This window comes from Bradyrhizobium sp. S3.3.6, assembly GCF_040546905.1.
GTDB lineage: Bacteria > Pseudomonadota > Alphaproteobacteria > Rhizobiales > Xanthobacteraceae > Bradyrhizobium > Bradyrhizobium cytisi.
Genome location: NZ_JBEPOT010000002.1, coordinates 618,892 through 673,111, shown reverse-complemented (window position 1 = coordinate 673,111; position 54,220 = coordinate 618,892). Strand labels below are relative to the sequence as shown.

Sequence of the window (54,220 nt, the reverse complement as noted above, 5' to 3'; positions counted from 1 at the left end):
GTGCAACCTCAATGATGTCATCCGGTCGTCATTTCGCCGCAGATAAGCTCATGCTGTTTGTGGTTCGCGGAACTTCGCGGGCGCAGCGACGTAACTTCATCTATAAGTGGCCACTCAGGGCCTTCCAACGGAATCCTATTCGGGGAGCAGACATGAGCATTTTCGGGAAAATCATGGGCGCAATTTTCGGCAGCCATCCGGCTTCCGCTGCGCCCGCCGGCGGCGCACCCGCGGGCAGCACGCCTGCTGGGGCCGCGCCGGGCGGATCGGCGCCAGCGTCTGCGCCGGCTGCCGCGCCTGCGGCAACGGTGGATGTCGCTGCAATCGTCGACGCAGCCGTCGCCGCGCACAAGGGCGAGAAGCTGGAATGGCGCACCTCGATCGTCGACCTCATGAAGGCGCTCGACGTCGATTCGAGCCTTGCTGCGCGCAAGGATCTCGCCAAGGAGCTCGGCTACAGCGGCGACATGAACGACTCCGCCAGCATGAACGTCTGGCTGCACAAGCAGGTGATGTCCAAGCTCGCCGCCAATGGCGGCAAGCTGCCGCCTGAAATCAAGCACTAACCGACGAGCATCGGTCGACGCGAAGGACCCGTGATCTCGCGGGCCCTTTTGCGTTCAGGCAACGAGATCTGCATCCTCCGGATGCTTGTCGAGATAATCGACGACGAAACCGCAGCCCGCGATCACCTTCCTGCCGTCGCGGCGGATCAGGTCGAGCGCGCCCTTGATCAGCTCGGAGGCAATGCCGCGGCCGCGCAGAGCGCGCGGCGTCTCGGTGTGGGTGATGATGACAGCCGACGGCGTCAGCCGGTAATTGGCGAAGGCCAGCTCGCCGCCGACATCGAGCTCGAAACGGCTCCTGTCCTTGTTGTCGCGTACCGATGCCCCCATGCCTGATCCTTCCGAAGCGGTGTTTGTTCCCTGATCTAGGCGCCTGACCCCTCCCTTGCCAAGGCGCAACCAAGCGCCGAGGGCGGTCCCGCGTGGAAGACTGTGTCGGGCTGACCAGCACTATTCCCTAACGCCAGCCTCGCTCGCGCGCAAAAAATGCTGGTCCGTCTTGCAATCGTGCATCGGTTCCCCACGTCTTCCCACAGGACATACGCCCGAGTGCGGCCGGCATGGTCGCTAGACATTCGGAGTGTCATGGTCGCCAGCCGCTGACGTGTGCCTCTTTTATAGGAGGGTACGATGTCGGACTTTGGTTTCTTGAATACTCATCGAACATGGGAAGACTGGTGCGGGATGCTGCTCGGCGCGCTGATCGTCGCGTCGCCGTGGTTTCCCATCCAGGATCGCTCGGGGATCGTCGGACACGAGACGATGGTCCTGAATACGGTCGCAATCGGCCTGGTCATTTTTGGCCTCAGCCAGCTCGAATATGTCGCCTTGCAGCGCTGGCAGGAGGTGGCGACGATCGTGGTCGGGCTATGGCTCATCGTCTCGCCCTTGGTGGTCGGCTATTCCGGCGAAGGTTTTCTTCGGGTCTACCACACGAGTCTCGGCGCGGTGGCGGTGGTCCTCGGCGTGCTCCAGTTGTGGCAGGACTGGGATCTGAGTGACCAGGATATGCTGAAGCATGGGCAGTAGGCTGTGGATTTTCGGCGGGCCCGTCGTGCGATCGGCGGGCCTGCGCTTGCTCATCTCTTCACCAGATCCGCATAGTCCGGGTGCTTCTCGATCCATGCCTTCACGAACGGGCATTCCGGGATCAGCTTCAAGCCGGCCGTGCGGACCTGGTCGAGCGCACCTTGCACCAGCCTTGAGCCGACCCCTTTGCCGCCGAGCTCCTTCGGCACGTCGGTGTGCTCGAAGGTGATGACATTGCCGTCGATCTTGTAATGCTCGGTCGCGAGATGGCCCTCCACCTCGAGCTCGTAGCGGTGATGGTCCTTGTTGTTGATCACGTCGCTCATGATGTCTCCATATCTCCGGTCAGCTCTTCAGCGCGTCTTGCGGATCGACCAGGCCTCGCCGTCGGAGGAGCCCTTGATGTCGTCGATCTTCCAGCTCGCGGCCTCGCGCACGAAGTCGTAACGCATGGTCTCCGCGTCAAGATAATGGCACGCGTCCATAGACCGAAATGGCCATGTCAGCGCGGTATCTCAGTAGACCGAAGTACGCGCGGTTCGATTCAATCGGCCGCCTTGGCGAGGCGAGAATCTTCCGGCTGAGGTTTGGCGCGGAGACAGCCCTGGCAGATGACGAGCGAGCGATTGACCTTGGCGTCCTGCTCGGCCTCGATGCCGTCCTGGGCCTGCCACCATTCCTTCGAATAGGGCTGGAACGCGGCTTGCGACTTGGTACGCTCGGATGCGGCGGCCGTGCGTGTTGCTCGCGACGGCTGGGCGGTACGTGGCTGATTGGGATCTTCGCCAGCGCCATCCCAGGCATAACGCGCGGGCCTGAAGGCAGGATCGGAGGTGAGATGAGCTTGTGGAGCGACAGCACAGCCGGCAAGCGCCAACGTGAGCAGGAGAACGACGGGCGCTTTGACCATGATGCAGCACTCTGTACGCAGATACTGAGCGAGGTTGCCCCCATCATGTTTAAAATTCCTTGAACGGGCGCATGGATGACGCCCAGTTGGCGGTCTTGCTAGGCCGCTCTCGATGACGATAAATGGGCCCCAATGAGCGGGCGGCTTGCGTGCCGTCTGCCGTCAAAGAGGAAGCCCGATGCAGCCGCTCCGCATGTCCCGCCGCGTCATGAATCTTGCCTATATGCTGACCCAGAATGCGCGGCGGCATGGATCGCGTCCCGGTTTCGTCTGGGGTGACAAATCCTGGACCTGGCGCGAGATCGATGCGCAGGTTTCCGCGCTGGCGGCTGCACTTGCGGCGCGCGGCATCGCCAAGGGCGACCGCATTCTCGTTCATTCCAAGAATGGCGACGAGATGTTCTTCTCGATGTTCGCGGCGTTCCGGCTCGGCGCGGTCTGGGTGCCCACCAATTTCCGCCTGATGCCGGATGAGGTGGCCTATCTCGCACAGGCCTCCGGCGCGAAGGCGTTTTTGTGCCATGTCGATTTTCCCGAGCACGCGGTGGCCGTGAACGGCGGCGCGCTGGAATTCATCTGGAGCATCGACGGCAAGGCATCGTTCGCCGAGCGCTCGGTGGCCGACGCCATCGTTGCGCAGGCAGGCCAAGTGGTCGAGAACATTGCGGTCGAGCACGATGATCCCTGCTGGTTCTTCTTCACCTCCGGCACCACCGGCCGCTCCAAGGCTGCGGTGCTGACCCACGGCCAGATGGGTTTTGTCGTCACTAACCATCTCGCCGATCTCACCCCCGGCGTGACGGAAGCCGATGCGTCGCTGGTAGTGGCGCCGCTGTCGCATGGCGCCGGCGTGCATCAGCTGGTGCAGACCGCGCGCGGCGTCTGCACCGTGCTGCTGCCGACCGAGAAATTCGACATCGACGAGGCGTTCCGTCTGATCGCGGCGCACCGTGTCAGCAATCTCTTCACGGTGCCGACGATCTTGAAGATGATGGTCGAGCACTCCGCTGCCGACAAATACGATCATTCCTCGCTGCGCCACGTGATCTATGCCGGCGCGCCGATGTATCGTGAGGACCAGAAGGCCGCGCTGAAGAAGCTCGGCAAGGTCATCGTGCAGTATTTTGGCCTCGGCGAGGTCACCGGCAACATCACGGTGCTGCCGGCGGCGCTGCACGATCCCGAGGACGGCCCGCATGCGAAGATCGGCACTTGCGGCTTCGAGCGGACCGGCATGCAGGTCTCGATCCAGGACGACGAGGGCCGCGAGCTCAAAGCGAACCAGAGCGGCGAGATCTGCGTGATCGGGCCTGCGGTGCTCGCCGGCTACTACGATAACCCCGAGGCCAATGCTAAGGCGTTCCGCAACGGCTGGTTCCGCACCGGCGATCTCGGCCACATGGACGAGGAGGGGTTCGTCTACATCACCGGCCGTGCGTCGGACATGTACATCTCCGGGGGCTCCAACATCTATCCGCGCGAGATCGAGGAGAAGATATTGACGCATCCTTCGGTCGGCGAGGTCGCCGTGCTCGGCGTGCCCGATGCGACCTGGGGCGAGGTCGGCGTCGCCGTCTGCGTCGCGCGCGACGGCGAGAAGCCGGTGAGCGAAGCCGAGATGGCGGCGTTCCTGCTGCCGAAGGTGCCGCGCTACAAGATGCCGAAACGGTTCTTCTTCTGGGAGGCGCTGCCGAAATCCGGCTACGGCAAGGTGCCGAAACGGATGGTACGCGACGAGCTCGAGGCGCGCGGGCTGCTCGATCTCGACAAGACCGAGACGGGCTGAGTTTACGTGATGCGGACTATCAAGCAGCCGGGCGCGCCCGTCACCGAGCGTATCCAGTGGGTGGAGGCGAGGGGGCGCCCCTTTTCGTTCACGCTTCCAGCCGGCTTGCCGCTGCTCGAAGCCGCGCGCCGCGGTTTTGCCGCGGAAGGGTTTGCGAGTGGCGTGCTGAATTTTGGCCACGGTGCGCTCGGGCCGTTCGGCTATGTCATGCCGGCGCTGTCGAAGACCAGCGAGAACGCGGCGTTCTACAGCGAGACGTATCGGCCCGCAGGCGTAACGCGCACCAGGCTCGGCAGCATGACGCTCGGCATGCGCGACGGCGCGCCGTTCTATCATTGCCACGGGTTGTGGACTGAGGCGGACGGCAAGGCGAGCGGCGGCCACATGCTGCCGGACGAGACTGTTGTCGCCGAACCGCTCGAGGTCGAAGCCTTCGGCATCGACGGCGCGATGTTCACCGCCGAGCCCGACCCCGAGACCAATTTCAAGCTGTTCGGGCCGGTCGTGGCCGCAAGCTCCGGTGCGCGCACGACCAGCCGCGCCTTTGCGCTGCGGCTGCGCCCCAACCAGGATTTTGCGTTCTGCCTCGAGGCCTTTTGTAAGGCACGTGGCATCGCGCGTGCGAAGATCCACGGCGGTGTAGGCTCGACCATCGGCGCGCGCTTCACCCATGGCGGCGTGACCGACCCGTTTGCCACGGAGCTCGCAATAACCGCCGGGACGATTGCGCCGGATCCGTTGGGCACGCTGGAAGCTGCGCTCGACGTCGCCCTGATCGACTATACCGGCGGTATCGCCGAGGGGCGTCTGATCCGCGGCGGCAATCCCGTGCTGATGACCATGGAGCTGGTGCTGGAGGCATTGGGATAGTCAAGCCTGGGACTTGCGGTGCCCTACAGATGCCACTTCCATGAAGTTGCTGTTCCTGATATGTTCCATTGCAGGTTTCAGTTGGGACTGAGCGGGGGCAGGTACATGAGCCGGACACGACGCCGTCAAACTACGCTGCGTGCGCCCTATCTCAGGCGCGTCTGGCTCGACCGCGCGCAGGTCGAGGACTGGGAGGCCTATCCATTCTGTCTTCCGGTCTTCAGGGACGAGTTCGATCATAGCTTCGACGCCGCGGTCACGATCATCGTCGGCGAGAACGGGGCCGGCAAATCGACCATCCTCGAGGGCATTGCGGGGATTGCCGGCTTTGCCAGCACTGGCGGCCGCAAGGGTTTTCGGGAGATCGAAGGCGGCGGCATCGAAATCACCGGCGAAGAGCTGTCGTCTGCCCTGCGAGCGGCGTGGGTGCCGAAGGTGACCGACGGCTGGTTCTTTCGCGCTGAGACGTTCTTTTCTGTCGCGCGCTATCTCGACCGCTCGGCCGTGAGTGCCGCAGAAGCTATGGAGGGCGTGTTTGGCGCGAGCGTTCATGAGGCGCCGGACTATCTTTCCTTTTCCCACGGTGAGGGCTTTCTGGTGTTCTTCGAGGAGCGCTGCCAGAAGCAGGGCATCTACATCTTCGACGAGCCGGAATCGGCGCTGTCGCCGGCGCGGCAAATGGACTTCCTCAAGTTGCTGCATCGCATGGATCTCTCCGGCAATTGCCAGGTGATCATGGCCACCCACGCGCCGCTGCTGATGGCCTATCCCAATGCGCAGCTGCTGCGGCTCGGCAAATATGGGCTCGAGCCGACAAGTGTGGAGCAGACCGATCATTACCGGGTGATGCGGGAGTTTTGCGCCGATCCGCGCGGCTTCGTCGAGGCGACGCTGGCGGAATAGGCGAGGGGGCGCAATCAACAAATGCTCTCTCAATCGTCATTGCGAGCGCAGCGAAGCAATCCAGAATCCCTCCGCAGCGATAGTCTGGATTGCTTCGCTGCGCTCGCAATGACGGCTTGTAGTACCTGCTTGGTCCTTCCATTGGCGCTTGAAATCGCGGATACGATCGGCCGATCACCACGGGCTGGCGCGCATTTTCGCCATGGCCAGATATGTCGATTCACTGAAGCCTGATGTCCCCGAGCTCGATCCTTGAAAGAGGTCGAGCACGGGCGAGTACGTCTGACTGGCGTTCCTCGCGTCGTACATGGCCGAGAAGCGGCTCAGAAGCTTTGCAACTTTCGTGGGATCTCCGAGATCTTTGAGATTGAGGTATTTTTCCACGATCTTGGCCTGCTGATCGATCTGCATCGACGCCATCTGATCAGGCAAATCGAAGGTGGTCCGAAACACCTCTGAAAGCGCCTTGTCGGCAAGGATGTCGTAGGCGGACGTGATGTGTCCGGCCATGCGCTGGAAATACAGCGCCAGACGCACGCCGGGATTCGTATCGCCCTGCTGCTGCTCCAGGCTTTGCTCGAGATAGTTCTTTTGCGTTGCCAGAAATTGATCGCGCTTTTGCGGGCCCACCATCGGAAGGCGCGCGACGTCACCGTTTTTATCGAAATTGAATGACGCCGCGATCTCGGCAAAACGCGGGTCGCTCTCGGTGTTGGCGAAGCTCTTGGGATCGCTCAGATCAGAGCCGAAGATCTTCTTGAGATAGGCGGTGGTCACTTTCGCAGGGTCCAGACCCTTGGCGACAAGGATGAAATCGACCATCTTCCTGTTCGCAAGCAGGTCGGAAACGCTGTCGATGTCGCCTATTGACTGTTGATAGTCCGTCGCATCTTTCTGAGCTTGAGCCTTGATCTTCGCCTGGTCCTGCGCATTTGCGAATTTTATTTTCGCAATGATGTAGTCCTTGGCGATATCGAGGACTTCGGCCGAATCCTGAGCCGCTAGGGGTGTCGTCAGATTGCCCTTTGCGTCGAAATTGAACGCGCGCGCGAGCTTGACGTATCGATCGTCCTTGAGCGAATAGACGTAGCTCTTGGGGTCGTTGAGGTCGCTTTCGAGAACGGCCTTCACGGTGGACTGTGGGACCTGTGTAGGATCGAGGCCGACGGCCGCCAGCGAAAAATTATACGCGCCTGGTGTGGACACCAGCGTCTGGAGCGAAGTTACATTGGGGATGAATTTTCTGAATTGTGCGATGACCAGAGCTTCCTGCAACGGGCTTGCCGCCGAGTAGACCGCCGACTTGCTCTCGTCGAAGCTCTGGTTCGTGCTTGCGAGGTTTGCTGCGGTCTGCGCAGGTGTACCCGCTGGAAGCGACCCGTCGGCGGAAAACGCGAACGCGCCGGCCAGATCCATGAAGTGGCCGGTCGTCGCGATGGCGTCGTTGGTGCTGGATATGCTGCTCACGGCGGTCTGCAGGCGATATCTTTCGACCAATATCTGCACGTTCAGTTGATTGACGTCAGCGCCGGGCTGCGACAGTTGCGTCGTGTAGCCGGCAATCTTCGAGCTGGCGTCGGTTGCATCCGATTTGGCTTGAGCAAGCTGGGCGTTCAGGCCATTCAGCTGAGACGAGAAGGTGACATTGACGTAGCTGTTCGGATCGGATGGATCGCTGGACAAGACCTGCTTGATCGTATCACGCGGCCACTTGCTTTGATCGATCCCGAATGCCGAAGCGACATAGTTGCGAAGACGGTCGTCGTTGAGAAGCTGGTCGGCGCTGGTCACCGTGCCGATCGTGGCATTGTAGTATTTCGTATCGGCGGCAACTGCATCGACGTTGCTCTTCATGGCTGCCGTGTACAGCCCGATGATGTCGTCGGTCTGGCTGTCTGATTGCGCAACCTTCGTTTCACCGCCACCGAAGGAAAATGCCGCGGCAAAATCCCGGTAGCGCTTGTCGATCAGCGTGTTGGCAAAGCTCTTTGAGTCCGAGAGATTGCTCTGCAGCACTTTCTTCAGGAAAGCTTTGGCGTAGGCCATGTCTTCCAGGCCATAGGCTTTCGTGACGTAATGATACAGGCGATAGTCATTCATCAGATCGTCTACGGTGTGCACCTTGCCGATGTTGGCCTTGTAGTAGGCGGCATCGCTCGATACGTCCGATTGCTGCGCCACCCGTGTCAGGGTCTGTGCGAGATTGCGCGTGACGTAGCTGTAGCCAAAATAGGTGGACACCATGGGGAATTCCTGACGGCGCGGCGGCTCCTGGACGTCCGTCAATCATTGCCGGGTCGCAAGGCAGGAACTGGCCTCATGCCAGCAGACAGAAACATTGTTACAATTCATTGCTGCGATTCTGAACGACAACCTCAGGTATGATTTTGCGTCCAAGTGCCGCATCGTATGGATCGCTCCCGCAAGCCTCCCGCAAGCAAGGTGTGAGTAAGCTTCATCGTCCCATTGGAATCTGCAATTGCGGACACGCTTTCACGTCCTCGCGGCACATCGTGCCCGAGCTTTGCGGCCGTTGCCGCCCTCGAAAGTGCCGAGGGCGCAGGGAAGACCGGGTGCCGGCTGGCACCCGCGGTCCACTGTGCGATAATTGCGCTACAGAATCTGCACAGCGGCATACAGGTGTAGCCGAGACATCCGGCCTTCCCTGCGCAGTGGTTTGACGGCTTATGTCGTGCTCTCCCCGGGGAGCGATGCACTATTGCCCCCGTCGCCCTGCAGATGGCTGATGCGAAGGCCCGGTTGGGCCACACCCATCACCACAAGTCTTGGCGCACAGGCTCCGGGCGCCAGGACCACACGATTTTGCCGTACGCCGATCACCCCGGTCGTGTGCGCGAGGCCTTCGCTCACGGTTGCCCGCCCTGCAAAACCCTTCGCGCCGATATGACCCGCGTCCACCACGTCCCATCCCGCGTTCGTGACGATCGCGAGCGCCCCTCGGCCGGGTTGGGATGGCCGGAATATGACGCATTTCCGAATTCGCGTAAAGCGAATTATTTTGCTCTGAGCACGTTGACCATCATCTCGCGTGTTTTGCCCGACGGGTAGCGCAAGGGCTTGTGGCTCCCGGGCAGCGCGCCTGCCACGCCGAGGCCACGAAGCGGTCTCCCCACGGCCCGAAAATGCGTTACCATAGCCTCAGCGCGCTTCAAGTCGCGCATGGTCAAAGGATGAGGAAACGAGATGAGGAAGACGATCGGTCATGCGATCGCCGGGGTGGCGGTGCTTGCAGCGGCGGGAATGGTTTTGTCCGCAGCCTGGGCGCACGGGCCGACGCGACAAAAGGTGCGGGAATCCATCGAGATCAATGCAGCCCCGGCCAAGGTCTGGGCGGTGATCGGCAATTTCCAGGACATGAGCTGGCTCGCGCCGGTGACCAAGACCGAGGGCGAGAAGGGCAACGAGATCGGCGCGACGCGGCGGCTGACGCTGACCGGCGGCGGCATCGTCGACGAGGAGCTCTACAAGTTCGACGCAGCCGCCATGACCTATTCCTACCGGATCACCGCCGTCGACGTGAAGGTTTTGCCGGTCAACAACTACTCCTCGACGCTGACGGTGACGCCGAGCGCCGACGGCAAGGGCGCGACGCTGGAATGGGCCGGCGCGTTCTACCGCGGCTTTCCCAACAACGATCCGCCTCCGGAGCTGAGTGACGAGGCTTCGGTCAAGGCGGTGAAGGGGCTCTATCAGACTGGCCTCGAAGCGCTGAAGAAGAAGATCGAGAGCGGAAGCTGACCGTGCGGGTCCTAGTCCTGGCGGCGCTCGCCGCCAGTCTTGGCTGCGTCAGTGACACATCCGCCGAAGAGGCGTTCGTCACCAACCAGCTCAGCGACGATCTGATGGTCGTCGATCTCGCCACGTCGCGCGCGGTCGCGACTATCCCGATCGGTGGCAAGCCCGCCGGCGTGGCCGTCACCGCGGACGGCCGCTTTGCCTATGTCACGAGCCCGGATGCAAAGGCGGTGACGGTGGTGGACGCCGCAACACGGCAGGTCTCGGGGCGGATCGAGGTCGGCGGCGGGCCGCTGGGCATAGCGGTCGCGCCCGACGGCAAGACGGTCTATGTCGCCGACTGGTATGCGGCCGCGGTGCGGGTGATCGATGCGGCGTCGCGCAGCGTGACCGCCAGCATCGCGGTTGGCGCCTCGCCGTCGGGGCTCGCGGTGACGCCGGATGGCAAGCTGTTGCTTTCGGCGGACCGCGACGACGACAGCGTCTCGGTGGTGGACACCGCGACCCGCGAGCGCAAGGCGGTCATCAAGGTTGGCACCCGCCCGTTCGGCGTCACCATCGATGCCGAGGGCAAGCGCGCCTACACCGCCAATGTCGGCTCCAACGATGTCTCCGTGATCGACATCGCCGCCGGCAGCGAGATTGGCCGCGTGCCGGTCGGGATGCGCCCCTATGCGGTGGCGCTGACGCTCGGCCGCGGCTTCGTCACCGACCAGTATGGCGGCACGGTGAGCGTGTTCGATGTGGCGACGCTGAAGCCGGTCAAGCGCATCAATGTCGGCGACTATCCCGAAGGCATCAATGCCACTGCCGACGGCAAGCGCATCATCGTCGCCTGCTGGGAGAGCAACACGCTCGATATCATCGATGCGGCCGAGCTGAAGGTAATCGGCGAGGTCAAGACCGGCGACGGCCCGCGCGCATTCGGGGCGTTCTTGCGGAGGACGGAGTAGGGGACTGACTACGGTATTTGCGACGCGGCGAAGGCCCGCAGCTTCAAGAAAAAATCCCTCAGGATCGGGTTGCGATCGACATAGGTCACGTAGCGGATCGGATGCCGCCGGCGGTCGACACTCCAGGTCATCTGCTCCGTGAGAACCGGGGCCGGGATGATCACGCTCGGCGCCCACACGGGATTGAGCAGCCAGCCGACCGGCGCCATGTCCCAGATCTCCTTGGCCCAGCCCATGTGATCCGACGAATACTCCTTGAACCTCTGAGCGAGGAACGCGCCGATGCTGCCGTGCGGTTCGACGTAGCGCTCGATCTCCGGCACCGTGCTGTGCAGACGCGAGGTTACGCCCATGCACGGGACGAGCACAAGCGGCACGCCGCTGTCGAGCAGCACCTGGGCGCCGCCGACGTCCTGCTTCAGGTTGAACTCGACCGTATGCGGCCATTCCAGCGCATGGCCGCCGAGCCAGGCCACCACGATCCGGTCGATGATATCGGGCGCCCTGAGCAGTGCGGAGGCAACGTTGCTGATGGCGCCGATGGCAATGACATACAGCGGATTGTCAGGCGAGCCTGCGCGGGCCCGGGCGATGAGATCGTCGACGGCGGGCGCCGTTCGTGCCGTCTTGGTTGGGCCGACATAGTCGGTGACGCCGCGATGAACCAGGCCATCCGGCGCGACGTTCAAGCGCTCCAGCAGGCGCAGGATTTCCTGATAGCTCAGCTCCATGCCGTGGCCGGGACTGTCCGCGCGTGCATTGAAGAACGGCGCGGCGTAGATCGCCTCGACGTCAAAACGCTCCGGCGACAGCAGCATCTGCACCAGCGCGAACTGATCGTCGATCTCGTTATAGGTGTCTGTGTCGAGCACGACACGCAACCGGCCAACCGGTGGGGTAAGGAGTTTGAGGCGAGCCGCGTCCGTGAGTGTCATCACCGTCTCCTTGGGGCGTGGCGATTGCCTATCAGGCTTTTGCCGGCGTCCGGCAGATCGCATCCGCGATCTCATCCATTTGCGCGAACATGTAATCGGGCGCAAGCGCCTGCAGCGCGGCCGGCGCTGCATAGCCCCAGCTGACCGCGCCGCACGCGATGCCGACCGCGCGCGCCGCCTCGATGTCGCGGACCTCATCGCCAATCGAAATGACCTTGCCCGGCTCTAGGCCAGCGCGCCGGACGACGCTGCGGAATTTCGCGGGCTTGCCGAACACCGAAGCCGCGCAATCGAAATGTGAGAACAGCGTGGCTGCCTCGCCAAGCTTCGCCCGCGCATTGACCTCACTATCCGACGTCACCAGTGCGAGCTGCACGCCGTTCTCGGTCAGCGTCCGCAGCATCGCCTCGGCCCCCGCAAACAGCGAAATCTCCGCCGTCGCTTCGCCCTTCAGCCGCCGCGCATAGCGCGCGATCGCAGGCAGCTTCCATAGGGGCACCTCGAGCCGGCTGAGGATCTCGCGCGTCGAGGCATGCCGCAGCCCCTCGACATCCTCGTCCCTGACACGCCGAAAGCCGAAGCGATCGGCGACGTCGTTGATGGTGCGCAGGAACCAGGGGAAGCTGTCGACGAGGGTGCCGTCGAGGTCGAAGATGGCGAGGGAGTAGGGCATAGGGGGAGGGAGGTGCTTGGCAGACTGGCATCGCGCTCGCTGGTGACGCACTGACAGATGCAATCGGAGATGCTATATTGATTGTATAGAGGTGACAGATGTCGGAGCTACTGGCAAGAATTACGGTCAATCCGGAGCGGATGCACGGACGCCCGTGCATTCGCGATCTGCGCATCACTGTTGCCGACGTTCTGGGATTGTTGTCGGCTGGACAGTCGCGTGAGAGCATCCTCGAGGATTATCCGTATCTGGAAGAGGCGGATATCGACGCAGTGCTCGCCTATGCTGCGCTTCAGGTTGATCACCCGATCATAGCGGCCAAATAGCTTGCCTTACCTGATCGACGCTCAGCTTCCCCCTGCACTCGCGGAAGCCATGCGTCGCGCCGGGTACGATGCGGCTCATGTGGCCGAGTTCGGGTTGGCAAACGCGACCGACGGGACAATCTGGAACGAAGCCGTTTCTCGATCGGCCGTTCTCGTGACCAAGGACCGCGACTTCTCACTTTTACGTGCAGCAAAAAAGCAGGGACCGGTCGTGCTGTGGGTCCGGGTCGGCAACATCGACAATCGCGCCTTGTTCCGTCGGTTTCTGAGCGCCATGCCGCAAATTGGTGAAGCGGTTGAACGGGGTGAGGCAGTCATTGAATTCGTCGGCAGCTAGCAAGGCTCACCGCAACTTGCGGACGTGAACATTGATGTCGAGATCGATATTGCCAACGCAGGTCTGAGTCGTGCGGTGGGAGCCGCCTTCGTGCCAGCGACCATTGCGCGCCCGAGCGTCGCTGACATTGGCCAGTTTCAGGCATCGCCATTGAGGCAGCGGACCCCCGCTCTCGCCGGCGAACTGCCAAGCCAGCACGGCCTCCTCGCCGCGTTTGTCGGTGCCGATGATATGCGGGCAGAGCTCGCGATGGCGGCCCTCGTAGACGCAGGTGACCTGCTGTTCAGTGAGAATGGCGTTGCGAAAGAGCGTATAGGTTCGGCTCGGCATGGAGATCACTCCACGGTAGCTTGATCCCGGTTGTCGAAAGCGACGGAGACTACTCCGCCGCCTCGCTCGTGCTCCGCCGCTTCGGCTTCCGCGCCTTCTCCAGCACCGGCGCCAGGAATTTCCCTGTGTAGCTCCGCGGTGCCTTCGCAATGTCCTCCGGTGGGCCCCAGGCCACGATCTCGCCGCCGCCGTCGCCGCCTTCGGGGCCGAGGTCGATGACCCAGTCGGCGGTCTTGATGACTTCGAGATTGTGCTCGATGACGACGACCGTGTTGCCCTGCGCGACCAGCTCGTGCAGCACCTCCAGCAGCTTCTTGACGTCGTGGAAGTGCAGGCCGGTGGTGGGCTCGTCCAGGATGTAGAGCGTACGGCCGGTGGCGCGCTTGGACAGCTCCTTTGCCAGCTTGACGCGCTGGGCTTCGCCGCCGGACAGCGTGGTGGCCTGCTGGCCGACATGGATGTAGTCGAGGCCGACCCGGTGCAGGGTCTGGAAAGTCTCGCGCACGCGCGGCACCGCCTTGAAGAACTCGGCCGCCTCCTCGACGGTCATGTCGAGCACGTCGGCGATGCTCTTGCCCTTGAACAGGACCTCCAGCGTCTCGCGGTTGTAGCGTTTGCCCTTGCAGACGTCGCAGGTGACGTAGACGTCGGGCAGGAAGTGCATCTCGATCTTGATGACGCCGTCGCCCTGGCAGGCCTCGCAGCGGCCGCCCTTGACGTTGAAGGAGAAGCGGCCGGGCTCGTAGCCACGCGCCTTGGATTCGGGCAGGCCGGCGAACCACTCGCGGATCGGTGTGAAGGCGCCGGTATAGGTCGCCGGATTCGAGCGCGGGGTGCGGCCGATCGGCGACTGGTCGATGTCGATGATCTTGTCGATATGCTCGAGGCCCTCGATGCGATCATGCGGCGCGGCGCCTTCGCTGGCGTTGTTCAGCTTGCGCGCGATGGCCTTGTAGAGCGTGTCGATCAGCAGCGTCGACTTGCCGCCGCCGGAGACGCCGGTGACCGCGGTGAACAGGCCAAGCGGAATCTCGGCCGTGACGTTCTTCAGGTTATTGCCGCGCGCGTTCACCACCTTGATGGTGCGGCGATGGTTCGGCGGACGCCGCTCCGGCACCTCGACCTCGAGCTCGCCGGTGAGATATTTGCCGGTGAGTGATTTCGGGTTGCGCATGATCTCGGCGGGCGTGCCTTCGGCGATGATGTGGCCGCCATGCATGCCGGCGCCGGGGCCGATGTCGAGCACGTGGTCGGCGAGCAGGATCGCGTCCTCGTCATGCTCGACGACGATCACGGTGTTGCCGAGGTCGCGGAGCCGCTTGAGCGTGTCGAGCAGACGGGCGTTGTCGCGCTGGTGCAGGCCGATCGAGGGCTCGTCCAGCACGTAGAGCACGCCCGTCAGCCCCGAGCCGATCTGCGAGGCGAGGCGGATGCGCTGGCTCTCGCCGCCGGACAGCGTGCCGGAGGAGCGGGAGAGGGTGAGGTAGTTGAGGCCGACGTCGAGCAGGAAGGTGAGGCGCTCGCGGATCTCCTTGAGGATGCGGCCGGCGATCTCGTTCTGCTGCGCGTTCAGCGCCTCAGGCACGGTCTCGAACCAAGCGCCGGCGCCCTTGACCGACAGCTCCGAGATCTCGCCGATATGCTTGCCGCCGATCTTGACGCAAAGCGCCTCGGGCTTCAGCCGGAAACCGGTGCAGGCGCCGCAGGGCACGTCGTGGAAATATTTCGCGAGCTCCTCGCGGGCCCATTCGCTTTCGGTTTCCCGATAGCGGCGATTGATGTTGGTGATGACGCCTTCGAACGGCTTCTTGGTGTCGTAGGAGCGGACGCCATCCTCGTAGGAGAACTTGATCTCGTCCTCGCCGGAGCCATGGAGGATCGCGTCTTTCGTCTTCTTCGGCAGATCCTTCCACTTGGTGGTCAGCGTGAACTTGTAGTGCTTGCCCAGCGCGGTCAGCGTCTGCACGTAATAGGGTGACGACGATTTGGCCCAGGGCGCGATCGCGCCCTTGCCAATCGCGAGCTCCTTGTCGGGGATGACGAGGTCCTCGTCGACATGCTGCTCGACGCCGAGGCCGCCGCAGGCCGGGCACGCGCCGTAGGGATTGTTGAACGAGAACAGGCGCGGCTCGATCTCGGGAATGGTGAAGCCGGAGACCGGGCAGGCGAATTTCTCCGAGAACAGGATGCGCTCGGGCCCGCTCTTGTCGTGGATCTTTGCGGTCTTCTTCTTCTCTTTCTCTTCGGCAGGCGCGGCAGCAGTCGGTGTATCGGCATACTCGACCACGGCAAGGCCCTCGGCGAGCTTCAGCGCGGTCTCAAAACTCTCGGCGAGGCGCTGGCCGATGTCGGCGCGCACCACGATGCGGTCGACCACGACGTCGATGTCGTGCGGGAATTTCTTGTCGAGAACAGGCGCTTCCGCAAGCTCGTAGAAGGTGCCGTCGATCTTGACGCGCTGAAAGCCCTTCTTGAGCCATTCGGCGAGCTCCTTGCGGTACTCGCCCTTGCGGCCGCGCACCACCGGCGCGAGCAGATAGAGGCGGGTGCCTTCGGGCAGTGCCAGCACGCGGTCGACCATCTGCGAGACGGTCTGGCTCTCGATCGGAAGTCCGGTGGCCGGCGAATAGGGCACGCCGACGCGGGCCCAGAGCAGGCGCATGTAGTCGTAGATCTCGGTCACCGTGCCGACGGTCGAGCGCGGGTTCTTCGACGTCGTCTTCTGCTCGATCGAGATCGCTGGTGACAGGCCGTCGATCTGGTCGACGTCAGGCTTCTGCATCATCTCCAGGAACTGGCGGGCATAGGCCGAGAGCGACTCGACATAGCGGCGCTGGCCTTCCGCGTAGATGGTGTCGAAGGCGAGCGAGGACTTGCCGGAGCCGGAGAGGCCGGTGAACACCACAAGCTTGTCGCGGGGAATCTCGACGTCGATGTTCTTGAGGTTGTGCTCGCGCGCGCCACGGATCGTAATTGCGCGCAGACTCGAGCCCGCGGTCTGCTGTTGGCGCTTCGCCTTGATCACTTCATCCATCCGAGTTGCCCTCAAGGAATCCCAAAGGTGCGCGATCGCGCCGACCTAAAAGGCGCGCTTCGCCCGGAACCGGGATCGGCGCCGATGGGTATGCCGGCGAACGTAGGAAGAACGGAGACGGATTTCCAGTGGGACTTGCGAATCGTCAACGGATTGTTGGCGTGCTGGCGGGACTTGGCAGTAGGAGCTCGGCCAGAACGCCCCGCGAAAAACAAAAAGGCCGGCGCAAGGCCGGCCTTTCGTGACGATGTGACGTCGGTGGCGAAGATCAGTACTTCGCGACCACCGGGCCATTGAAGTGATAGTTCACGCCGACCTGCACGGTGTGGAAGTTGAGCGTGCCGGTGGGCAGGGTGCCCGAGAAGTAGCTCTCGCCGCCGAGGCTGCGATAGAGGTACTCGCCCTTGACCGACCACTGCGGCGCGAAGAAGGCTTCGACACCGGCGCCGACGGTCCAGCCGGAGTGCCACTTGCTGTCCGACGCGGTCAGGCCGAGTGCGGAGAGGGTGATCTTGTTGTCGATCCAGGCGTAGCCGCCCGTGCCGTAGAACAGGACGTTATTGACGGCGTAGCCGATGCGGCCGCGAACGGTGCCCATCGCGTCGGTCTTCGAGCTGGCGGTCGCGGTCACGACGCCGAAGCCGGGGACGAGGGTCGCGCCGGTCGCCGTAGCGCTGACGTCAGCCCAGGCGCCATCAGCCTCGATACCGAACACGACGTTGCCGGTCTGCCAGTTGTAGCCGGCGGTGCCGCCAACGAAGCCACCCTTCATCTTCGGGTCACCAGAGGCGGCTTCCCAAGCGCCGCCACCGACGATACCGAGGTAGAAGCCGGTCCAGTTGTAGACCGAGGCCACGGCGACCGGAGCCTTGGTGTAGGGCCGAGCCGCCAGATCGGCAGCCGAAGCGGCGCCAGTGAGGGCGAGCAGACAGGCCGAAGCCAACAAAATCTTCTTCATATTCAACAATCCCAGTCCCAGTTTCTGTTTTGGGCTTCCGTGCGTCGGAAGCAGCATCGGACGCTGTTGTCCAACTTGGGTCGGCTTACATCATTGAAGCCGCAAGTTGTGTCTCTCAAAAGTCACACCAGATGCAAAATGTAATTGCCGCTGACCTATAGTTCCCTCCGGGGGAACTCGCAGCAAAAAGGCCGGCGCGAGGCCGGCCTTCCATCTCCCAGTGAAATCAGCGGATATCAGTATTTTGCGACGATCGGGCCGCCAAAGCGATAGTTCAGGCGGACAAGACCCATATCCACATTCTGGCTGATGCGGTCGGTCTGGAATGCAATGCCCCCAGGTGCATTGAGGGTAAGCGTCCGATTGCCCAGGAAGATGTGGTCGTACTCGACGCCCACCGACCAGTTCTGGGCGAAGCCGAACTCCAGGCCGGCGCCGACCGTGCCGCCCCAGCGGGTATCGCTGGTGGACGCGAGCAGAGCGCCAGCGCCGACGAAGCCGGGCGCGGTGTAGACGTTGAACTTGTCGGCGACCACGGCACCGCCGCCCTTCACGTAGAACAGCACATTGTTCCAGGCATAGCCGACCTGACCCGTGAACAGGCCGAAGGCGTCGATCTTCGAGCGGTTGCGCTGGTCCGGGAAGAGAACGCTGACATTGTCGCCGGAGAAGTCGGCCCAGTTGCCCTGGCCTTCGAGGCCGAACACCCAGTTGGCGGATTGCCAGCGATAGCCGACCTGGCCGCCGACCGTGCCGCCGGTGGCGTTGTGGCAACCTTCGCCGCCCACGAGCGCGCCGCCGCCGAAGACGACGCTGTCCCAGCATTTGTGGCTCGAGCCGCCACCGCCGTTGATGCCGATGTAGAAGCCGCTCCAGTCGTAGATGGCGGCGGCCACCGGCGGCGGCGCCTTGGTGTAGGGACGGGCCGCAAGATCCGCTGCACTCGCCGGTGCAGACAGGCCGAACGCAACGATACCAATTGTGCCAAACAGAATTTTCTTCATTGCAGTCTCCCCAGTGTCGTCCGCTTCAATAATCCCGAAGCGTTCAATCAGGCGCGACGCCCATAAGAACCAATTCCGAGGCAACCGTAGTGCAATCTGGAGGTCGAGTCCGTCGCCGGAATGCAACAGTCATGGGTCAATTGAAGCGCACCTAACTTGATGAATGTTAAGCGCTTTTCATGCTTTGACGGAACTCGGCAGGGTTCCAATTCATCGCACGATGAATAGCGGCCCCTGGGTAGCGGCGTGCGCGCGTGTTCGGGGTCAAATTCCGCAGGAACAAATCTGGAACAGATGCTCGGCTGATGCTATATGTGGGGATAACCAAGGGCGCGGCGGGTCGATCGGCGCTCGTAAGCGTATAGGGTCGGCCCAACAGGCGGCAGTGCGGGCGCGCCTTTTAAATTCAGCGGCATTCGGAGTGGAGAGCGGCGATGGCGGGAAGCGTCAACAAGGTCATTCTGGTCGGAAATCTCGGCAAGGATCCGGAAATCCGCCGCACCCAGGACGGGCGGCCGATCGCGAATTTGAGCATCGCCACCTCGGAGACCTGGCGCGACAAGAACAGCGGCGAGCGCAAGGAAAAGACCGAGTGGCATCGCGTCGTGATCTTCAATGAAGGGCTCTGCAAGGTCGCCGAGCAGTACCTGAAGAAAGGCGCCAAGGTTTACATCGAGGGCGCGCTCCAGACCCGCAAATGGACCGATCAGGCCGGCGTCGAGAAGTACTCCACCGAGGTCGTGCTGCAGGGTTTCAACTCGACGCTGACGATGCTGGACGGCCGCAGCGGTGGCGGGGGAGGTGGCAGCTTCGGCGACGAGCCGGGCGGCGATTTCGGCTCCTCCGGTCCCGTCAGCAGCGCACCGCGCCGCCCAGTTGCCGCCGGCGGCGGTGGTGGCCGCAACGACATGGACGACGATATCCCGTTCTGAGGCGTCCGGCTCCAAGCCGGAGGACGCGCCCCATGAGCCTCGCGCCATTGCTCGATGCCGCTCCGGCGATCCCGCTGCATGCCTTCGCGGCGATGGCGGCCTTCGTGCTCGGTCTGGTCCAGTTCGCCGCGCCCAAAGGCACACTGCCGCATCGGACATTCGGCTGGATCTGGGTGGCGCTGATGGCCGTGGTGGCCGCGTCCTCGTTCTGGATCCACCAGATCCGCATGGTCGGGCCGTTCGGCCCGATCCACCTGCTGTCGATCTTCACGCTGGTGATGCTGCCGCTCGCGGTGTGGCGGGCGCACACCCACCGCGTGACCGATCACCGCCGCATCATGATCCTGCTGTTTACCGGCGCGCTGGTCGTGGCTGGCCTGTTCACGCTGGTGCCCGGGCGCATCATGCACCAGGTGTTTTTCGGGGGCATAACTGGTGGTTCCAGGCGGCTCGTTCCGGCGCCACTGACGACGATGGCGAGAAGCGCGTAAGTCTCTGGAAAAACAAACGGAAAAACCGCTTCCCAAGGGCTCGCAAGAGTGGTTATCAGAGCCTCGATACGCTATATGATTCCCAGATAAAAACTCACCGGATTCTCCCTTGGCCGACGACGACAACAAGAAGCCCGGCGACGAGCCGGAGCGCTCGGATATTCGCCCCGTCTCCATCTTCGAGGAGATGAAGAAGTCGTATCTCGACTACGCCATGAGCGTGATCGTGGCGCGCGCGCTGCCCGATGCCCGCGACGGTTTGAAGCCGGTTCATCGCCGCATCCTGTACTCGATGCATGAGCAGGGCCACACGCCCGACAAGAAGTACGTCAAGTCCGCCCGCGTGGTCGGCGACGTCATCGGTAAGTATCACCCGCACGGCGACCAGTCGATCTATGACGCCATGGTTCGCATGGCGCAGGACTTCTCGATGCGCGTGCCGCTGATCGACGGCCAGGGCAATTTCGGTTCGGTCGACGGCGATCCCCCGGCGGCCTACCGTTATACCGAAGCACGGCTGACGAAGGCGGCGCTCGCTCTGCTGGCCGATATCGACAAGGATACAGTCGACTTCCAGCCGAACTACGACAACAACGAGACCGAGCCGTCGGTTCTTCCGGCCAAGTTCCCGAACCTTCTCGTCAACGGCGCCGGCGGCATCGCCGTCGGCATGGCGACCAACATCCCGCCGCATAATCTCGGCGAGGTCATCGACGCCTGCGTCGCGTTGATCGATAACCCCGCGCTGACCATCGACGAGCTCATCAACATCGTGCCGGGACCGGATTTCCCGACCGGCGGCATCATTCTCGGACGAGCGGGCATCCGCGCCGCCTATCACCTCGGCCGAGGCTCTATCGTCATGCGCGGCAAGGTCGCGATCGAGACCATCCGCAAGGAACGCGAGGCGCTCATCATCACCGAGATTCCCTACCAGGTGAACAAGGCGACGATGGTCGAGCGCATCGCCGAGCTGGTCAAGGAAAAGAAGATCGAGGGCATCGGCGACCTGCGCGATGAATCGGATCGCGACGGCTACCGCGTCGTCATCGAATTGAAGCGCGACGCCGTGCCGGACGTGGTGCTCAATCAGCTTTACAGATTCACGCCGCTGCAGACGAGCTTCGGCGTCAACATGGTGGCGCTCGACAGCGGCCGTCCGCGGATCATGCATCTGAAGGATCTGCTGGCCATCTTCGTCGACTTCCGTGAGCGGGTCGTCACGCGCCGCACCAAGTACCTGCTCGCCAAGGCGCGCGATCGCGCCCACATCCTGGTCGGCCTGGCGATCGCGGTCGCCAATATCGACGAGATGATCCGCGTCATCCGGACCTCGCCTGACCCGACCACCGCGCGCGACACCCTGATGTCGCGCGACTGGCCGGCCCGGGACGTCGAGGACATGCTGACGCTGATCGACGATCCGCGCCACCGCATCAGCGAGAACGGCACGATCCGGCTGTCGATGGAACAGGCGAGGGCCATTCTCGACCTGCGCCTTCAGCGTCTCACCGCGCTTGGCCGCGACGAAATCCGCGAGGAGCTCGACAAGCTCGCCGGCGAGATCGCCGACTATCTCGACATCCTGCGCTCGCGCGAGCGCGTGCTGGGGATCATCAAGACCGAGCTCGCCGAGGTGAAGGCGGAGTTCGCCACGCCGCGCCGCACCGTGATCATGGAGCAGGAAGGCGAGGTCGAGGACGAGGACCTGATCCAGCGCGAGGACATGGTCGTGACCGTGTCCCACGCCGGCTACGTCAAGCGCGTGCCGCTGTCGGCCTATCGCGCCCAGCGCCGCGGCGGCAAGGGCCGCGCCGGCATGCAGACCCGCGACGAGGATTTCGTCAGCCGCCTGTTCGTAGCCTCCACGCATACGCCGGTGCTGTTCTTCTCGTCACGTGGCCAGGTCTACAAGGAGAAGGTCTGGCGGCTGCCGGTGGCCGCGCCGAACGCGCGCGGCAAGGCGATGATCAACATCCTGCCGCTGGAGCAGGGCGAGCGCATCACCACCATCATGCCGCTGCCCGAGGACGAATCGACCTGGGGCAACCTCGACGTGATGTTCGCGACCACCGGCGGCAACGTCCGGCGCAACAAGCTGTCAGACTTTGTCGACGTCCGCCGCTCCGGCATCATCGCGATGAAGCTCGACGACAATGAAGCGATCGTCGACGTGCAGATCTGCACCGAGCGCGACGACGTGCTGCTGACCGGCGCCGGCGGCCAGTGCATCCGCTTCCCCGTCACCGACGTGCGCGTGTTCACAGGGCGCACCTCGATGGGCGTGCGCGGCATTGCACTAGGCGAGGGTGACAAGGTGATCTCGCTGGCGATCCTGCGCCATGTCGAGACCTCCTCCGACGAGCGTTCGGCGTACTTGAAAATGCGGCGTGCAGTTGTCGGCGAAGCTGCGGCCGAGGAGCCGGCAGTGGATGCCGAGGCCGAGGAGACCTCCGGCAGCTTCCAGCTCTCGCAGGAGCGCTATATCGAGATGTCGGCGGCCGAGCAGGTCGTGCTCACCGTCTCCGTCAATGGCTATGGCAAGCGGACCTCGTCCTACGAGTACCGCACCACGGGTCGCGGCGGCAAAGGCATCGTCGCCATGAGCGTCAACAACCGCAACGGCAACCTCGTTGCGTCCTTCCCGGTCGAGGATGCTGATCAGATCATGCTGGTTACCGACAAGGGCCAGCTGATCCGCTGCCCGGTCGAAGGCATCCGCATCGCCGGCCGCTCGACGCAAGGTGTCATCGTGTTCGATACTGCCGAGGATGAGCACGTCGTCTCGGTCGAGCACATCACGGAAGAGGCGGAGAGCGGCAACGGAGCGAATGGGGAGTAGCGAGTGGCGAATAGGGTGTGCGGCTCTATTCGCTATTCGCCACTCACCCTTCGTTAAATCTCCAGCTCCGTGCCGAACTCCACGACCTGCTTGGTCGGCACCCCGAAGAACGCGGCCGAGCGTTCGGCGTTGCGCTGGAGGAAGGCGAACAGGCCTTCGCGCCAGACCCACATGCCCGGGATGTCCTCGCTCGGGATAATGGTCTCGCGGCCGACATAATAGGTGATGTCGGAGAGGTCGATGCCGGGCAACTTGCCCTGGCGGCACGCGAGCGTCAGGCCCTCATAGATCGTCGGGTTCTGCATGAAGCCGTAATGCAGGATCACGCGCGTGATGCCGGGGATGATCTCGATCACCTCGGCACGGTCCTGGTCGGCGATGTGAGGCAGCTCCTCGATCAGCACGGTGACGAGGACGATGCGTTCGTGCAGCACGTGGTTGTGCTTGACGAATTGCGTCAGCGCGAGCGGCACGCCGTTCGGCGCGGACGCCAGGAACACGGCGGTGCCGGGGAGACGTGCGCTGCATTTGTTGACCGCAGTCTCGATCAGGTCCTCTTCGGGCTGGCGCAGCTTTCCGCGCGCGGCCTCTACCAGCTTCACGCCGGCGCGCCAGGTCAGCATCAGGAAGGCGACGAGGGCGGCGAGCAGCAGCGGAAACCAGCCTCCCTCGAACAGCTTGATCGAGTTGGCGGAGAAGAAGACCACGTCGATCACGAAGAAGAAGCCGTTCACGGGGACCACGAGCCAGGGCGAATAGCCCCACTGGATCGCGACCAGGGCGGCGAGCAGCGTGGTGATGGCCATCAGCAGCGAGACCGCGATACCGTAGGCGCCGGCGAGCGCGTCCGATGTGCCGAAGCTGACCACCGCGCCGAGGGTTGCGGCGGCGAGCAGCCAATTCACCAGCGGCACGTAGATCTGGCCGATCGCGGCGCTCGTGGTGTGGCGGATCTGCATGCGCGGCAGGAAGCCGAGCTGGATCGACTGCTGGGTCAGCGAGAACACGCCGGAGATGATCGCCTGCGAGGCGATCACGGTCGCCACGGCCGAGAACGCGACCAGCGCGTAATGCAGGACGTCGGGGCAGAGCTGGAAGAACGGGTTCTCGATCATGCCCGGGTCGGTGATCAGGAGCGCGGCCTGGCCGAAATAATTCAGCACCAGCGCCGGCAGGCAGATCGCGAACCACGCCAGCCGGATCGGCAGGCGCCCGAAGTGGCCCATGTCGGCATACATGGCCTCGCCGCCGGTCACGGCGAGGAAGGCCGCGCCGAGGATCGCGAAGGAGATATGGAAGTCCTGGTGGATCAGGAAGTCGAACGCGTAGAGCGGGCTCAACGCCGCCAGCACCGCCGGCGCCTTGATGATGCCATGGATGCCGAGCGCGGCCAGCACGAAGAACCAGGCCAGCATCACCGGTCCGAAGATGCGGCCGATGAAGCCGGTGCCCTGCTTTTGCATCACGAACAGGCCGACCAGGATGACGATGGTGATGGGCACGACCGCCGGCGCGAGCGAGGGGGCGTCGACCTTGAGGCCCTCGATGGCTGACAGCACCGAGATCGCCGGCGTGATCGCGCCATCGCCATAGAGCAACGCCGCGCCGATCAGGCCGACCACCAGGAGATGGGCGCGCCAGGTGCCTGGCTGCGCGTGACGGGCATGCAGCAGCGCCAGCAGCGCGACGATGCCGCCTTCGCCGCGGTTATCCGCGCGCAGGATCAGTAGTGCGTATTTCAGCGAGATGATCAGCAGCAGCGCCCACAGGATCAGCGAGGCAACGCCCAGGACAGCCTCGGGAGACACTGTGCCGCCATGCGCGGCCGCCTTGGCGGCTTCCTTCAGGGCGTAGAGGGGGCTGGTGCCGATATCGCCATAGACCACCCCGAGGGCGCCCAAGGTCATGGCAATCGGCAGCGGGTCAGGATGATGGCCGGAAGCGACTGCGGGCGTACTGGACAAAGGCGACCCCCCGATGGGATCGCGCCCTACGGGCCATTCCGAGGAGCGCGAGCGTCACGCAGTCTGCGACGAGACGCCGCAAATATCCATGGTGTTTATCGCGAGGTTCATGACGCCGAGCTGACAGACCGCCTACGGGGTGCGGTCCGCCGTCACCAAGCGAGCGATGCGAACGTCAGCCTTGGTGCCGGCGCGGCGCAGGCAGGACGCCTCGAAATTGGGCCAGGCCCGCTGCGAGCAGTCCCTGCCGATGGTCTTGATGTCGAGCCGATCGGCCTTGGCAAGCGGCTGCGGGACGCTCGCTTCAACGGTGGGAGCAAAACCGGGCAGGAAGGTGAGAGCAGTAGCAACACACGCAGCGATAGCGATCGCTGAAAGAGCCTTGATCATTTGACGGTCCCCTGTGATGCGGCCGCTACGCCCAGTGTGCGGCCCGTCATTCGTTGGCTGGATTAGTAACCATGACCAGTTTCCGGACGTCTTCGCCGACGCCGGAAATGGTTTCGTTCGTGCGCCGTTTTGTTTCGCGGACACCCCGAGGACGAAACAATCCGGGGCCTTCCGACAGGGACTGGCGGAAAAACCGGCAGGAAACAGGCAAGGAGCTGGCAAGGAGCTGGCAAGGAACCTGTCCGGCTTGCCGGGCCGGGCGGGGCGCGGTAGGACGTGCCATGCCGCGCATTGCCTTCTATCCGGGTTCCTTCGACCCCATCACCAACGGCCATCTGGACGTGGTCCGGAACAGTGTCCCGCTGTGCGATCGCCTTGTGGTCGCTATCGGGGTCCATCCCGGCAAGAAGCCGCTATTCTCGACCGAGGAGCGGCTCAAGATGCTCCACGACGTCTGCGGGCCGGTCGCGGCCCAGGCCGGCTGCACGCTCGAGGCCGTGACCTACGACGATCTCGCAGTCACCGCGGCGCGCAAGTACGGCGCGACCATCATGATTCGAGGTCTGCGCGACGGCACCGACCTCGACTACGAGATGCAGCTCGCCGGCATGAACGGCACCATGGCCCCCGACGTGCAAACCGTCTTCCTGCCGGCCTCCCCGGTGGTCCGCCCGATTACCGGCACATTGGTGCGCCAGATCGCCGCCATGGGCGGAGACATCACGGCCTTCGTACCGCCGCTCGTTGCATCCCAGCTCAAGGCAAAATTCGCCGGATAACGGCGCGCTTTTTCATCTCACCTGATCCGGAGTTTCCATGATCCGTCGTCTCGCAATTCTTGCCACGATGTTCGTCGCGCTGATTGGCGCAGTCCCGGCGGTGGCACAGCAGCTGCCGGCCAATCTCGACAAGGCCAACGCGCTCATCATCGACACCACCAAGGGCCGCATCGTCATCAAGCTCAGGACCGACCTTGCGCCGCAGCACGCCGAGCGCCTCAAGCAGCTTGCGCGCGAAGGCTTCTACAACAACGTGCCGTTCCACCGCGTGATGGACGGCTTCATGGCCCAAACCGGCGACGGCCAGAACGGCAACGGCACCGGCGGCTCGAAATATCCGAACCTGAAGCAGGAATTCTCCAAGGTTCATTTCGCCCGCGGCATCGTCGGCATGGCCCGGCGCGGCGACAGCGTCGATACCGCGAACTCGCAGTTCTTCATCATGTTCGCCGACGGCGGCAGCCTCGATAACCAGTACACCGTGGTCGGCGAGGTCGTGCAGGGCATGGACGTGGTCGACAAGCTGAAGAAGGCACCGGCCGGCTCGCCGGGCGGCACCGTCACCGATCCCGACAAGATGGTGAAGGTGCAGGTCGCCTCCGACATCAAGTAGCCGGGACGATGGCGCGCCGCGGCGACAGGCTCCTGTTCGCTGCAGCGGCGCTGCTGCTCGGCATCACCGGTGCGGCCGCAGAGGACGCACCGGTCAACACCATCCAGGACGTCTTCCAGCACTTGCGGACCTGCTGGAAGCCACCACCGCCCAGCAAGGCTCGCCCTATCGACATCACCGTCGTCGTGAGCTTTAACCGGGCCGGAAACATTCTGGGCCATCCGAGGATTACCTATGAATCCGCGGAGGCCTCCGACAGTGACCGGCTGCAATACCGGATCGCGGTGATGGAGGCGTTGCAACGCTGCACGCCGATGCCATTTACCGATGCAATGGCCGGCGCCGCCGCGGGACGTCCATTCGCGATCCAGTTCCGTAACCGCAAAACTTCACCTGACAAGACTTCACCCCCAACGCAAGAGAGACGAGCATGAGCGTCACCGAAAACACATTGATCCTCGAGACTACGCAGGGACCCGTCACCATCGAGATGCGGCCCGACCTGGCGCCCGGCCATGTCGCGCGCATCAAGGAGCTGGTCCGCGAAGGCTTCTACGACGGCATCGTGTTCCATCGCGTGATCGAAGGCTTCATGGCGCAGACCGGCTGCCCGCACGGCACCGGCACCGGCGGCTCGGGCCAGAAGCTGAAGGCTGAGTTCAACAAGGAGCCGCATGTGCGCGGCGTGACCTCGATGGCCCGTGCGGCGAGCCCCGACTCCGCCGACAGCCAGTTCTTCATCGTGTTCGACGACGCCCGTTTCCTCGACAACCAGTACACGGTGTGGGGCAAGGTGACCGAGGGCATGGAGAACGTCGACAAGATCAAGCGCGGCGAGCCGGTGCAGAACCCCGACAAGATCGTCAAGGCGCGGATGGCGGCTGACAAGGAGTAGCAGTTGCCGCTGTCATGCTCCGCGAAGGCGGGGCATCCAGTAACCGCCGGCTCTGGTTACGACAAAGATCGTGAGTACTGGATTGCCCGCCTTCGCGGGCGATGACAGGTTCTGGAAATGCGCACCGATCTGTTCGATTTCGACCTGCCGCCCGAGCGCATCGCGTTGCGCCCGGCGAGCCCGCGCGATTCCGCAAAAATGCTGGTCGTGGAGAACGGCGCGCTGCGCGACCAGACCATCGCCGACCTGCCACACTGGCTGAAGGACGGCGACCAGCTCGTCGTCAACGACACCAAGGTGATTTCGGCGCAACTCAAAGGCCGCCGCATCGGCCGCGAGACCGAGCCGAAGATCGAGGCGACCTTGATCAAGCGGCTGGACGGCTCGCGCTGGCAGGCGCTGGTGAAGCCCGCGAAGAAGCTTGTCGCCGGCGACCGCGTCCGCTTCGGTAACGAGGGCAGGGTCTGCCTGCTCGGCCATCTCGATGCCGAGGTCGAGGCCAAGGGTGGGGAAGGCGAGGTGACGCTGTCATTCTCGTTCCACGGCCCGGCGCTCGATCAGGCCATCGCCGATCTCGGCAGCCCGCCGCTGCCGCCCTACATCGCTTCGAAACGTACGCCTGACGATCAGGATCTCGCCGACTACCAGACCATGTTCGCGGCGAACGAGGGGGCAGTCGCAGCTCCCACCGCGGGTCTGCATTTCACGCCGGCGCTGGAGCAGGCGCTCGGCGCGCGTGGCGTCGGCATCAACCGCATCACGCTGCATGTGGGGGCAGGGACCTTCCTGCCGGTCAAGGTCGACGACACCGACGGCCACAAGATGCACGCCGAGTGGGGCACGATCTCCGCGGAGACGGCGGAGCGGCTCAACACCGCGCGCAAAAACAGCGGCCGCATCATCGCCGTTGGCACCACGTCATTGCGGCTGCTCGAAAGCGCCGCCAGCGAGGACGGCACTATCCAGCCGTTCACCGCCGAGACCTCGATCTTCATCACGCCGGGCTATCGCTTCCGCGCGGTCGATGTCTTGATGACGAATTTTCATTTGCCGAAGTCGACGCTCTTCATGCTGGTGTCGGCTTTCGCCGGCCTGGATACGATGAAGCAGGCCTATGCCCACGCGATTGCGAATGGATACCGCTTCTATTCGTATGGCGACGCGTGTTTGTTGTTTCGGGCGCGCGACTAACACCGGCGATGTAGTAGGGTGGGCAAAGCGAAGCGTGCCCACCATCTTTCCTGAATGCGCGGTAAGAGTGGTGGGCACGGCGCTCGCGCGCCTTTGCCCACCCTAGGATACCGGTTACGCCATCACCCGCTGCGGCAACAGCTCCGCGATCTGTACCGCGTTCAATGCTGCGCCCTTGAGCAGCTGATCGGCGGCCACGAACATCGAGATCGAATGTCCGGAGGGGTCGCTGAGATCCTTACGGATGCGGCCGACCAGGACGTCGTCCTGGCCCGAGGCGTCGATCGGCATCGGAAAGTAGTTCCTCACGCGATCGTCGACGACCTTCACGCCCGGGGCCTGCGCCATGATGGCGCGAACCTGGTCCTCGGTGATCGGTTTCTCGCATTCGAAGGTGATGGCCTCGCAATGGGCGCGTAGCACGGGCACGCGGACGCAGGTGACGCCAATGGCGATCTTCTCGTCCTCAAAAATCTTGCGGGTCTCCTTGATGACTTTGGTCTCTTCGTCGTTGTAGCCGGTCTCGGGGTCGACGGCGGTGTTGTGATTGAAGAGGTTGAAGGCGTAGGGGTGCGGCATCACCTTGGGCGTATAGACCTGCCCGTTGAGATTGGCGCGAGTGGACTCGACGAGCTCGTCCATCGCGGCAGCGCCAGCGCCGGAAGCTGCCTGATAGGTCGAGATGATGACGCGCTTGATGCGGTTGTTCTGATGGATCGGCCAGAGCGGCACCAGTGCGGTGATCGCGGCGCAATTCGGATTGGCAATGATGCCCTTGTGGTCGCGAATGCGGTTGCCGTTGACCTCGGGGATCACCAGCGGCACGTTCGGGTCCATCCGGAAGGCGGAGGAGTTGTCGACGACGACGGCGCCGGCCTTGACCGCGAGCGGCGCATACTTCTTCGAGATGCTGCCGCCAGCGGAGAACAGGGCGATATCGACGCCCTCGAAGGCGCGCTCGGTCAGCTCCTCGATGACGATGGCCTGGCCACGGAACGACACCGTCTTGCCGGCGGAGCGGGCGCTGGCGAGCGCCTTGAGCTTACTGATGCGAAAGCCGCGCTTGTCCATGGTGGCGATGAATTCGGCGCCCACCGCACCGGTGACGCCGACAATCGCGACGACGGGATCGTTACTCACTGTGTCCTCCATTGAGATCGATTTAGACAACAAAAAAGCCCCGGACCTTCGAGGGCGGGGCTTCGGTAGAGCTGATGCGTTTTAGTCGACGACTACGCGCGCACGCCTCCCCGGGCCCCGAAGGCCGTGGTGGTTTTGGTCGTGCGTTTGGTGGTCGTGAACATGGCGGCGACTTATGCGGGAGAGTTTTGCGCCCGTCAATGGGTTTTCGGCGGGATTGTAGCCTGCGCTATTTGCCCCGCGCGCCCGGCGGCTCGAGGATGACCTCCTTGAGATCGTCGCCGCTGATGACGACGATCGCGAAATTAAGCCGTCCGCGTTCGCGCACCAGTCCGCCGCTGATGGCTTTGCCGGACGCCGCCTGCTCGGCGACGCGCACTGCGTCCGCCAGGCGGTGTCTGATGGTGCCGAGCACTGCGAGGTTGCTGCGATCCTCGTGGTCCAGCTCGGCCAGGGGCAGGGCAGCTTCGCCGCCGATGAGCTCGCCGGTCGCGGCGTTGATGGTGTGACGCCAGATCCGGTCGTTGTGCAGGGTTTTGACCCGGTACACCGGTACGCCCGCGCCGCCGTCGAAGCTGATATCCGCGGTCGTGGCCCCGGCATGACGGGCTTCCGCAATCGCCATGGCCTGGCTGATCGAGATCGACGAGCCGCGGAAGCGTTCGATCTCGCGGCTGACGGCCTGGCGGTCCGCTGCAGCGTCCCCATCTGTCTCGTCGTGGAGGGCGGTGGGTGTGCTCCCCGCCGAGACGACCGCGCGGGCGGGCGCTGCGACGAGCAGCCCCGACAGGGCGACCGCCAGCAACCCGTACACCCGTCGTCTCGTCGCGCTCATGGTCGAATCCTCGGCCGGCAAGCCTTGAACCAGCAAGTGTGCCGGATAATCGTAAAGAAGTCGCGGCCGACCACGGGCAATGGCCGGCCGCTGATAGTCGCAACGGGCTGTACCCGTCGCGGCGATCTAAGCGGTCCGGTCCTCTTTTGGGGCTGGTGAAAAAAGTGGCCCGTCCCGCTCGATAAACAAAACCATACCGTATCGTTTTATTCTGTCAACGAAGAGACCCGCGTCCCCTGGGGACAAATCGCCAGTTTCACGGAAATGTCAGCGGGAAGGGCGGCGCCGTTGGGGCGCTTTGGTCGTGTCTTTGGACGTGCTTTGCACGCGGCCGGCAGGTCCGAGCGCACCGGCCAGGAACAGCTTGATCGCCGCGCGCATCCGCTTCTCTGCGGCCTTGATCTCCATCGGCGTGCCGAACGTCGCCATGCGGTGAGTGTGGCCAACGACGACGTCGAGGAACACTTCGGCCGCGATCGTGGTGTCGTCGACATCGAGCGCGCCTTGCGCCACCAGATGGTCGAAGAAGCGCGCGGTCGTCGCCACGGCCTTCAGCCAGCCTTCTTCCTTGCCGAGCTTGGCGATGTCGGGGAAGTTGATCGCCTGTGACGTCATCATGCGGCTGAACGCCATGGCGTCGGGCCCGCAGGTGAAATTGAGCATTTCGCGCCCGATCTCCACCAGTCGCTGCTCGACCGAAATGTCGGATGAGCTGCCCAGCTGCGTCTCGGCCGCAGCCGACAGCGGCGCAAGCCAGCGCGCAATCTCACGCCTCAGCACCGCCGTGAACAGCCCGCGCTTGTCGCCGTAACGGGAATAGACGGTCGGCTTGCTGACGCGAGCTGCTTCCGCCACCGCGTCGAGCGAGGTCGCATCAAATCCGCGATCGAGGAACAGGCGGGTGGCAACCTCGATCAGCCGCTGATCGCGCTCGATCGCAGCGCTCTTGGTCGGCCGGCCGCCACGCGATTTCGAGGCCTCGCGGCGTGGTGCAGCCGTTCTTGTCCTGGTCGCAGCCAATCCCATGCCCAATGATATGCCCAATGATTCCTGCGCGATCGTGCCAGTGATCATTGTTCTATAACGCGCCGCGACCGGGCCGTCATCGCGAATCTGGCGGAATTGGCCTTAGCGTCAACGGTCTCGCTGCGAACGCCGTTCCACGACGCGGTTGTCACGGCATCCGCGAGGTCCAGGCCTGGCCGCCTGCCGCTTTCTCGTATCCATATTGGTAGAGCGCCCGCATATAGCCGGTGTCGAAGCCTTCGGACGGGGGCGCCGGATAATCGCGCTCGATGTAGGAGAGATGGAAGCCGAGGTGGTTGCGCTGGGCGAAGTCATAGGTCGAGAAGATGATCGAGCGCGTCTGCGATTGCGTGATCGAGGACAGGCTGCGTGAGGCGACATCGATCGTGCTGTTGGCGACGAGCTCGAAGTTGCGTTCGATCTTCTTGTTGACGAGGATGTAGATGTCCATCTTCGCCTTATCAGGCAGGCGCCCCTGGAGCAGCAGGGCCTCCGGCAAGGTCAGCACGGGCGCCGTCACGCCGCCATCGACATGCATCTCCTGAAATTTGCGGCCCTGGCCTTCGGCCTCGATCAGGATCGGCGGAAACACCAGGGGGATGCTGGCGGACGCCGCCATCACGTCCCGGAACAGCTTCAGCGCGTCGGGCGTGCCGACCGCCGCGATCTTGCCCATGTCCCAGATCGCGGTGCGCTGGGTGTCGAGATCGGTGGTGACCACCAGCAGCCGCCGGCCCTTGGCGTTCTCGCGGGCGACCTGTGCCATGATTTCCGGCCCGACATAGCGCGCGACCAGCTCGCGCAGCCGCGTATTGCCGAACAGGCCGGAGCCGAACAGCACGCGGATGATGCTGGGATCGTTCAGCAGGCTTTCGGCGATGCCGCTGGTGTAGAGCTCTCGAAGCGTGTCGTCATATTGGGATCCGAGGAAGGCAAAGGGCGCGATCAGGCCGCCGGTGCTCACGCCCGAGACGGCGGAGAATGTCGGACGGTTACGCGCCGCGGTCCAGCCGTTCAGCACGCCGACGCCATAGGCGCCATCGGCACCGCCGCCTGATAGCGCAAGATAGGTTCTGCTTCCGGTTGCCCTGTCCTGCTCGAAGCTGAACTTCGTGATGGGCTCGTCGGCGTAGCGCCGCAGGCCGTCGATATCGAGCACGCGCGAAGCACTCGCATCGGCCGCCGTATACGGCGTGCGGGGGAGCGAGGTGCAGGCGGCGAGTGCCAGGCTGCACGCGAGTGCTACCGACCTGATCAGGCGGGCGCCTGTCCGCTTTGTCCAGCCATCGGGGAGGCTGGACATCTCAGTCGAACAATTGGGGAGGGGCATCGGTCGGTGGCTGACGATCACGCATCTACGGCCGCCGGCGATTTGCCGCGGCGTCTCGTCCAGCCCCCGCTATTAAACTATACTGTATCGTTTTATTTATCAAGCGTGACCGGTATCACGTCCGCGTCAGCGGTGTTCCAGTCTGGGGCATCGCGGTCCGGGCGGGTTGATCGGCATGTCTCGACACGCAATAAGCACCGCCATGAGTCTCCCCAATGCTGGTCTACCCAATCATTTCGAACTGCTCGCCACCGATGGCTCGGCGCGCGCCGGCCGCCTGACCACGCCCCATGGCGTGGTGCGGACCCCGGCCTTCATGCCGGTCGGCACGGCCGGCGCCATGAAGGGCATGCATTGGCGCGAGGTGCGCGATGCCGGCGCCGACATCGTGCTCGGCAACACCTATCACCTGATGCTGCGTCCGGGCGCCGAGCGTATCAACGCCCTCGGCGGCCTGCAGAGATTTACCGGCTGGAACGGGCCGATGCTGACGGATTCCGGCGGCTTCCAGGTGATGTCGCTGTCGGACCTGCGCAAGATCAGCGAGCACGCTGTCACCTTCCGCTCGCATATCGACGGCGCCAAGATCGAACTGTCGCCGGAGCGCTCGATCGAGGTGCAGCGCCTGCTCGGCTCCGACATCGCGATGCAGATGGACGAATGCGTGCGGCTGCCGGCGGAGCGCGACGACATCGACCGCGCGATGCTGCTGTCGCTGCGCTGGGCCGAGCGAAGCAAGCGGGCCTTCGAGAGCGCGCCCGACGGCTACATGCTGTTCGGCATCGTCCAGGGCGGCGACATCCCTCAGCTGCGCCATGCCAGCGCGCAGGGCCTCGTCGAGATCGGCTTCCACGGCTATGCGATCGGCGGGCTTGCGGTCGGCGAGCCGCAGGCGGTGATGCTGGCGATGATCGACGAGACCGCGCCGGCGCTACCGTTGGACCGGCCGCGTTATCTCATGGGCGTCGGCACGCCGGACGACATTCTCGAGGCGGTCAAGCGTGGCATCGACATGTTCGATTGCGTGATGCCGACGCGCAATGGCCGCCACGGCGTGGCCTTCACGCGCTTCGGCCAGGTCAATCTGCGCAACGCGCGCCACGCCGACGATCCGCGTCCGCTCGACGAAGAGAGCTCATGGCCGTCGGCGCGCAATTGCGCGCGCGCCTACCTGCACCATCTCGTCAAGGCCGGCGAGACGCTTGGGGCGATGCTGCTGTCCGAAATCAATATCGCTTACTACCAGTTCCTGATGCAGGGCATCAGGGGCGCGATCGCACACGGAACATTCGACGAGTTCTATCAGCGTACGCGCGAGGACTGGGCGAGGGGCGACATCGCCCCGCGCTAGATCAATTGCACACGAGCCGCTGTTTGACAGCATGCTTGGTGACGAAGCCGTAACCGCAGGTGTCGCAGGTCCAGAGATAGCTGATCACGTGGTCCGAGATATAGGCGGAAGCTTCGGCGGCGACCATGGAGTCGGCGCAGACGGGACAGGTGGGCAACTCGCTGCAACGCGGATCGCCCTTCAGCGTGACGGTCGACAACACTTCAGCGACTGCTGACATCGTGGTGACCTCTCTGCTTCGAGACCTAAGTCTAACATAAGCAGAATCAGTTGACGAGGTCGCAACACAAATGCGTTGATTTTCTGATAACTAGACCTCACGCGATTTTGCGATGCAGCGTATTTAACGTGTGCAGCATTGTCGCTTGCGTGTCGCCGCAGGCTGTCTCTAACTGTGCAAAAGCCGCGACAGAAGCGCAATTCGTTGCCACAGGGAGTCCATCATGGACGCATCGTCCAATACGGGTGCCGCGCACCAGCCCGGCCGCGGCCGGATCTACCCTTCGATCGTCGAGGCTTTCGGCGACACGCCGATCGTGCGTCTGTGCCGGCTGCCCGGCATGCACGGCGTCAATGCGACCATTTTGGCAAAGCTTGAATATTTCAGTCCGGCCGCGAGCGTGAAGGACCGCATCGGCGCGGCCATGATCATCGCCATGGAAAAGGCGGGCATCATCAAGTCCGACACGGTGCTGATCGAGCCGACCTCCGGCAATACCGGCATTGCGCTCGCCTTTGTCGCCGCCTCGCGCGGTTACCGGTTGAAGCTGGTGATGCCGGAATCCATGTCGATCGAGCGGCGCAAAATGCTCGCCTTCCTCGGTGCCGAGCTGGTGCTGACGCCGGCCGCGCAAGGCATGAAAGGCGCGATCGCGGCGGCCGAAGAACTTCTGAAGACGACGCCGAACTCGGTGATGCCGCAGCAGTTCAAGAACCTCGCCAATCCCGAGGTGCATCGCCGCACCACCGCGGAGGAGATATGGAACGACACCGCCGGCAACATCGACTTCTTCGTCGCCGGCGTCGGCACCGGCGGCACCATCACCGGTGTCGGTCAGGTCCTGAAGCCGCGCAAGCCCTCTTTGCGGGTCGTCGCGGTCGAGCCCGAGGAGAGCCCGGTGCTGTCGGGCGGCCAGCATACGCCGCACAAGATCCAGGGCATCGGCGCGGGCTTCGTGCCCGACATTCTCGACCGCTCCGTGATCGACGAGATCGTGAAGATCAACTCGACCACGGCGATCGAGATCTCGCGGGCGCTGGCGCGGCATGAGGGCATTCCGGGCGGCATCTCCTCCGGCGCCGCGATCGCCGCAGCGCTCCAGATCGGCAAGCGGCCGGAAGCTGAGGGAAAAACCATTCTGGCTATAGTGCCGTCCTTCTCCGAGCGGTATCTTTCGACGGCTCTGTTTGAAGGAATCTGAGAGATGGCGGATCAACCACCGAGGCGGCCGCGGACATTGGGCGACGCGCGGTCGGAGGCCGAGGCAGCGTTCAAGAAGGTGACGGCCAAGGTGGCCGCGGCGCCGCCGAAGCCGAACGTGGCGCCGGGGATCAAGGAGCAGGTCACGCTGCGCATTGATCAGGATGTGCTGGAGTTTTTCCAGGAGGGCGGCCCCGGCTGGCAGGATCGTATCAATGAAGCCCTGCGCAAGGCCGCGGGGAAGTAGCTTCCTCCCAGCGAGGACGTCCGACGAAAAAAGCCCGGCGGCGAGCCGGGTCTTTGTGTTTGCGATCAGGCCTCAGCGGCGGAACATGCCGCCCATCATGCCGCCGACGACGCCGCCCATGAAGGCCGCGCCGGCGTCGCCGCCGCCGCTGTGACGGGGCGCAGGTGCGCTCTGGGCCTGGGCGGGGGCACGTCGGGCCGGCTTCGAGCTGTCATCGCTTGCGGTCGGCGTCGAGGCGACGATCTCGGACAGCAGGGCCTTGTGCTGGAGCTTGTTGAGGAAGCCCGTCGACGGATAGCCGCGGGCGGCCTGCCAGCGCTTGAGCACGGTCCGGGTCTCGTCGTTGAACGCGCCGGTCACCTTGGTGTCGAAGCCGAGGCCGTTGAGGCGGCGCTGCACGTCGCGGCGCTGACCCTTGTCGAGGCCGATCTGGTCCTCGGTGAGCTGGCTGGCATCATCTGTGAAGGTCGCCGGATCGACGCCGGCATTGAGGTTGCGGGTCGTGGTCGACGGACCGTTCTGGATCGCCGCGAGCCGTGCCAGCGCCAGCGCCTTGAACTGGCCGTTCGGATAGGCGGAGAGGTAGGCGTTGAGCTCTTCCGGCTTGTTGGTTTCCTTCACCGAGCGCCAGTACTCGAGCTCGACACCGTCGGAGCTGCTGCTGGCCGCAGCCGCCGGCGTGCTGCTCGAGGCGGCGGCCGGTGCGGCGTTGGCGACCTGCTGGGTCTGCTGCGCCGGGTTGAGATAGACGGCGCCGATCAAATTGGTGTGGCCCCACGGCAGCTGGCCCTTGTGGGTCTCTTCATTGACCTGGGCGCGCACCGAGGTCATCGCCTGCTGGATCTCGACGCCGGGCTTGGTGATGTTGTCGATCAGCGCACGGGTGAACGGGCTGTTGTTGCCCTCCTGGCCATCGAGTGCCGTCTGGCCCGGGCCGGTGGCGAACGCGATCAGCGTGCCTTCGCCGGACTTCATTTCAGCGAGGCCGCTCTGCACGTTGACGCTGCGGGTCGCCGAGTTCGATTTGATCTTGGCGGCGAAGGGATTGTCGCGGCAGGCGTCGAGGAACACCAGCTTGACCTTGGCATCGCCCATGGTCTGGTCGAGCGTCAGATCGATGTTGATAGCGGCCCCCAACTTGACGTCCATCTCCGACTTGATGTCGGCATCGACCGGCAGGAGATAGTTGCTGCCACCGACGGCGATGCCGTGACCGGCATAATAGAACACCGCGACATCGGAGCCCTGCGCCTTGCGGCCGAAGTCGAGCAGCTTCTCCGTCATCTGGTCGCGGGTGAGGTTGGATCCTTCGATCACTTCGAAACCGACATTGCGCAGCGTCGATGCCATCGCCTTGGCGTCGATCGGCGGGTTCGGCAATTGCGCGACGTTCTTGTAGGCGCCGTTGCCGACGACGAAAGCAACGCGGCGGTCGGCCTTGGCGGCGCTGACCGACAGCGCCATGCACATCAGCGAAACGATGATGGTGAGAGTGCGCATCTGAAATCCCCAACAGAATCGAATGACAGGCAGCAACAAATTGGGGTCGAATCTATACGAAAGCGCCCGGCTTCGCGCCAGCAAAACGACCGTTCACCCAACCCGTTGACCTGTGACCGAGGATGCACGATGGAGGTGCCCCTCCAACGTGATCCAAATCACGCTCGACCACCTTGATTTGTCGCCTCAGGCCGTGCAGCGGTTCACTGCGCGCGGGCAGGAACGGCCGGCTTCAAATTCAGCAGATTACCGAACAGGATCAGGGCCGCGCCGAGCACGGTCCAGGCGTCGAGCCGCTCGGAATACAGCAGCCAGCCGGCCGTGGCGGTAAGTGGGACCCGCAAGAAGTCCATGGGAACCACCACGGTCGCGTCCGCGTAGCGCATCGCGCTGGCGAGGCAGTAATGCGCGAAAGTGCCGCAGACCGAGATGACGGCCACCCAACCCCAGACATAGGTGGGCGGCCACGCCCAGACGTAGAGCGCCGGCAGGAAGCCCGCGACCGACTGCACGACCAGCATCCAGAACAGGATCGCCAGCGCGCTTTCGGTACGGGTGAGTGACTTGACCAATGCCATGGATACGCCGAAGCCGATGGCGGCGCCGAGTGCGATCAATTGGCCCTGATTGATCTCGCCGGCCGCCGGCCGCACGATGACGATCACGCCGACGAGGCCGAGCACGATCGCGGCGATCTTCCACGAAGTCATGCGCTCGGACAGGAAGCTGGCGGCGAGGATTGCGGTCCAGATCGGCATCGTGAACTCGATCGCCACCACCTGGCCGATCGGAATCAACGTCAGCGCAAAGAACCAGCCGAGTTGCGAGACGTAGTGGATCAGGTTGCGTGCGACGTGCTGGGGCAGGCGCGTGGTCCTGAGCGTTCCGTAGCCGCCGGCGCGCCGGATCATCGGATAGAGCATGCAGAGGCCGAGCAGCGATCGTACCAGCATCACCTGGAAGACGTTCATCTCGCGCACGGCCTCGCGCCCCGCGACCGCCATGACCAGCGTCAGCGACAGCCAGCCGGCCATCCAGAATGCAGCCATCGTTTTGGACGGTGTTGTGCTCATCGGGCAGGGTGCGGGAGAGTTGATGATCCTGAGGGGAGGGTCGGTATCGGCGACATCACCACGGTTTGCAACGGCCAGATCCGCGGGTGCAGCGTTGCAGGACAGCGTGCTAAGGCATCAACGATCAACAAGAAAATCGGGAGATCTCCGCTCATGCGTATCTTGCAGCCAGCCGAATGGAAAAAGCCGCGCGGCTTCTCACATGGCGTGGTGGCGGAGGGGCCGGGCCAATGGGTCGTGCTGGCCGGGCAGACCGGCGGCGACGAGGCCGGCAATTACGAGCCTGATATGGCCGCCCAGGTCGCGACCGCGCTGAAGCGGATCGTCAAGCTTCTCGCGGAGGCCGGAGCCGGCCCCGAGCACATCGTGCGTCTGACCTGGTATCTGACCAGCCGGCGCGAATATGAGGCCGCAGGCGCCGGCATCGGCGCCGCCTGGAAGGAAACGCTCGGGCGCAATTTCCCGCCTTCGACGCTGCTCTATATAGGAGGCCTCGTGGACGATCGCGCCAAGGTCGAGATCGAGGTCACGGCGTTTGTGCCGAACGCATAAAAAAATCGATCCGGCGATGTCGCCGGATCGATCGTCCCCAAGCGAGGCTCGCCTTAGCGCGACATCGAGATGTTGGCGCCGCGGAATTGGCTGTCCGCGCGGATCGTCACGGTCTGCTTGCTGCCGCTCGTCCTCAGCGCGATGTTGGCGTTGAAGCCGGCGGCCGAGGCGACCACCTCGAAGTTCCCGCCGCCGCCACGGCCCAGCAAGGAGCCGCTGATATTGCGGCTGGCCTCGCTCCAGCTGCCGCTGATGGCGCTGCCCTCGGCCTTGACGTTGGCCGCGAGGTTGAACTTGTAGGCGTCGCTCGCGCAGGTCAGCGACATCTCCATGGTGGGACCGATCGGCGCGTATTTGGCCCGGCAGCGGATCCGCTCGGTCGAGCCGTCATCGAGGATGGCGGTGCCGCCGCCGCTCCAGGTTCCCGCCATCGGGGCGAACGGACCGACCTGGGCCTTGCTTTCAGAATTGGCGATAGACGCCACAAACAAAACGGCGGCCGTCGTGAGCAGCCGCCGGCTGAGGAGGTTAGTCCCGAATAGTTTATTGGCGCGATGCTTCCCACCGCCCGCTGCACGGTATGCCTGCAGATGCTCCATTCCACTTCCCCGATCCGGCGTTGCCGCTGAGTTGACCGTTGGCATATGCACCATTGATCGAAACTTTAACAAGACCCTCACGGCCGATGGTGCCGGAAACGTTAGCGCCGGGGGCGGTAATCTTGCCGTCGGCAACCGTCAGCATCGAGCTTGCGGTCGGCTCGCAGGAGCCGGTCTTCGTCACGATTGTGACCTGCCAATTGCCGTCAAACGGGGTCTGGGCGACCGCGGGGGCGGCGAGCGTGGCGGTAATAACTGAAGCGGCACAGAACGCCGCGATGCGACCAAAACGCATGAATTCCGTCCTTGAATTTGTCTGATATGCTGACGCTTATTCGGGCGAAATGTGACGGAAATTTGGTGCGACGCAAAGTCGAAAATTGTTCCTGTGGAAACAATAGTTTATTTGTGTTTCCAGCCCCAATTTTCGAAGCAGAATCAATGCGGCTTCACGTTAATCGTTAACGTCAGGGGCGACTCACGAAAGACTTGGCGCCGAGGTCGCGAACTGCTCGTCCTGAATCTTGGCCGGCAGCGCCTTATGGACCTTGGCGTAATCGATCACGTCGGCCAGCAGCTTGAGGCCGAGCGGGGCCAGCGCACGCTCCCAGAGTTCGCGGGCGGTCTCGCCCTTCTTGACGAAGCACCAGTCCTGGGCGGCGATGGCGCCGGCGTCCATACGGTCGGCGAGGTGATAGATCGTGCCGCCGGCGATCGGATCGCCTTCCTTGATGGTCCATTCCACTGCGGCCTTGCCGCGATGACGCGGCAGCAGCGACGGGTGATAGCCGATCCCGCCGAACTTCGCGGCAGCCAGCGCGTCCTTGCCGATCCGGGCGTGGCTGTGGGCCGTGATGATCAGGTCAGTGTCGGGGGCGATCTCGGAGGCCACCACCAGCTTGGGATTGGCCTGCACCGCGACCTCGATGCCGGTGGCCTTGGCGGTCGCGGCGAGGCGGTCATCCGCGTCGGCCACCACGACCCGCACGACCCCGACGCCGTGTTCGCGGAGCATGTTCAGGGTGGTCACGCCGAAATGGCGGGAGCCGACGAGGGTAATGCGCATGGGTGTGTGATCCGTTTCGCAGGTGCGTCATCCCCGATAACACGTCAGGCCGCCCTGTCACTACCCGCGCGGCGTTTGCGCCGGTTATCAACAATGCGAAGGCCGCGGGGACGATGAACTCGGCATTGCGCCGTCGGCCGTTCCGGTGCTTCCATGGGCGCATTGCGATCTGCCCGGAGCGAGCACATGCGATGCGCGTGGTTTGTCCTTCTTGCGGTCCTGATTGCGGCCGCTCCGGCCCAAGCCGGCGGACCTTATCCGGCAGTCCCGCCCGAAAACGGGGTGGCGCCCTTCATCGGCCCGACCTGGGATGCCTATCGCTGCGCCGAGGGGACGATCTACAATTTCTACCACGGCGCCTATTACGGCGAGGAGCCGCCGGCGCTCTATCGCGGCTATGCCTACAGGCCGTACTACCGTTACAGCGCCTATCGCAAATGGCCGCGCAAATATTTCTGCGTCACGGACTAAACGTTGCCGCACGGCCACGCCATCACGAAATCATGAAACGGTAACGCGTTCTCAACTTCGCCGTCGTATCGACGAATCCGTCGCGGATTTGTATTGCGTACCGCGACACCAAAAATGTCCCGCCGGCGTGGGTGCGCGCGCCGCGGGCTTTTTTGCCGGGACCGATGTCATGCCGAACGCCATTGAGCAGATCGTGGACGCCTATGTGCGGCTGAAGAACCGCCGCGGCCTCGACGAGCTGATGATGCACAGGCAGCGGCTCGCGGTCGATCTGAAGAGCAGGTCAGGCAGCTTCGATTTCAGCCTGCCGATCGGCAAGATCGACGAGGAGATCGCGATCATCGAGGCCGGACTGGCCAGGCTGGCGGCGGATGCACCCGAGCTTGGTGCGACGCGGTTCCGCTAAGTCTGCTCAGTCGCGCCGGCCGCCATCGATCACGGTGAACAGCGGCCGCGCCGGGGTCGGTTCGACCAGCAATTCCTCCACCAGCGCCGTTGCCGCATCGACATATTTGCGCGTCGGCTTGTCGAGCTCGCGTTTCGCCTCGTCATCGAGCGCGACCTTGGCGGCTTCGACCAGCTTGCGCATGCGCACTGCGTGGTCGTCGCCCGCCGTCAGCGTCGCACGCGCCAGCGAGCGCAGCACGAACAGCTCGCCCTCGAGGCGGAGCAGGCGGTCGTTGAGCCTGGAGAGGACGGCGTTGAGGTCGGCCATGGCTTGCGGTTCGTTTGCAGGGGATCCTGACCCGTCTAGCGACGATGGGTGAACGGAGTGCAAATGCCGACGGTGCAATTGGGCCGATCTGCCGCGTCCCTGATCGCTCCAATTCCGGCGGCGGCCGAGGTTTACGCGGCGGTTCGCGCCAGATAGTCGCGGGCGAAAGCGAGATACCAGTCGAGGCAGGCCGGATTGGCCATTGCTTCCTTATTGATGACTTTCTCGACGGGCTGGCCGAGCAAGAGCTTCTTGATCGGCAGCTCCTGCTTCTTGCCCGACAGCGTGCGCGGGATCTCGGCGACCGCAAAAATCTCATTCGGCAGGAAGCGGCGTGACAGGCCGGCCTCGATCGCCTTGTTGATCTTCGCCTGCATCGCGCCGTCGAAGGCTGTGCCCTCGCGCAGCACCACGAACAGCGGCATGTAGCTGTCGCGGCCGAGATATTCGAGGTCGACGACGAGGCTATCGAGCACCTCCGGCAGCGCCTCGATCGCGGAATAGAGCTCGCTGGTGCCCATGCGCAGGCCATGCCGGTTGATCGTCGCATCGCTGCGGCCGTAGATCACGCATGAGCCGTCCGGATTGACCTTGAGCCAGTCGCCGTGGCGCCACACCGGCCCGCGGCCGCTGCCGTCGAAATTGTCCGGGTAGGTCTCGAAATAGCTCGCGAGATAGCGCGCGTTGCCCTTGTCGTTCCAGAAATAGAGCGGCATCGACGGCATCGGCTCGGTGCAGACGAGCTCGCCGACCTCGTCGATCACGGCGCGGCCCTGTTCGCTGAAGGCTTCCACCGCTGCTCCCAGCAGGCGGCACTGCATCGCACCCGGCGTCTGCGGCAATTCGCGGTTGCCCCCGATGAAGGCGCCGGCGAAATCGGTGCCGCCGGAGATGTTTGCCCACCAGATGTCGGCCTGTGCCTCGCTGCCGTTGGTTTTCGACAGCGCCGCGAAGCGATCGTTGAACCAGGCTTGCGTGTCGGCGCTGAGCGGCGAGCCGGTCGAGCCGAGACAGCGCAGCCGCGACAGATCGCCGGCAGCCGCGAGATCGATCTCGGCCTTGGCACAGTTTGCAAAGAACGCCGCGCCCGCGCCGAAGAAGGTCGCTTTCGATTGCGCCACGAAGCGCCACGACGTGGTCCAATCCGGCTTGTCCCTGGTGCCGCCGGGGCTGCCATCGAAAATGCAGCAGGTGGTGCCGCTGAGCAGGCCGCCGACCTGCGAATTCCACATGATCCAGCCGGTCGAAGAGTACCAGTGATAGCGCTCGCCGAACGAGTTCTGGTGATAGGAGCAGCCGATGTCGTTGTGCAGGCCGAGCAGGGCCAGCACCACGATGACGATGCCGCCATGGCCGTGCACGATCGGCTTGGGCAGGCCGGTGGTGCCGCTGGAATAGACGATCCAGAGCGGATGATCGAACGGCAGCCACATCGGCTCGAACGCGTCGATCGCGGCGCCCGTCCTTGCGGTGATGTCGGAGAGCAGGGCGTCCGGTGCGGCAGGAGCCGTGGCGTCGCTGTGCAGAATCACATGCTCGACGCTCGGCAGCGATCGCCGCAGCTCGGCGACGACATCCCTGCGGTCATGCCTGCGTCCGGCATAGGTGACGGCGTCGCAGGCGATCAGCACCTTCGGCTCGATCTGCTTGAAGCGGTCGATCACGGCGGGCGCGGCCATGTCGGGCGCGCACACGCTCCAGACCGCGCCGATGCTGGCGCTGGCGAGAAACGCAATGATGGTCTCGGCGATGTTGGGCAGATAGGCCGCGACACGGTCGCCGGGCTTGATCCCCGTGTCCTTCAGATGCAGCGCGAGCGCGGCCGCCTTGCGCTTGAGCTCCGGCCAGCTGGTCTCGCGGAGCTTGCCGTCCTCGCCCCCGCTGACGATCGCGGGCAGGCCGGCGGCATGCGCCGCGTCGACATGCCGGAACACCTGCCGCGCATAGTTGACCTGCGCACCGGGAAACCACACCGCGCCCGGCATCTTGCGCTCGGTGATGACGGCCGCAAACGGCGTCGGCGATTGCAGATCGTAATAGTCCCAGATGCTGCGCCAGAATGCATCGAGATCGCGCACCGACCATTGCCGCATCTCCTCGTAATTCGCGAAGGTGAGGCCGCGCTGCGTGGCGAGCCAGCTGCGGTAGAGGGCGATCTGGGGGACGAAGGGAGCGGCCATTGGGTATAGGCTTCGGTTGCGGGCAGGTGAGTCTATGTCGAAAACAACCCCATGCACAGTAGCGAGGGCACTGAAACCATTCGCCATATTCAGTTGGTGGCAGGGAGACGCTTCTCGGACCTGGTCGAACGCGAACAGCCCACCGATATCGCGACTGCGCGCCGCGTAGCGTCATCTGGATTTGACACGTCGGGCAAAACACTGGCAAAGTGGCATCATCGAAAAATTTGAAACACCCGCGCGGAGAAATCCGCCGCGGGTTTTTTCATGTCGGAGCAGTTGCCATGTTCAAAGGATCGCTATTGTCGTCCGCAACGAGCAACGCAGGTTCGCTGGCGAAATCCGGATTCGACTGGGAGAGCTGGCCGCGCTGGATGCGCGAAGCGTTTGCAATTCAGCCTGATGCTACAGCGCCGGCAAAGCCGGAAACCGCGGCTGCGCCCGCACGCGTCGATCCCGCAAGCGTGCGACGTCTCACGCGCATGCCATCGCGTTCGTGAGACCCTGACAACGTTGACGAACCGTTCGACCAGGTTGCGATCGCGTGATGCCATTGAGGACACGACGGTCGCTAGCCCGAGGAACGCCACGCGGCTTGTTCGGCAGCATGGGCTTGATGGCAATCCATTCATAATCGGCGAGTTGGTTGCGCTGAAACCGTCGGAAATGACCCAAAGGAGACGTTGCCAGCTTGGCAGGCCGCTATTAACGTGGTGGGTGCCTTGGCGATCTGTATTTGATTAGAGGCAGCAAATTACCTATGGCCCGATATGATTTGTCGGAATAGCTGACGCCTGTAGTTGAAATTTCATTTGATCGAAGCCGATTGAAGCGGTCGGCTCATTACGAGCGCGATGTTCCGCGCGCATAATAGAATAGATCTATTTGACCAAAACATTAGGGGAAACCAGCATGTTTAGACTCTTTATGACGTCTGTCGCCGCTGTTGCCATCACCGTCAGTGTCGCCCGTGCCGATTCCGATCTGGTCAAGCGCGGCGATTATTTGGTCAACGGTATTCTAGCTTGTGGCAATTGCCACACGCCGAAGGGCCCGAACGGTGACGTCGTAGAAAAGTCGTTCTCCGGTGGCGGGTCCTGGGACGAACCGCCGTTCAAGGTATCTGCCGCTAACATCACCCAAGACAAGGAGACCGGAATCGGAAACTGGACCGACGCCGACATCAAGAAACTGATGCGCACCGGGGAAACGCCGAAGGGTGTGCACATCGCTATGGTCATGCCGACCGGCTTTTACCACATTATGACTGAACACGATCTGGACGCTGTCGCCGCATACTTGCGTACAATCGCACCGATCCATAACGAAGTGCCTGATCCGATTTACAAGATGCCGCAAGTCGAAAACGTCCTGCCCGGCGGCGAAAAGCCATTCACGGAATCGATGATGACCGATAGTGCGAAAAAGGGTTTCTATCTTGCCACCATTGCACATTGTATGGCGTGCCATACGCCGGTGGGACCAAGAGGTCGCGAGTTCACCACCAAACTGGGGGCGGGTGGCTCCGAATTCCGCGGCCCTTGGGGTGTCTCTGTTTCCCGCAACATCACCCAGAGCAAAACCAACGGGATCGGAGGATGGACTGACGCCGAGATCAAGCGCGCTATCACTCAAGGAATCAGCCGCGACGGCAGTCGTCTCAAGCCACCGATGGGTTTCCACTACTACGCCATGATAGCTCCGGATGATCTTGATGCCGTGGTCGCCTATCTGCGCACGGTGACGGCGCAGGACTGACGCTCGAACTGCATCCAAAGGCCAAGTTTTAGCCGGTCTCGCCGCAGTCGGCTCTTTTGACCGCTTGACCCACAGCCGCCAAAAATGGAGGGCAGAGCATGTCCGCTCTGCCCGGGAAGTTCAGACGTCAAGTTGTTCTGCTATTGCGAGCGCGTCATCGACCTCGTTTCCCAGATACCGAACGGTGCTCTCGATCTTGGTGTGCCCCAGGAGGAGCTGCACCGCCCGCAGATTGCCTGTGCGCCTGTAGATCAGGGTTTCCTTTGTTCGGCGAAGTGAATGCGTTCCAAACAGATGCGCATCGAGCCCTATACCCCTAAGCCAATCAGATAACAGCCGCGCGTATTGCCGAGTGGTCAGGCAGCGGTCAGGTCCTCACGTCATCGACTTTCAGCGCGACGACGTCACAGCCACGAAGTTTACTATCGATCGCAACGTTGAACCGCGCCAGGTCACGGTTCTGGCCTTCGACCTGAAGCTTCGTGCGGATTGACCAAACGTGCTTCGGCCGGAGTGGCGGCTTAGCGCCGACGATCTTTCCCTTATTCCACGGCATCTGCTTGGAGACGTTCGCAGTGGTGCTTGGGACATCTGTCATGATGACCTCCTTCGTTAATGAGGTTGGCCATTCTCAACCGGCAATCCTCGGATCTACGTCGGCTTTCAGCGGATTGGAGACGTACTTTGGTCTAGTTCCATCGATCGAAAGGACGAGAATGACCCTGAGCTGACCTTGGCTTCACGCCTCGAAGCGATAGAATTTGTTTGGCGTAGTTGACCTTGATTGTTTAGCGCCGAAGAGACAACCTTTCGTTCTCATTTGGGGGTGCAACGTGATAAGCAGCGTGGGTCGACGCGCCGTCATTCTCGGTAGTGGAGCATTGCTGCTGGCCGGGTGCGGTTCAGCAAGAGGGGCCGCGATGACCTCGGAGAGCGTGTCGGACAGCCCTGCAGATCTTCATGACGGTTGGCGTGTCGGAAATCCTGCACGACATGGGTTCGACCCGATGCCGCTGCATGATATGCGTCGGCGCGTGGCCGACGGCCGGCTCGACAACGTCCATGCCATCATCGTCGCGCGCGACGGTGTGCTCGTGTACGAGCAGTACGCTGCCGGGCGGGATCAGTATGGCCTTGAGCCGGCCAAGCACACAGTGTTCGACGCGGCGACGAGGCACAATGGCAACTCGATGACCAAAAGCGTGACCTCGCTTTTGGTCGGCATCGCCCTGCAGCGTGGATGGATCACAACTCTGGATATGCCGGTTCTGGACTTCTTTCCCGAATATGCCGATCTGCGCACGCCGGAGAAGAGCGCGATCACACTGTATCATCTGCTGACGATGTCGGACGGCCTTGACTGGTCCGAGTTCAAGCAGCCGTTCGACAGCTTTCCCAAGATGCGTGGCGCGAAGGATGCCTATCGCTACGTGCTGGAACAGCCGATCACTGCGCCGCCGGGGCGTACCTACAACTACAACAGCGGCGCGACCGAATTGATTGGTGCTGTCTTGCACAAGACGAGTGGCAAGTCGCTTGAGGTGCTGGCCAAGGACGAGTTGTTCGCGGCGCTGGGCATCGAGGATGTCGAATGGAATCGCCGATGGCCGGATGGCGAGCCGCAGGCGAGCGGTGCGATGCGGGCGCGCCCGCGCGACTGGGCGAAGCTTGGTCAATTGGTGCTGAACCGCGGTGTTTGGAATGACCGGCAGATCGTCCCTTCGGCCTGGATCGCCGACTCCATCAAGCCTCACAACAACGGACCGGGACTGTTCCTCTACGGTTATCATTGGTGGCTCGGGCGCTCGTTCTGCCGTGGACGAGTCGTCGAATGGGCCGGTGCGATGGGGTGGGGCGGTCAGCGTTTGATGATCGTTCCGGATCTGGACATGGTCGCGCTGGTCCATGCATGGCTGCCGAACCGAATGGACCTTCCGGAAACCATTTTGCTAAACGAGTTTATCCTGCCTGCGGCGATGCCCTCCTGATCGGCAGGGGCGGTGCAGTTTGCCGCAGCCTAACAGCGCCTTATGTCGCTGACGATGTCCGGTTCTGTGCCCACCGCGGCTGCGCCCGTACGCGTCGATCCCGCAAGCGTGCGACGTCTCACGCGCATGCCATCGCGTTCGTGAGACCCTGACAAGGTTGAAGAACCGTTCGAAAGGTTGCGATCGCATGACGCCCCGGTTGGATGCGTACGGAGGCAGAAGCAGACATCCGCCAGCCGGCAATCTCCGATGAAACCGTCGAAAATGACCAGAATCCGACCTATCGGCTTCGTGCCGAACAGTTGAGGCCTCGCGCCTAACCCTTCACGGCGGGTACGGGCGGCACCGGCAGAATGATTTCGGAAGCGACCTTCCAGTCCTTCCCGACGCGAAGCCAATTGATGATCATAAGAAACGGCTTGGCTGTTCCATCCTGCCCCGCATAAGAGACCGTGATGTTCATCGGCACGTAGGACTCGGCGACGTCGCGCGTCAGGCCGACAACCTTGAGCTTCGAATAATCGGGCTCGAGCACGACCGGACCGGAGCTGCCGATATCATGCAGCTTCTGATCAATCGCCTCGTTACCCCAATAACCGGCCCAGTTGCCCTCGGACTGGATCGCGCTCTTAGCCACCAATAAGGTCGAGGGCGATTGCCAGAACATCTCATGCAGAGCCTTGAAATCGTGCTTGTTGGCCAATTCCATCAGCCTGCCGAACTCCGACTTGATCGTACCAAGGGTCGTAGAATCGAGCGGCTCCTCCTTGACAGCGGAAGCAGCCCCGACAGTGCCCATGGACAGCGCCATGGCGGTGAGAGTGGTAAGAAGAGTCTTGTACATGCGGGAATTCGCTTCCAGGTCGGTGGCTATGGGTCTGGTTCACATCACAACGATGCCAGTCACTTTGCGCGATGGATATGAGACACTCACTTCCATCGGCCGAGCACGGCTTCAGGACGTTAACTTGTACATTCGCGTAGCAAAGTTGTGATTTTCGCATCGAGAGCTCGGGCGACGGCGAGGGCTTCCGAACTGCCGTAATGCAGCAGGTAACTCTCCATTTTGTCATAAGAGACGTGAACGCCATCGGGACGCTCGTCAATGAGGACCGTGACTGGCGCGTAAGATCCAGCATCGGGCGCGTGCCTGACCATTTCTTTCATGATGAGCGGATTGCCGACCACAAGCCGTATGAGCTTAGGCGTCTTGGAGTCAGTTTCGCGACGCAAGATGTCGCCCAAGTCGAACTCCGCGAAGAGCATAAGGTCGGTGTGGCCCACGCCGCTTTGTACAATGCGCTCTAGATCCGGGAAGGATTTTGCTGCCCTCGTCGCCCTAAAAAATTCGACAATGTCAGGCTGACCGACCGCCGACTTGAGCGCAGCCACGACAGCGTCGAAAGGTTTTGAACTCGTGAGGCTGAAGCGCTCAACTTCGAATTTTTGGATTGTCATCTTATCTTCCGTCCCAACTCTCATGGTTGAAGTGGCTCGATCGCATCGGAACGTACCGGGGATCACGCAACCGAGGGCGGAGCGTCCAGGAAAGTCCGGACGTGGCTGACAAAGATCTCGTGGTGCTGAAACAGGGCGCCGTGCCCTGAATCCGGATAGAGGACCAGTTGAGCGTTGCTTAGTTCCCTAGACATCGCGTAGGCGTTGTTCGCGGGCAGCATGGTGTCGTGGCTGCCGCTGACCACCAGAGTGGGTTGGCGGATGGCGCGCAGAATGGCGTGATCGGGATCAGGTGTGGCGCACCAGGTGATCAGCGCCTTGGCCTGCGGGTCGGTTACCGCGCTGCCGTTATCGATGTCTCGATCGTTTTTACGAACCTGCGTCCGCTTCAGGAACGCCAGGCCGGACGACCGGCTGGCGGACGACTTCGTGAAGAACAGCGGCAGGCGAGGGTCCGGCGCACCGGTTTGGGAAAACGCCTCTTGGAGAACTGCTAACAAATGTTCCTCTCCGCCTTTGGGCGCAGTGCCGACGAGGATGAGCTTGCGAACCAGCCGTCCATGCTCGGCGGCGATCTGTTGGGCGACGCAGCCGCCGAGGGAAAAGCCCAACAGGTCGACTTCGGAGAGGCCGAGCACGTTGATGAAGGCGACTGCATCTCTCGCCATCGCTGCGATATTGTCGGGCGTTTGGCCAGTCGAGTGACCGACCCCGGCGTTGTCGAATGCGATGACAGGGCGATCGGAGGCGAGAGCGTTGAGGACGGCGGGATCCCATGCATCGATGTTGCCCGAGAAGTGCTGTAGGAAAATCAGCGGCGTTCCAATCGCAGGGCCGAGGCGGCGATAGGCGAAGCGGATTCCGTGGCCTTCGACGTAATGCGTCGGCGCCGTCTCAAGCGTGGCGACGTCTTCGTTCGCGATGGCGAGTTGAGTCATGTTATCCTCCGGATGCTTGGCATGAAATAATCGAGTGGGGGAAATGCGTTCTGCATTCCTCTGAGCGAGCCGGTGCGCTCCCGGCGCGAAAGCGCCGGGAGCAGTACCGTCACTTCACGAGCGCTGCCTTTTCGATGACCTCAGCGACTTGCTTCGCATGGACGACGAGCGAGGCATGGCTGCCGGCGACTTCCGTTATCTGCGCCTTCATCCTCGCCGCGAACAACTTCTGGGCCTCGGGCGCGAGCAACTTGTCCTTGGTGCTGATCACATCGAATGTCGGCTTGTCGCGCCAGGCCGCAATGGTGACCGGTGCCTCGAACGCAACGTGATTTAACGGAAGTTGCGAGGCAGCCAGGTGCGCGGCGATCTCCGGGGGAAGATCAGCCGCGACCGCGGAAGGAAACACCTTCGGGTCGATGTAGAGGTTGCCCTTGTCGTCGGGATGAATAGCGTTGCCGCCTTCGGTCGGCGGGCCGGCTTTGGACAGCGACGCCAGAGACTCTCCGACGTTGGGCGCGAACGCGGAGACATAAACCAGCGCCGAAACCTTGGGATCGTCCCCTGCTTGCGTGATGACGATCCCGCCCCACGAATGGCCGACCAGAACGGTCCTGCCGTCCTGCTTCGCGAGCGCCTGCTTGGTGGCATCGACGTCCGCGGCGAGCGAAGTAAGCGGATTTTCCACGAGCGTGACGTTGTAGCCTTTCTTCGTGAGAATATCGGCAACGGGCTGCCAGCTCGTCTGGTCAACGAAAGCGCCGTGCACGAGCACGATATTGTGGGCTGCTCCCTTGGGCAGTTCGGCGGAGAAGACGGAGCCGACCAATGTCGTGCCGGCCAGGAGTACGGTGGCGGCTGAGAGGAGGATATTTCGCATTTGATGGTTCCTGTTGGTATGTCGGACGAACTCGGTCCGGGGAAATGGACAGGCGTTTCCAGCAAGGTCGCGGTTCTTCCATCTGCCATCGGCGAAATGGTTGCCGCTCGTAACGTCGGCCCGCCGCGACCTCACCTATTCCGCGGCCCTTTCGGACGATAGGCATCAATCGTCCGGATGTTGTGTCCGATCGTCCGTCGGTCTAATCTCGGCGGCATGGACATCCTCGCCCAAGTGCTCGATCGAGTTCGTCTCGGTGGGACGCTGCTCTTTCACTTCGAGCTCGGCCATCCCTGGAATCTGGAGTTACCAGAGCGCCCCTACGCCCTGTTTCACTATCTCAGCCAGGGCTCGGCGACCCTCGCGCTCCGACAGGGACAGGAATTCAAGATGACCGAGGGCGATTTTGTCGTGATCACGCGCGGCGAGCCCCACGTGTTTTATTCGGATCGCAGGGCCAAGCCCTTGCGGATTACAGATCTCGATCGAGCGTCGTCGCGGTTTGGCGTCATTCGTCACGGCAGCCGCGCAAAGCCGCTCTCGACCATGATTTGCGGCAATTTCACGGTGTCCCGGCCGCTGTTTGGCAGCGTGCTGGAGTTACTTCCGCCCGTGCTCCTGCTGAAGCCGACCGCAGACGGTGGTTGGCTTGAAGCAATCCTGCGCCGCATGGTCACCGAGTCCGCGCTCGAGCGTCCTGGCCAACGCGTCGCGCTTTCACGATTAACGGAAGTGCTGTTTGTCGAGGTGCTCCGAAGCTGGATCGCGTCTCTCAATCCCGGACAAGGCGGCTGGCTCGGGGCCATATCTGACCCGCATATCGGACCGGCGCTCAAGCTGATTCATGAAAACCCGGAGCGGCCCTGGACCCTGAGCGACCTTGGCCAGCGCGTGGGGCTCGGCCGCTCGGTATTTTCGGCGCGCTTTACCAAGCTCGTCGGCCAATCCATGCACCGTTATGTGATCGAACGCCGGATGGCGGAAGCGGCGTTCCTGCTGGAAACCAGCGATGAGCCGATCGCGCGAATTGCGAGCCGTGTCGGTTACGAGACAGCGGCGGCATTTTCGAAGCTGTTTCACCGGCATCACGGACTGTCGCCCGGCCGCTACCGAGCCTCTCGACGCGCCGACGGAGGCCATGCGCAATCTGACGCCGCGGAAGCGCAAGTATCCTATTGACCTCGAGCAAGCGCGCCGTCGCCATGTCTGCTATAGGAGCAAAGCGGACGTAGTCACCAGTCACACGATGCCGCCGGCTTTGCAGGCACACTGCCTAGTTCTGGCCGCGCGAATCCCGGGGCGATCGTTGCAATCAAGCTCGGCCGAATTGCCAGCCGCGCGAGCCTACCAACCCACTCCCGCCCATCGCCGTCCAAACACCGTCGGCTTGGTCTTCACCGCCGACCAGCCGAAGAAATGATGCTTCCCCGACCAAGCGTGCACCACGCCGCTGCAGATGCTGCATTTGAACTGACCGGAATGCGGCTCGGCGTGCTCTTCCCTTGTCGCAGCGTAGTTCATGCTGCAACCGGGGCAGGTGAATTCTTCGATCGTCCAGATGCTGTTGGCCATTGCACCGCAAGTGTTTTTGGGACCTGGCGCAAGCGTAGGTGCGAGCCTTTGCATCGGCGTAAACCGACCCTCGGAAATCCGGTTAATCGTCGTTAGCCAAACCCGCTATTGTCGCGGAATTTGCAGGATTTCCCGATCTCCGCAGCGCTGGTCAGTCCAAATCGCGCCCCGGTCGGTCCAAGCGCCCCCTTCATCGGACAGGTAGATTTCACCCATCGCCCCGGTCGGGACGGGCGAAAGTCATTGGGGATGAGATCATGGGCAAGAAACTGATTTTGACGACTGCGCTGTTGTCGCTGGCAACACCGGTCTTTGCGGCTGACATCATCGAACCTGCGCCGGTGGTCAAGGCGCCGATCGCGCCGGCTCCGATCTTCACCTGGACAGGCTTCTATATCGGCGCCCATGGCGGCGGCGCCTGGAGCAAGTGGACCGGCATCGATCCGACCGATCCCGCAGCGACCTGGAGCTCGGTTTCGGCCAGCGGCGGCGTGGTCGGCGGCCAGATTGGCGGCAACTACCAGGTCAGCAATTTCGTGGTGGGCCTCGAGGGCACCGGCGCCTGGTCCAGTATCACGCTCAATGCCGGCGGCCCGTTCGGCGGCGGTGCCGGCTTCAACCTTTCGCTCAAGAACGACTATATCGCCACTGTCGCTGGCCGTTTCGGCGTCGCCTTCGACCGCGTGCTGCTCTACGCCAAGGGCGGCGCTGCCTTTACCCGCGACAAGTACAGCGCCAATAACGGCCTGGCCGGCGCGCTCGCCGGTTCAGCCAACGGCAGCTTCAACCGCACCGGCTGGCTCGCCGGCGGCGGCGTCGAGTGGATGTTCATGCCGAACTGGTCGGTGCGGGCCGAGTACAACTATCTGGGCTTCGGCGCCCTCACCGAGCAGCCCGTGACGACGGGCAATCTGGTGGCCTCGCCCGCCAATGTGAAGCTGAACATCCAGACCGGCACGGTGGGCGTCAACTATCACTTCTGAGGGCTCGTTCGGGCACCTTCGTCACCGCAGCGTCATCTTGAAGCACAACGCGGCCGGTCCCCGACCGGCCGGAGGCGCACCCGGTCGTCTTGACGCCCGGCTCCTGGCTGGCAATAACCCTAGCCCGCGCAAGTGCCGGAACCCGGGTTGATGCCGCAAGGAAAGCCGTGCCTGTGAAAAGTCTGCGTCAGCTCCTGACGGGCGAGGACGTCATTCAGCTCGTGATCCGCCTCGGCCTGCTGGCGCTGCTGATCCTTTGGACGCTCTACATCATCAGGCCGTTCGTCCCGATCCTGGCCTGGAGCGGTGTGCTCGCGGTCGCGTTCTATCCGGCCTTCAGCTGGGTCGCCAAGATCCTCGGCGGCCGGCCCAAGACCGCGGCTGCGATCCTCACCCTGATCACGCTCGGCATCGTGCTCGGCCCGGCCACATGGCTCGGCGTGAGTGCCGTGGACGGGGGCAGGGAGCTGGCGCACCAGCTTAGCACCGGCGACCTCACGCTTCAGGCGGCGCCGGAGTCGATCAAGTCGTGGCCGGTGATCGGCCCGACGCTCTACGAGCTCTGGGACCAGGCCTATAACAACATCCGCGCCGTGCTGCGCGAGGTCGCGCCCTATCTCCAGCCGCTGGCCGGACCGCTCCTGGTGCTCGCGGGCGATGCCAGCCTCGGC

The 54,220-nt window shown here is 63.2% G+C and carries 57 protein-coding genes and 2 pseudogenes (1 of these 59 cut by a window edge); 28 read left to right on the top strand and 31 right to left on the bottom strand.

Features of this window, described 5'->3' with window-relative positions; translation table 11 throughout:
• Nucleotides 1-152: 152 nt before the first annotated feature.
• Nucleotides 153-566, top strand: a complete 414-nt coding sequence (locus ABID59_RS07825) for a DUF3597 domain-containing protein (RefSeq protein WP_148753791.1) — start codon at nucleotides 153-155, stop codon at nucleotides 564-566.
• A gap of 54 nt (nucleotides 567-620) precedes the next feature.
• Here the strand turns inward: ABID59_RS07825 and ABID59_RS07820 are convergent, their stop codons facing one another.
• Complete coding sequence (locus ABID59_RS07820; RefSeq protein WP_354082991.1) at nucleotides 621-896, bottom strand: GNAT family N-acetyltransferase; 276 nt, start codon at nucleotides 894-896, stop codon at nucleotides 621-623.
• Nucleotides 897-1,196: 300 nt separating this feature from the next.
• Here ABID59_RS07820 and ABID59_RS07815 point away from each other — a divergent pair, with 300 nt between their 5' ends.
• A complete protein-coding gene (locus tag ABID59_RS07815; protein ID WP_354082990.1) occupies nucleotides 1,197-1,595 on the top strand; it encodes an SPW repeat protein in 399 nt (132 codons plus the stop codon).
• 50 nt (nucleotides 1,596-1,645) lie between these two features.
• On the opposite strand, the gene ABID59_RS07810 is transcribed toward ABID59_RS07815, so the two are convergent.
• The 3 genes and pseudogenes from ABID59_RS07810 to ABID59_RS07800 all read right to left on the bottom strand — a co-directional run bounded on the left by ABID59_RS07810 (nucleotide 1,646) and on the right by ABID59_RS07800 (nucleotide 2,505).
• Entirely contained in the window at nucleotides 1,646-1,921 is a 276-nt protein-coding gene (locus tag ABID59_RS07810; RefSeq protein WP_354082989.1) for a GNAT family N-acetyltransferase, read from the bottom strand.
• Between the two features lie 27 nt (nucleotides 1,922-1,948).
• Nucleotides 1,949-2,047, bottom strand: a pseudogene (locus ABID59_RS07805) (DUF3828 domain-containing protein); the annotation flags it as partial.
• Between the two features lie 92 nt (nucleotides 2,048-2,139).
• The gene (locus ABID59_RS07800; protein WP_354034334.1) at nucleotides 2,140-2,505 is read right to left on the bottom strand and encodes a hypothetical protein; all 366 of its coding nucleotides are present in this window, start codon (nucleotides 2,503-2,505) and stop codon (nucleotides 2,140-2,142) included.
• A gap of 178 nt (nucleotides 2,506-2,683) precedes the next feature.
• On the opposite strand from ABID59_RS07800, the gene ABID59_RS07795 reads away from it, so the two are divergent.
• The 3 genes from ABID59_RS07795 to ABID59_RS07785 all read left to right on the top strand — a co-directional run bounded on the left by ABID59_RS07795 (nucleotide 2,684) and on the right by ABID59_RS07785 (nucleotide 6,064).
• Nucleotides 2,684-4,291 carry an acyl-CoA synthetase gene (locus ABID59_RS07795; protein ID WP_354082988.1) on the top strand — a complete coding sequence of 536 codons (1,608 nt, stop codon included), beginning with the start codon at nucleotides 2,684-2,686 and terminating at the stop codon, nucleotides 4,289-4,291.
• Nucleotides 4,292-4,300: 9 nt separating this feature from the next.
• A complete protein-coding gene (locus tag ABID59_RS07790) occupies nucleotides 4,301-5,161 on the top strand; it encodes a PCC domain-containing protein (protein WP_354082987.1) in 861 nt (286 codons plus the stop codon).
• A 105-nt stretch (nucleotides 5,162-5,266) separates the two neighbouring features.
• On the top strand, nucleotides 5,267-6,064 hold the full coding sequence (locus tag ABID59_RS07785) for an AAA family ATPase (RefSeq protein ID WP_354034338.1): 798 nt from the start codon (nucleotides 5,267-5,269) through the stop codon (nucleotides 6,062-6,064).
• 174 nt (nucleotides 6,065-6,238) lie between these two features.
• Here ABID59_RS07785 and ABID59_RS07780 read toward each other — a convergent pair whose 3' ends face one another.
• The gene (locus tag ABID59_RS07780; protein ID WP_354083119.1) at nucleotides 6,239-8,308 is read right to left on the bottom strand and encodes a DUF1217 domain-containing protein; all 2,070 of its coding nucleotides are present in this window, start codon (nucleotides 8,306-8,308) and stop codon (nucleotides 6,239-6,241) included.
• A gap of 960 nt (nucleotides 8,309-9,268) precedes the next feature.
• Here ABID59_RS07780 and ABID59_RS07775 point away from each other — a divergent pair.
• Both ABID59_RS07775 and ABID59_RS07770 read left to right on the top strand, forming a co-directional pair.
• Entirely contained in the window at nucleotides 9,269-9,823 is a 555-nt protein-coding gene (locus tag ABID59_RS07775; protein WP_354082986.1) for an SRPBCC family protein, read from the top strand.
• Between the two features lie 2 nt (nucleotides 9,824-9,825).
• Nucleotides 9,826-10,773: a YVTN family beta-propeller repeat protein gene (locus ABID59_RS07770; protein WP_354082985.1), complete on the top strand. Its 948-nt coding sequence runs from the start codon at nucleotides 9,826-9,828 to the stop codon at nucleotides 10,771-10,773.
• Between the two features lie 8 nt (nucleotides 10,774-10,781).
• Here ABID59_RS07770 and ABID59_RS07765 read toward each other — a convergent pair whose 3' ends face one another.
• Both ABID59_RS07765 and ABID59_RS07760 read right to left on the bottom strand, forming a co-directional pair.
• Nucleotides 10,782-11,708 (bottom strand): nucleoside hydrolase, encoded by a 927-nt coding sequence (locus tag ABID59_RS07765; protein WP_354082984.1) that lies wholly within the window; start codon nucleotides 11,706-11,708, stop codon nucleotides 10,782-10,784.
• A 31-nt stretch (nucleotides 11,709-11,739) separates the two neighbouring features.
• Nucleotides 11,740-12,381, bottom strand: coding sequence for an HAD-IA family hydrolase (locus tag ABID59_RS07760; protein ID WP_354082983.1), 642 nt, complete (start codon nucleotides 12,379-12,381; stop codon nucleotides 11,740-11,742).
• A 98-nt stretch (nucleotides 12,382-12,479) separates the two neighbouring features.
• Between ABID59_RS07760 and ABID59_RS07755 the strand changes: the two genes are divergently transcribed.
• Together ABID59_RS07755 and ABID59_RS07750 are read left to right on the top strand one after the other, a co-directional pair.
• A complete protein-coding gene (locus ABID59_RS07755; protein ID WP_354082982.1) occupies nucleotides 12,480-12,707 on the top strand; it encodes a DUF433 domain-containing protein in 228 nt (75 codons plus the stop codon).
• Between the two features lies 1 nt (nucleotide 12,708).
• The gene (locus ABID59_RS07750; RefSeq protein ID WP_354082981.1) at nucleotides 12,709-13,044 is read left to right on the top strand and encodes a DUF5615 family PIN-like protein; all 336 of its coding nucleotides are present in this window, start codon (nucleotides 12,709-12,711) and stop codon (nucleotides 13,042-13,044) included.
• 6 nt (nucleotides 13,045-13,050) lie between these two features.
• Here the strand turns inward: ABID59_RS07750 and ABID59_RS07745 are convergent, their stop codons facing one another.
• The 4 genes from ABID59_RS07745 to ABID59_RS07730 form a co-directional block, all read right to left on the bottom strand.
• Complete coding sequence (locus tag ABID59_RS07745; RefSeq protein WP_354082980.1) at nucleotides 13,051-13,374, bottom strand: hypothetical protein; 324 nt, start codon at nucleotides 13,372-13,374, stop codon at nucleotides 13,051-13,053.
• Between the two features lie 49 nt (nucleotides 13,375-13,423).
• The gene (uvrA, locus tag ABID59_RS07740) at nucleotides 13,424-16,408 is read right to left on the bottom strand and encodes an excinuclease ABC subunit UvrA (RefSeq protein WP_354082979.1); all 2,985 of its coding nucleotides are present in this window, start codon (nucleotides 16,406-16,408) and stop codon (nucleotides 13,424-13,426) included.
• Between the two features lie 268 nt (nucleotides 16,409-16,676).
• The gene (locus ABID59_RS07735) at nucleotides 16,677-17,366 is read right to left on the bottom strand and encodes an outer membrane protein (protein WP_354034352.1); all 690 of its coding nucleotides are present in this window, start codon (nucleotides 17,364-17,366) and stop codon (nucleotides 16,677-16,679) included.
• Nucleotides 17,367-17,602: 236 nt separating this feature from the next.
• Nucleotides 17,603-18,370: an outer membrane protein gene (locus tag ABID59_RS07730; RefSeq protein ID WP_354082978.1), complete on the bottom strand. Its 768-nt coding sequence runs from the start codon at nucleotides 18,368-18,370 to the stop codon at nucleotides 17,603-17,605.
• 434 nt (nucleotides 18,371-18,804) lie between these two features.
• Here ABID59_RS07730 and ABID59_RS07725 point away from each other — a divergent pair, with 434 nt between their 5' ends.
• From ABID59_RS07725 to gyrA, 3 genes are all read left to right on the top strand, one after another.
• Nucleotides 18,805-19,302: a single-stranded DNA-binding protein gene (locus ABID59_RS07725; RefSeq protein WP_148753808.1), complete on the top strand. Its 498-nt coding sequence runs from the start codon at nucleotides 18,805-18,807 to the stop codon at nucleotides 19,300-19,302.
• Nucleotides 19,303-19,334: 32 nt separating this feature from the next.
• Nucleotides 19,335-19,793, top strand: a complete 459-nt coding sequence (locus ABID59_RS07720) for a DUF2306 domain-containing protein (protein WP_354082977.1) — start codon at nucleotides 19,335-19,337, stop codon at nucleotides 19,791-19,793.
• Between the two features lie 109 nt (nucleotides 19,794-19,902).
• Nucleotides 19,903-22,635: a DNA gyrase subunit A gene (gene gyrA, locus ABID59_RS07715; RefSeq protein ID WP_354082976.1), complete on the top strand. Its 2,733-nt coding sequence runs from the start codon at nucleotides 19,903-19,905 to the stop codon at nucleotides 22,633-22,635.
• Nucleotides 22,636-22,688: 53 nt separating this feature from the next.
• On the opposite strand, the gene ABID59_RS07710 is transcribed toward gyrA, so the two are convergent.
• Nucleotides 22,689-24,542, bottom strand: a complete 1,854-nt coding sequence (locus ABID59_RS07710) for a potassium transporter Kup (RefSeq protein WP_354082975.1) — start codon at nucleotides 24,540-24,542, stop codon at nucleotides 22,689-22,691.
• A 189-nt stretch (nucleotides 24,543-24,731) separates the two neighbouring features.
• Nucleotides 24,732-24,989 (bottom strand): hypothetical protein, encoded by a 258-nt coding sequence (locus tag ABID59_RS07705; protein ID WP_354082974.1) that lies wholly within the window; start codon nucleotides 24,987-24,989, stop codon nucleotides 24,732-24,734.
• A gap of 281 nt (nucleotides 24,990-25,270) precedes the next feature.
• Between ABID59_RS07705 and coaD the strand changes: the two genes are divergently transcribed.
• The 5 genes from coaD (at nucleotide 25,271) to queA (ending at nucleotide 28,467) form a co-directional block, all read left to right on the top strand.
• A complete protein-coding gene (coaD, locus tag ABID59_RS07700; RefSeq protein WP_354082973.1) occupies nucleotides 25,271-25,768 on the top strand; it encodes a pantetheine-phosphate adenylyltransferase in 498 nt (165 codons plus the stop codon).
• A 37-nt stretch (nucleotides 25,769-25,805) separates the two neighbouring features.
• The gene (locus ABID59_RS07695; RefSeq protein WP_354082972.1) at nucleotides 25,806-26,381 is read left to right on the top strand and encodes a peptidylprolyl isomerase; all 576 of its coding nucleotides are present in this window, start codon (nucleotides 25,806-25,808) and stop codon (nucleotides 26,379-26,381) included.
• An 8-nt stretch (nucleotides 26,382-26,389) separates the two neighbouring features.
• The gene (locus ABID59_RS07690) at nucleotides 26,390-26,815 is read left to right on the top strand and encodes a UCP034077 family protein (RefSeq protein WP_354082971.1); all 426 of its coding nucleotides are present in this window, start codon (nucleotides 26,390-26,392) and stop codon (nucleotides 26,813-26,815) included.
• Nucleotides 26,812-27,276, top strand: a complete 465-nt coding sequence (locus tag ABID59_RS07685) for a peptidylprolyl isomerase (RefSeq protein ID WP_148753816.1) — start codon at nucleotides 26,812-26,814, stop codon at nucleotides 27,274-27,276. Before ABID59_RS07690 ends, ABID59_RS07685 begins: the two co-directional genes overlap by 4 nt.
• A gap of 117 nt (nucleotides 27,277-27,393) precedes the next feature.
• The gene (gene queA, locus ABID59_RS07680) at nucleotides 27,394-28,467 is read left to right on the top strand and encodes a tRNA preQ1(34) S-adenosylmethionine ribosyltransferase-isomerase QueA (RefSeq protein WP_354082970.1); all 1,074 of its coding nucleotides are present in this window, start codon (nucleotides 27,394-27,396) and stop codon (nucleotides 28,465-28,467) included.
• A 114-nt stretch (nucleotides 28,468-28,581) separates the two neighbouring features.
• Here queA and ABID59_RS07675 read toward each other — a convergent pair whose 3' ends face one another.
• The 4 genes from ABID59_RS07675 to ABID59_RS07660 all read right to left on the bottom strand — a co-directional run bounded on the left by ABID59_RS07675 (nucleotide 28,582) and on the right by ABID59_RS07660 (nucleotide 32,771).
• Nucleotides 28,582-29,619, bottom strand: coding sequence for an aspartate-semialdehyde dehydrogenase (locus ABID59_RS07675; protein ID WP_354082969.1), 1,038 nt, complete (start codon nucleotides 29,617-29,619; stop codon nucleotides 28,582-28,584).
• Between the two features lie 217 nt (nucleotides 29,620-29,836).
• On the bottom strand, nucleotides 29,837-30,442 hold the full coding sequence (locus tag ABID59_RS07670; protein ID WP_148753819.1) for a PepSY domain-containing protein: 606 nt from the start codon (nucleotides 30,440-30,442) through the stop codon (nucleotides 29,837-29,839).
• Between the two features lie 267 nt (nucleotides 30,443-30,709).
• The gene (locus ABID59_RS07665) at nucleotides 30,710-31,468 is read right to left on the bottom strand and encodes a TetR/AcrR family transcriptional regulator (protein WP_148753859.1); all 759 of its coding nucleotides are present in this window, start codon (nucleotides 31,466-31,468) and stop codon (nucleotides 30,710-30,712) included.
• Between the two features lie 148 nt (nucleotides 31,469-31,616).
• A complete protein-coding gene (locus tag ABID59_RS07660; RefSeq protein ID WP_354082968.1) occupies nucleotides 31,617-32,771 on the bottom strand; it encodes a patatin-like phospholipase family protein in 1,155 nt (384 codons plus the stop codon).
• Between the two features lie 229 nt (nucleotides 32,772-33,000).
• On the opposite strand from ABID59_RS07660, the gene tgt reads away from it, so the two are divergent.
• On the top strand, nucleotides 33,001-34,149 hold the full coding sequence (gene tgt, locus ABID59_RS07655) for a tRNA guanosine(34) transglycosylase Tgt (RefSeq protein ID WP_148753821.1): 1,149 nt from the start codon (nucleotides 33,001-33,003) through the stop codon (nucleotides 34,147-34,149).
• A gap of 1 nt (nucleotide 34,150) precedes the next feature.
• On the opposite strand, the gene ABID59_RS07650 is transcribed toward tgt, so the two are convergent.
• The gene (locus tag ABID59_RS07650; RefSeq protein ID WP_148753822.1) at nucleotides 34,151-34,369 is read right to left on the bottom strand and encodes a hypothetical protein; all 219 of its coding nucleotides are present in this window, start codon (nucleotides 34,367-34,369) and stop codon (nucleotides 34,151-34,153) included.
• Nucleotides 34,370-34,592: 223 nt separating this feature from the next.
• Between ABID59_RS07650 and cysK the strand changes: the two genes are divergently transcribed.
• Nucleotides 34,593-35,570, top strand: coding sequence for a cysteine synthase A (cysK, locus tag ABID59_RS07645; protein WP_354082967.1), 978 nt, complete (start codon nucleotides 34,593-34,595; stop codon nucleotides 35,568-35,570).
• 3 nt (nucleotides 35,571-35,573) lie between these two features.
• Nucleotides 35,574-35,816 (top strand): BrnA antitoxin family protein, encoded by a 243-nt coding sequence (locus ABID59_RS07640; protein WP_148753824.1) that lies wholly within the window; start codon nucleotides 35,574-35,576, stop codon nucleotides 35,814-35,816.
• Between the two features lie 72 nt (nucleotides 35,817-35,888).
• Here ABID59_RS07640 and ABID59_RS07635 read toward each other — a convergent pair whose 3' ends face one another.
• Nucleotides 35,889-37,316 (bottom strand): caspase family protein, encoded by a 1,428-nt coding sequence (locus tag ABID59_RS07635; RefSeq protein WP_148753825.1) that lies wholly within the window; start codon nucleotides 37,314-37,316, stop codon nucleotides 35,889-35,891.
• A 203-nt stretch (nucleotides 37,317-37,519) separates the two neighbouring features.
• Nucleotides 37,520-38,389 (bottom strand): DMT family transporter, encoded by an 870-nt coding sequence (locus tag ABID59_RS07630; RefSeq protein ID WP_354034371.1) that lies wholly within the window; start codon nucleotides 38,387-38,389, stop codon nucleotides 37,520-37,522.
• Nucleotides 38,390-38,542: 153 nt separating this feature from the next.
• Between ABID59_RS07630 and ABID59_RS07625 the strand changes: the two genes are divergently transcribed.
• The gene (locus ABID59_RS07625) at nucleotides 38,543-38,941 is read left to right on the top strand and encodes a RidA family protein (RefSeq protein ID WP_354082966.1); all 399 of its coding nucleotides are present in this window, start codon (nucleotides 38,543-38,545) and stop codon (nucleotides 38,939-38,941) included.
• Between the two features lie 53 nt (nucleotides 38,942-38,994).
• On the opposite strand, the gene ABID59_RS07620 is transcribed toward ABID59_RS07625, so the two are convergent.
• From ABID59_RS07620 to ABID59_RS07610, 3 genes are all read right to left on the bottom strand, one after another.
• Complete coding sequence (locus ABID59_RS07620) at nucleotides 38,995-39,540, bottom strand: hypothetical protein (protein WP_354082965.1); 546 nt, start codon at nucleotides 39,538-39,540, stop codon at nucleotides 38,995-38,997.
• Nucleotides 39,485-39,835: a hypothetical protein gene (locus ABID59_RS07615; protein WP_354034373.1), complete on the bottom strand. Its 351-nt coding sequence runs from the start codon at nucleotides 39,833-39,835 to the stop codon at nucleotides 39,485-39,487. Before ABID59_RS07615 ends, ABID59_RS07620 begins: the two co-directional genes overlap by 56 nt.
• A gap of 183 nt (nucleotides 39,836-40,018) precedes the next feature.
• Nucleotides 40,019-40,606, bottom strand: a complete 588-nt coding sequence (locus ABID59_RS07610) for a formyltransferase family protein (RefSeq protein ID WP_354082964.1) — start codon at nucleotides 40,604-40,606, stop codon at nucleotides 40,019-40,021.
• A 282-nt stretch (nucleotides 40,607-40,888) separates the two neighbouring features.
• Between ABID59_RS07610 and ABID59_RS07605 the strand changes: the two genes are divergently transcribed.
• Both ABID59_RS07605 and ABID59_RS07600 read left to right on the top strand, forming a co-directional pair.
• Nucleotides 40,889-41,077, top strand: a complete 189-nt coding sequence (locus ABID59_RS07605) for a hypothetical protein (protein WP_246230141.1) — start codon at nucleotides 40,889-40,891, stop codon at nucleotides 41,075-41,077.
• 169 nt (nucleotides 41,078-41,246) lie between these two features.
• The gene (locus tag ABID59_RS07600; protein WP_148753832.1) at nucleotides 41,247-41,483 is read left to right on the top strand and encodes a hypothetical protein; all 237 of its coding nucleotides are present in this window, start codon (nucleotides 41,247-41,249) and stop codon (nucleotides 41,481-41,483) included.
• Nucleotides 41,484-41,489: 6 nt separating this feature from the next.
• On the opposite strand, the gene ABID59_RS07595 is transcribed toward ABID59_RS07600, so the two are convergent.
• Nucleotides 41,490-41,792 carry a hypothetical protein gene (locus ABID59_RS07595; RefSeq protein WP_148753833.1) on the bottom strand — a complete coding sequence of 101 codons (303 nt, stop codon included), beginning with the start codon at nucleotides 41,790-41,792 and terminating at the stop codon, nucleotides 41,490-41,492.
• 131 nt (nucleotides 41,793-41,923) lie between these two features.
• Nucleotides 41,924-43,972, bottom strand: a complete 2,049-nt coding sequence (locus ABID59_RS07590; protein ID WP_354082963.1) for an acetoacetate--CoA ligase — start codon at nucleotides 43,970-43,972, stop codon at nucleotides 41,924-41,926.
• Between the two features lie 912 nt (nucleotides 43,973-44,884).
• Here ABID59_RS07590 and ABID59_RS07585 point away from each other — a divergent pair.
• On the top strand, nucleotides 44,885-45,730 hold the full coding sequence (locus ABID59_RS07585) for a c-type cytochrome (protein ID WP_246230143.1): 846 nt from the start codon (nucleotides 44,885-44,887) through the stop codon (nucleotides 45,728-45,730).
• 120 nt (nucleotides 45,731-45,850) lie between these two features.
• Here ABID59_RS07585 and ABID59_RS07580 read toward each other — a convergent pair.
• Nucleotides 45,851-46,328: pseudogene (locus tag ABID59_RS07580) on the bottom strand (tyrosine-type recombinase/integrase).
• 322 nt (nucleotides 46,329-46,650) lie between these two features.
• On the opposite strand from ABID59_RS07580, the gene ABID59_RS07575 reads away from it, so the two are divergent.
• Nucleotides 46,651-47,718, top strand: a complete 1,068-nt coding sequence (locus ABID59_RS07575) for a serine hydrolase domain-containing protein (protein ID WP_354082962.1) — start codon at nucleotides 46,651-46,653, stop codon at nucleotides 47,716-47,718.
• 316 nt (nucleotides 47,719-48,034) lie between these two features.
• Here the strand turns inward: ABID59_RS07575 and ABID59_RS07570 are convergent, their stop codons facing one another.
• From ABID59_RS07570 to ABID59_RS07555, 4 genes are all read right to left on the bottom strand, one after another.
• Nucleotides 48,035-48,562 carry a hypothetical protein gene (locus tag ABID59_RS07570; RefSeq protein ID WP_148749349.1) on the bottom strand — a complete coding sequence of 176 codons (528 nt, stop codon included), beginning with the start codon at nucleotides 48,560-48,562 and terminating at the stop codon, nucleotides 48,035-48,037.
• Between the two features lie 119 nt (nucleotides 48,563-48,681).
• The gene (locus ABID59_RS07565; RefSeq protein ID WP_354082961.1) at nucleotides 48,682-49,176 is read right to left on the bottom strand and encodes a DUF302 domain-containing protein; all 495 of its coding nucleotides are present in this window, start codon (nucleotides 49,174-49,176) and stop codon (nucleotides 48,682-48,684) included.
• 62 nt (nucleotides 49,177-49,238) lie between these two features.
• Entirely contained in the window at nucleotides 49,239-50,114 is an 876-nt protein-coding gene (locus tag ABID59_RS07560; protein WP_354082960.1) for an alpha/beta fold hydrolase, read from the bottom strand.
• A 109-nt stretch (nucleotides 50,115-50,223) separates the two neighbouring features.
• Nucleotides 50,224-50,994 carry an alpha/beta hydrolase gene (locus ABID59_RS07555; protein WP_354082959.1) on the bottom strand — a complete coding sequence of 257 codons (771 nt, stop codon included), beginning with the start codon at nucleotides 50,992-50,994 and terminating at the stop codon, nucleotides 50,224-50,226.
• A 216-nt stretch (nucleotides 50,995-51,210) separates the two neighbouring features.
• Here ABID59_RS07555 and ABID59_RS07550 point away from each other — a divergent pair, with 216 nt between their 5' ends.
• A complete protein-coding gene (locus ABID59_RS07550) occupies nucleotides 51,211-52,173 on the top strand; it encodes an AraC family transcriptional regulator (protein WP_187434630.1) in 963 nt (320 codons plus the stop codon).
• A gap of 165 nt (nucleotides 52,174-52,338) precedes the next feature.
• Here ABID59_RS07550 and ABID59_RS07545 read toward each other — a convergent pair whose 3' ends face one another.
• Nucleotides 52,339-52,566, bottom strand: a complete 228-nt coding sequence (locus ABID59_RS07545) for a hypothetical protein (protein WP_354082958.1) — start codon at nucleotides 52,564-52,566, stop codon at nucleotides 52,339-52,341.
• Nucleotides 52,567-52,823: 257 nt separating this feature from the next.
• Between ABID59_RS07545 and ABID59_RS07540 the strand changes: the two genes are divergently transcribed.
• Nucleotides 52,824-53,549 (top strand): outer membrane protein, encoded by a 726-nt coding sequence (locus ABID59_RS07540; protein WP_354082957.1) that lies wholly within the window; start codon nucleotides 52,824-52,826, stop codon nucleotides 53,547-53,549.
• A gap of 167 nt (nucleotides 53,550-53,716) precedes the next feature.
• On the top strand, nucleotides 53,717-54,220 hold the 5' portion of the coding sequence (locus ABID59_RS07535; protein ID WP_354082956.1) for an AI-2E family transporter. Its footprint extends 612 nt past the window's final position; 504 of the gene's 1,116 nt are visible here — the first part of the coding sequence; its start codon is at nucleotides 53,717-53,719; its stop codon lies beyond the right edge, outside the window.

Bases quoted from the DNA above. Each gene is read 5' to 3' on its own strand.
- ABID59_RS07785 (WP_354034338.1), top strand. From the start codon at position 5,267: ATGAGCCGGACACGACGCCGTCAAACTACGCTGCGTGCGCCCTATCTC.
- ABID59_RS07630 (WP_354034371.1), bottom strand. From the start codon at position 38,389: ATGAGCACAACACCGTCCAAAACGATGGCTGCATTCTGGATGGCCGGC.
- ABID59_RS07820 (WP_354082991.1), bottom strand. From the start codon at position 896: ATGGGGGCATCGGTACGCGACAACAAGGACAGGAGCCGTTTCGAGCTC.
- ABID59_RS07705 (WP_354082974.1), bottom strand. From the start codon at position 24,989: ATGATCAAGGCTCTTTCAGCGATCGCTATCGCTGCGTGTGTTGCTACT.
- ABID59_RS07735 (WP_354034352.1), bottom strand. From the start codon at position 17,366: ATGAAGAAGATTTTGTTGGCTTCGGCCTGTCTGCTCGCCCTCACTGGC.
- ABID59_RS07640 (WP_148753824.1), top strand. From the start codon at position 35,574: ATGGCGGATCAACCACCGAGGCGGCCGCGGACATTGGGCGACGCGCGG.
- ABID59_RS07815 (WP_354082990.1), top strand. From the start codon at position 1,197: ATGTCGGACTTTGGTTTCTTGAATACTCATCGAACATGGGAAGACTGG.
- ABID59_RS07565 (WP_354082961.1), bottom strand. From the start codon at position 49,176: ATGACAATCCAAAAATTCGAAGTTGAGCGCTTCAGCCTCACGAGTTCA.
- cysK (WP_354082967.1), top strand. From the start codon at position 34,593: ATGGACGCATCGTCCAATACGGGTGCCGCGCACCAGCCCGGCCGCGGC.
- ABID59_RS07760 (WP_354082983.1), bottom strand. From the start codon at position 12,381: ATGCCCTACTCCCTCGCCATCTTCGACCTCGACGGCACCCTCGTCGAC.
- ABID59_RS07650 (WP_148753822.1), bottom strand. From the start codon at position 34,369: ATGTCAGCAGTCGCTGAAGTGTTGTCGACCGTCACGCTGAAGGGCGAT.
- ABID59_RS07600 (WP_148753832.1), top strand. From the start codon at position 41,247: ATGCCGAACGCCATTGAGCAGATCGTGGACGCCTATGTGCGGCTGAAG.
- ABID59_RS07570 (WP_148749349.1), bottom strand. From the start codon at position 48,562: ATGTACAAGACTCTTCTTACCACTCTCACCGCCATGGCGCTGTCCATG.
- ABID59_RS07775 (WP_354082986.1), top strand. From the start codon at position 9,269: ATGAGGAAGACGATCGGTCATGCGATCGCCGGGGTGGCGGTGCTTGCA.
- ABID59_RS07540 (WP_354082957.1), top strand. From the start codon at position 52,824: ATGGGCAAGAAACTGATTTTGACGACTGCGCTGTTGTCGCTGGCAACA.
- ABID59_RS07685 (WP_148753816.1), top strand. From the start codon at position 26,812: ATGAGCGTCACCGAAAACACATTGATCCTCGAGACTACGCAGGGACCC.
- ABID59_RS07710 (WP_354082975.1), bottom strand. From the start codon at position 24,542: ATGACCTTGGGCGCCCTCGGGGTGGTCTATGGCGATATCGGCACCAGC.
- ABID59_RS07725 (WP_148753808.1), top strand. From the start codon at position 18,805: ATGGCGGGAAGCGTCAACAAGGTCATTCTGGTCGGAAATCTCGGCAAG.
- ABID59_RS07590 (WP_354082963.1), bottom strand. From the start codon at position 43,972: ATGGCCGCTCCCTTCGTCCCCCAGATCGCCCTCTACCGCAGCTGGCTC.
- ABID59_RS07695 (WP_354082972.1), top strand. From the start codon at position 25,806: ATGATCCGTCGTCTCGCAATTCTTGCCACGATGTTCGTCGCGCTGATT.
- ABID59_RS07780 (WP_354083119.1), bottom strand. From the start codon at position 8,308: ATGGTGTCCACCTATTTTGGCTACAGCTACGTCACGCGCAATCTCGCA.
- ABID59_RS07690 (WP_354082971.1), top strand. From the start codon at position 26,390: ATGGCGCGCCGCGGCGACAGGCTCCTGTTCGCTGCAGCGGCGCTGCTG.
- ABID59_RS07620 (WP_354082965.1), bottom strand. From the start codon at position 39,540: ATGGAGCATCTGCAGGCATACCGTGCAGCGGGCGGTGGGAAGCATCGC.
- ABID59_RS07730 (WP_354082978.1), bottom strand. From the start codon at position 18,370: ATGAAGAAAATTCTGTTTGGCACAATTGGTATCGTTGCGTTCGGCCTG.
- tgt (WP_148753821.1), top strand. From the start codon at position 33,001: ATGAGTCTCCCCAATGCTGGTCTACCCAATCATTTCGAACTGCTCGCC.
- ABID59_RS07550 (WP_187434630.1), top strand. From the start codon at position 51,211: ATGGACATCCTCGCCCAAGTGCTCGATCGAGTTCGTCTCGGTGGGACG.
- ABID59_RS07755 (WP_354082982.1), top strand. From the start codon at position 12,480: ATGTCGGAGCTACTGGCAAGAATTACGGTCAATCCGGAGCGGATGCAC.
- ABID59_RS07675 (WP_354082969.1), bottom strand. From the start codon at position 29,619: ATGGAGGACACAGTGAGTAACGATCCCGTCGTCGCGATTGTCGGCGTC.
- ABID59_RS07825 (WP_148753791.1), top strand. From the start codon at position 153: ATGAGCATTTTCGGGAAAATCATGGGCGCAATTTTCGGCAGCCATCCG.
- ABID59_RS07545 (WP_354082958.1), bottom strand. From the start codon at position 52,566: ATGGCCAACAGCATCTGGACGATCGAAGAATTCACCTGCCCCGGTTGC.
- ABID59_RS07560 (WP_354082960.1), bottom strand. From the start codon at position 50,114: ATGACTCAACTCGCCATCGCGAACGAAGACGTCGCCACGCTTGAGACG.
- ABID59_RS07555 (WP_354082959.1), bottom strand. From the start codon at position 50,994: ATGCGAAATATCCTCCTCTCAGCCGCCACCGTACTCCTGGCCGGCACG.
- ABID59_RS07720 (WP_354082977.1), top strand. From the start codon at position 19,335: ATGAGCCTCGCGCCATTGCTCGATGCCGCTCCGGCGATCCCGCTGCAT.
- ABID59_RS07795 (WP_354082988.1), top strand. From the start codon at position 2,684: ATGCAGCCGCTCCGCATGTCCCGCCGCGTCATGAATCTTGCCTATATG.
- ABID59_RS07615 (WP_354034373.1), bottom strand. From the start codon at position 39,835: ATGCGTTTTGGTCGCATCGCGGCGTTCTGTGCCGCTTCAGTTATTACC.
- ABID59_RS07810 (WP_354082989.1), bottom strand. From the start codon at position 1,921: ATGAGCGACGTGATCAACAACAAGGACCATCACCGCTACGAGCTCGAG.
- queA (WP_354082970.1), top strand. From the start codon at position 27,394: ATGCGCACCGATCTGTTCGATTTCGACCTGCCGCCCGAGCGCATCGCG.
- ABID59_RS07665 (WP_148753859.1), bottom strand. From the start codon at position 31,468: ATGGGATTGGCTGCGACCAGGACAAGAACGGCTGCACCACGCCGCGAG.
- ABID59_RS07575 (WP_354082962.1), top strand. From the start codon at position 46,651: ATGACCTCGGAGAGCGTGTCGGACAGCCCTGCAGATCTTCATGACGGT.
- uvrA (WP_354082979.1), bottom strand. From the start codon at position 16,408: ATGGATGAAGTGATCAAGGCGAAGCGCCAACAGCAGACCGCGGGCTCG.
- coaD (WP_354082973.1), top strand. From the start codon at position 25,271: ATGCCGCGCATTGCCTTCTATCCGGGTTCCTTCGACCCCATCACCAAC.
- ABID59_RS07660 (WP_354082968.1), bottom strand. From the start codon at position 32,771: ATGTCCAGCCTCCCCGATGGCTGGACAAAGCGGACAGGCGCCCGCCTG.
- ABID59_RS07745 (WP_354082980.1), bottom strand. From the start codon at position 13,374: ATGCCGAGCCGAACCTATACGCTCTTTCGCAACGCCATTCTCACTGAA.
- ABID59_RS07800 (WP_354034334.1), bottom strand. From the start codon at position 2,505: ATGGTCAAAGCGCCCGTCGTTCTCCTGCTCACGTTGGCGCTTGCCGGC.
- ABID59_RS07610 (WP_354082964.1), bottom strand. From the start codon at position 40,606: ATGCGCATTACCCTCGTCGGCTCCCGCCATTTCGGCGTGACCACCCTG.
- ABID59_RS07670 (WP_148753819.1), bottom strand. From the start codon at position 30,442: ATGAGCGCGACGAGACGACGGGTGTACGGGTTGCTGGCGGTCGCCCTG.
- ABID59_RS07625 (WP_354082966.1), top strand. From the start codon at position 38,543: ATGCGTATCTTGCAGCCAGCCGAATGGAAAAAGCCGCGCGGCTTCTCA.
- ABID59_RS07635 (WP_148753825.1), bottom strand. From the start codon at position 37,316: ATGCGCACTCTCACCATCATCGTTTCGCTGATGTGCATGGCGCTGTCG.
- ABID59_RS07585 (WP_246230143.1), top strand. From the start codon at position 44,885: ATGTTTAGACTCTTTATGACGTCTGTCGCCGCTGTTGCCATCACCGTC.
- ABID59_RS07765 (WP_354082984.1), bottom strand. From the start codon at position 11,708: ATGACACTCACGGACGCGGCTCGCCTCAAACTCCTTACCCCACCGGTT.
- ABID59_RS07790 (WP_354082987.1), top strand. From the start codon at position 4,301: ATGCGGACTATCAAGCAGCCGGGCGCGCCCGTCACCGAGCGTATCCAG.
- ABID59_RS07595 (WP_148753833.1), bottom strand. From the start codon at position 41,792: ATGGCCGACCTCAACGCCGTCCTCTCCAGGCTCAACGACCGCCTGCTC.